46 protein-coding genes and 1 pseudogene (2 of these 47 cut by a window edge) are annotated in these 57,671 nt (G+C 61.2%); 28 read left to right on the forward strand and 19 right to left on the reverse strand.

Features of this window, described 5'->3' with window-relative positions:
* The 3 genes from QF045_RS00535 to QF045_RS00545 all read left to right on the forward strand — a co-directional run.
* A protein-coding gene (locus QF045_RS00535) for an RNA polymerase sigma factor (protein ID WP_306490635.1) crosses the window boundary here: on the forward strand, positions 1 to 244 show its end. It extends 383 nt beyond the left edge of the window; 244 of the gene's 627 nt are visible here — the last part of the coding sequence; its start codon lies beyond the left edge, outside the window; the stop codon is at positions 242 to 244.
* Positions 241 to 918 (forward strand): anti-sigma factor domain-containing protein, encoded by a 678-nt coding sequence (locus QF045_RS00540; RefSeq protein WP_306490636.1) that lies wholly within the window; start codon positions 241 to 243, stop codon positions 916 to 918. Before QF045_RS00535 ends, QF045_RS00540 begins: the two co-directional genes overlap by 4 nt.
* 85 nt (positions 919 to 1,003) lie before the next feature.
* Positions 1,004 to 1,462, forward strand: coding sequence for an anti-sigma factor domain-containing protein (locus QF045_RS00545; protein WP_306490637.1), 459 nt, complete (start codon positions 1,004 to 1,006; stop codon positions 1,460 to 1,462).
* A 198-nt stretch (positions 1,463 to 1,660) separates the two neighbouring features.
* Here QF045_RS00545 and fdhA read toward each other — a convergent pair whose 3' ends face one another.
* From fdhA to QF045_RS00585, 8 genes are all read right to left on the reverse strand, one after another.
* Positions 1,661 to 2,860, reverse strand: a complete 1,200-nt coding sequence (gene fdhA / locus QF045_RS00550; RefSeq protein WP_005792122.1) for a formaldehyde dehydrogenase, glutathione-independent — start codon at positions 2,858 to 2,860, stop codon at positions 1,661 to 1,663.
* A gap of 179 nt (positions 2,861 to 3,039) precedes the next feature.
* A complete protein-coding gene (purU, locus tag QF045_RS00555; protein ID WP_005792124.1) occupies positions 3,040 to 3,897 on the reverse strand; it encodes a formyltetrahydrofolate deformylase in 858 nt (285 codons plus the stop codon).
* Between the two features lie 126 nt (positions 3,898 to 4,023).
* On the reverse strand, positions 4,024 to 4,653 hold the full coding sequence (locus QF045_RS00560; RefSeq protein ID WP_306490638.1) for a sarcosine oxidase subunit gamma: 630 nt from the start codon (positions 4,651 to 4,653) through the stop codon (positions 4,024 to 4,026).
* Between the two features lie 137 nt (positions 4,654 to 4,790).
* On the reverse strand, positions 4,791 to 7,808 hold the full coding sequence (locus QF045_RS00565; protein WP_306490639.1) for a sarcosine oxidase subunit alpha: 3,018 nt from the start codon (positions 7,806 to 7,808) through the stop codon (positions 4,791 to 4,793).
* Positions 7,805 to 8,107 (reverse strand): sarcosine oxidase subunit delta, encoded by a 303-nt coding sequence (locus QF045_RS00570; RefSeq protein WP_003194855.1) that lies wholly within the window; start codon positions 8,105 to 8,107, stop codon positions 7,805 to 7,807. The genes QF045_RS00565 and QF045_RS00570 overlap by 4 nt, the downstream gene beginning before the upstream one ends.
* 15 nt (positions 8,108 to 8,122) lie before the next feature.
* Positions 8,123 to 9,373, reverse strand: coding sequence for a sarcosine oxidase subunit beta (locus QF045_RS00575; protein WP_010207084.1), 1,251 nt, complete (start codon positions 9,371 to 9,373; stop codon positions 8,123 to 8,125).
* A 22-nt stretch (positions 9,374 to 9,395) separates the two neighbouring features.
* Positions 9,396 to 10,649: a serine hydroxymethyltransferase gene (gene glyA / locus QF045_RS00580; RefSeq protein WP_306490640.1), complete on the reverse strand. Its 1,254-nt coding sequence runs from the start codon at positions 10,647 to 10,649 to the stop codon at positions 9,396 to 9,398.
* Between the two features lie 237 nt (positions 10,650 to 10,886).
* Positions 10,887 to 11,615 (reverse strand): TraX family protein, encoded by a 729-nt coding sequence (locus tag QF045_RS00585; RefSeq protein ID WP_306490641.1) that lies wholly within the window; start codon positions 11,613 to 11,615, stop codon positions 10,887 to 10,889.
* 90 nt (positions 11,616 to 11,705) lie between these two features.
* On the opposite strand from QF045_RS00585, the gene QF045_RS00590 reads away from it, so the two are divergent.
* Together QF045_RS00590 and QF045_RS00595 are read left to right on the forward strand one after the other, a co-directional pair.
* Complete coding sequence (locus QF045_RS00590) at positions 11,706 to 12,746, forward strand: low specificity L-threonine aldolase (protein ID WP_057723604.1); 1,041 nt, start codon at positions 11,706 to 11,708, stop codon at positions 12,744 to 12,746.
* Between the two features lie 193 nt (positions 12,747 to 12,939).
* Positions 12,940 to 13,140 (forward strand): hypothetical protein, encoded by a 201-nt coding sequence (locus QF045_RS00595; RefSeq protein WP_306490642.1) that lies wholly within the window; start codon positions 12,940 to 12,942, stop codon positions 13,138 to 13,140.
* Between the two features lie 70 nt (positions 13,141 to 13,210).
* Here the strand turns inward: QF045_RS00595 and gbcB are convergent, their stop codons facing one another.
* Positions 13,211 to 14,311, reverse strand: coding sequence for a glycine-betaine demethylase subunit GbcB (gbcB, locus tag QF045_RS00600; RefSeq protein ID WP_306490643.1), 1,101 nt, complete (start codon positions 14,309 to 14,311; stop codon positions 13,211 to 13,213).
* A 283-nt stretch (positions 14,312 to 14,594) separates the two neighbouring features.
* Here gbcB and gbcA point away from each other — a divergent pair, with 283 nt between their 5' ends.
* The gene (gene gbcA / locus QF045_RS00605) at positions 14,595 to 15,890 is read left to right on the forward strand and encodes a glycine-betaine demethylase subunit GbcA (protein ID WP_306490644.1); all 1,296 of its coding nucleotides are present in this window, start codon (positions 14,595 to 14,597) and stop codon (positions 15,888 to 15,890) included.
* Between the two features lie 1,324 nt (positions 15,891 to 17,214).
* The gene (locus QF045_RS00610; RefSeq protein WP_306490645.1) at positions 17,215 to 18,753 is read left to right on the forward strand and encodes a lytic polysaccharide monooxygenase; all 1,539 of its coding nucleotides are present in this window, start codon (positions 17,215 to 17,217) and stop codon (positions 18,751 to 18,753) included.
* Positions 18,754 to 18,880: 127 nt separating this feature from the next.
* On the opposite strand, the gene QF045_RS00615 is transcribed toward QF045_RS00610, so the two are convergent.
* The 6 genes from QF045_RS00615 to QF045_RS00640 form a co-directional block, all read right to left on the reverse strand.
* Positions 18,881 to 19,651 (reverse strand): electron transfer flavoprotein subunit beta, encoded by a 771-nt coding sequence (locus QF045_RS00615; RefSeq protein WP_306490646.1) that lies wholly within the window; start codon positions 19,649 to 19,651, stop codon positions 18,881 to 18,883.
* 10 nt (positions 19,652 to 19,661) lie between these two features.
* Positions 19,662 to 20,882 carry an electron transfer flavoprotein subunit alpha/FixB family protein gene (locus QF045_RS00620; protein WP_306490647.1) on the reverse strand — a complete coding sequence of 407 codons (1,221 nt, stop codon included), beginning with the start codon at positions 20,880 to 20,882 and terminating at the stop codon, positions 19,662 to 19,664.
* Entirely contained in the window at positions 20,882 to 22,825 is a 1,944-nt protein-coding gene (gene dgcB / locus QF045_RS00625; RefSeq protein ID WP_306490648.1) for a dimethylglycine demethylation protein DgcB, read from the reverse strand. Before dgcB ends, QF045_RS00620 begins: the two co-directional genes overlap by 1 nt.
* A gap of 136 nt (positions 22,826 to 22,961) precedes the next feature.
* Positions 22,962 to 25,022: a dimethylglycine demethylation protein DgcA gene (dgcA, locus tag QF045_RS00630; protein WP_306490649.1), complete on the reverse strand. Its 2,061-nt coding sequence runs from the start codon at positions 25,020 to 25,022 to the stop codon at positions 22,962 to 22,964.
* Positions 25,023 to 25,037: 15 nt separating this feature from the next.
* A complete protein-coding gene (locus QF045_RS00635; RefSeq protein ID WP_027606002.1) occupies positions 25,038 to 25,568 on the reverse strand; it encodes a DUF5943 domain-containing protein in 531 nt (176 codons plus the stop codon).
* Between the two features lie 52 nt (positions 25,569 to 25,620).
* Positions 25,621 to 26,598, reverse strand: coding sequence for a dipeptidase (locus QF045_RS00640; protein ID WP_010207105.1), 978 nt, complete (start codon positions 26,596 to 26,598; stop codon positions 25,621 to 25,623).
* Positions 26,599 to 26,816: 218 nt separating this feature from the next.
* Here QF045_RS00640 and QF045_RS00645 point away from each other — a divergent pair, with 218 nt between their 5' ends.
* Genes QF045_RS00645 through QF045_RS00655 form a run of 3 tightly spaced genes read left to right on the forward strand, consistent with a single transcriptional unit; the run spans position 26,817 to position 28,519 of the window.
* Complete coding sequence (locus QF045_RS00645) at positions 26,817 to 27,218, forward strand: lysozyme inhibitor LprI family protein (protein WP_306490650.1); 402 nt, start codon at positions 26,817 to 26,819, stop codon at positions 27,216 to 27,218.
* A gap of 47 nt (positions 27,219 to 27,265) precedes the next feature.
* Entirely contained in the window at positions 27,266 to 28,054 is a 789-nt protein-coding gene (locus tag QF045_RS00650) for a hypothetical protein (RefSeq protein ID WP_306490651.1), read from the forward strand.
* 48 nt (positions 28,055 to 28,102) lie between these two features.
* Entirely contained in the window at positions 28,103 to 28,519 is a 417-nt protein-coding gene (locus QF045_RS00655; protein WP_306490652.1) for a DUF3010 family protein, read from the forward strand.
* A gap of 144 nt (positions 28,520 to 28,663) precedes the next feature.
* On the opposite strand, the gene QF045_RS00660 is transcribed toward QF045_RS00655, so the two are convergent.
* Positions 28,664 to 29,608 (reverse strand): GlxA family transcriptional regulator, encoded by a 945-nt coding sequence (locus tag QF045_RS00660; RefSeq protein ID WP_306494832.1) that lies wholly within the window; start codon positions 29,606 to 29,608, stop codon positions 28,664 to 28,666.
* 190 nt (positions 29,609 to 29,798) lie between these two features.
* On the opposite strand from QF045_RS00660, the gene QF045_RS00665 reads away from it, so the two are divergent.
* The 5 genes from QF045_RS00665 to QF045_RS00685 all read left to right on the forward strand — a co-directional run bounded on the left by QF045_RS00665 (position 29,799) and on the right by QF045_RS00685 (position 33,849).
* Entirely contained in the window at positions 29,799 to 30,743 is a 945-nt protein-coding gene (locus QF045_RS00665; RefSeq protein WP_306490653.1) for a choline ABC transporter substrate-binding protein, read from the forward strand.
* 73 nt (positions 30,744 to 30,816) lie between these two features.
* Positions 30,817 to 31,704 (forward strand): 3-keto-5-aminohexanoate cleavage protein, encoded by an 888-nt coding sequence (locus tag QF045_RS00670; protein WP_306490654.1) that lies wholly within the window; start codon positions 30,817 to 30,819, stop codon positions 31,702 to 31,704.
* Positions 31,705 to 31,788: 84 nt separating this feature from the next.
* Positions 31,789 to 32,754: an L-carnitine dehydrogenase gene (locus QF045_RS00675; protein ID WP_306490655.1), complete on the forward strand. Its 966-nt coding sequence runs from the start codon at positions 31,789 to 31,791 to the stop codon at positions 32,752 to 32,754.
* A gap of 115 nt (positions 32,755 to 32,869) precedes the next feature.
* Entirely contained in the window at positions 32,870 to 33,361 is a 492-nt protein-coding gene (locus tag QF045_RS00680) for a thioesterase family protein (RefSeq protein WP_306490656.1), read from the forward strand.
* A 224-nt stretch (positions 33,362 to 33,585) separates the two neighbouring features.
* Positions 33,586 to 33,849, forward strand: coding sequence for a hypothetical protein (locus tag QF045_RS00685; RefSeq protein WP_306490657.1), 264 nt, complete (start codon positions 33,586 to 33,588; stop codon positions 33,847 to 33,849).
* An 88-nt stretch (positions 33,850 to 33,937) separates the two neighbouring features.
* On the opposite strand, the gene QF045_RS00690 is transcribed toward QF045_RS00685, so the two are convergent.
* Both QF045_RS00690 and QF045_RS00695 read right to left on the reverse strand, forming a co-directional pair.
* Positions 33,938 to 35,041, reverse strand: coding sequence for a GlxA family transcriptional regulator (locus QF045_RS00690; RefSeq protein WP_306490658.1), 1,104 nt, complete (start codon positions 35,039 to 35,041; stop codon positions 33,938 to 33,940).
* Positions 35,042 to 35,998: 957 nt separating this feature from the next.
* Positions 35,999 to 37,375 carry an L-serine ammonia-lyase gene (locus QF045_RS00695; RefSeq protein ID WP_306490659.1) on the reverse strand — a complete coding sequence of 459 codons (1,377 nt, stop codon included), beginning with the start codon at positions 37,373 to 37,375 and terminating at the stop codon, positions 35,999 to 36,001.
* Between the two features lie 416 nt (positions 37,376 to 37,791).
* Here QF045_RS00695 and QF045_RS00700 point away from each other — a divergent pair, with 416 nt between their 5' ends.
* From QF045_RS00700 to choV, 3 genes are all read left to right on the forward strand, one after another.
* On the forward strand, positions 37,792 to 38,739 hold the full coding sequence (locus QF045_RS00700) for a choline ABC transporter substrate-binding protein (protein ID WP_306490660.1): 948 nt from the start codon (positions 37,792 to 37,794) through the stop codon (positions 38,737 to 38,739).
* 69 nt (positions 38,740 to 38,808) lie between these two features.
* A complete protein-coding gene (gene choW / locus QF045_RS00705) occupies positions 38,809 to 39,654 on the forward strand; it encodes a choline ABC transporter permease subunit (protein ID WP_003194913.1) in 846 nt (281 codons plus the stop codon).
* Positions 39,651 to 40,829: a choline ABC transporter ATP-binding protein gene (choV, locus tag QF045_RS00710; protein ID WP_248127971.1), complete on the forward strand. Its 1,179-nt coding sequence runs from the start codon at positions 39,651 to 39,653 to the stop codon at positions 40,827 to 40,829. Before choW ends, choV begins: the two co-directional genes overlap by 4 nt.
* 194 nt (positions 40,830 to 41,023) lie before the next feature.
* On the opposite strand, the gene QF045_RS00715 is transcribed toward choV, so the two are convergent.
* On the reverse strand, positions 41,024 to 42,958 hold the full coding sequence (locus QF045_RS00715; RefSeq protein WP_306494833.1) for a BCCT family transporter: 1,935 nt from the start codon (positions 42,956 to 42,958) through the stop codon (positions 41,024 to 41,026).
* Between the two features lie 390 nt (positions 42,959 to 43,348).
* Between QF045_RS00715 and betI the strand changes: the two genes are divergently transcribed.
* The 10 genes and pseudogenes from betI to yccS all read left to right on the forward strand — a co-directional run.
* Positions 43,349 to 43,942 (forward strand): transcriptional regulator BetI, encoded by a 594-nt coding sequence (gene betI / locus QF045_RS00720; RefSeq protein ID WP_306490661.1) that lies wholly within the window; start codon positions 43,349 to 43,351, stop codon positions 43,940 to 43,942.
* A gap of 61 nt (positions 43,943 to 44,003) precedes the next feature.
* A complete protein-coding gene (betB, locus tag QF045_RS00725; protein ID WP_306490662.1) occupies positions 44,004 to 45,476 on the forward strand; it encodes a betaine-aldehyde dehydrogenase in 1,473 nt (490 codons plus the stop codon).
* 160 nt (positions 45,477 to 45,636) lie between these two features.
* Entirely contained in the window at positions 45,637 to 47,343 is a 1,707-nt protein-coding gene (betA, locus tag QF045_RS00730; protein WP_306490663.1) for a choline dehydrogenase, read from the forward strand.
* A gap of 575 nt (positions 47,344 to 47,918) precedes the next feature.
* On the forward strand, positions 47,919 to 49,361 hold the full coding sequence (locus QF045_RS00735) for a TldD/PmbA family protein (protein WP_306490664.1): 1,443 nt from the start codon (positions 47,919 to 47,921) through the stop codon (positions 49,359 to 49,361).
* Complete coding sequence (locus QF045_RS00740) at positions 49,361 to 50,677, forward strand: TldD/PmbA family protein (RefSeq protein ID WP_306490665.1); 1,317 nt, start codon at positions 49,361 to 49,363, stop codon at positions 50,675 to 50,677. The genes QF045_RS00735 and QF045_RS00740 overlap by 1 nt, the downstream gene beginning before the upstream one ends.
* Before the next feature lie 183 nt (positions 50,678 to 50,860).
* On the forward strand, positions 50,861 to 51,715 hold the full coding sequence (locus tag QF045_RS00745) for an alpha/beta fold hydrolase (RefSeq protein ID WP_306490666.1): 855 nt from the start codon (positions 50,861 to 50,863) through the stop codon (positions 51,713 to 51,715).
* 71 nt (positions 51,716 to 51,786) lie between these two features.
* Positions 51,787 to 53,215 (forward strand): annotated as a pseudogene (gene mdtD / locus QF045_RS00750) (multidrug transporter subunit MdtD).
* A 130-nt stretch (positions 53,216 to 53,345) separates the two neighbouring features.
* Positions 53,346 to 54,683: an ATP-dependent RNA helicase DbpA gene (gene dbpA, locus QF045_RS00755; RefSeq protein WP_231982056.1), complete on the forward strand. Its 1,338-nt coding sequence runs from the start codon at positions 53,346 to 53,348 to the stop codon at positions 54,681 to 54,683.
* Positions 54,684 to 54,844: 161 nt separating this feature from the next.
* Positions 54,845 to 56,023: an NAD(P)/FAD-dependent oxidoreductase gene (locus tag QF045_RS00760; RefSeq protein WP_306490667.1), complete on the forward strand. Its 1,179-nt coding sequence runs from the start codon at positions 54,845 to 54,847 to the stop codon at positions 56,021 to 56,023.
* Positions 56,024 to 56,261: 238 nt separating this feature from the next.
* Positions 56,262 to 57,671 carry the 5' portion of a YccS family putative transporter gene (gene yccS / locus QF045_RS00765; RefSeq protein WP_306490668.1) on the forward strand. The gene runs 774 nt beyond the window's last position, so the window shows 1,410 of its 2,184 coding nt (coding positions 1–1,410); its start codon is at positions 56,262 to 56,264; its stop codon lies off the right edge, out of view.

The following is a 57,671-nucleotide window of genomic DNA, read 5'->3' on the forward strand; positions in this document are numbered from 1 at the left end:
GCAGGAGGCCCTGCTCGACGAGAGCCCCAGCGCCCACGACCAACTCGCCAGCGAACGCGAAGCCCACGCCTTGAAGCGCTGCCTGGACACGCTCGACGGCATGCAGCGCCAATCGATCAGCGTGGCTTACTTTCAGGGCCTGTCCTGCTCGGAGCTGGCCGACCAGTTGGCCGCGCCGCTGGGTTCGGTCAAGTCCTGGATCCGTCGTGGCATGGAACGCCTGCGCAGGTGCCTTGAATCATGAACTACCAGACCACCGCCCTGCGCCGCGCCCTCGCCGCCGATTATGCGATCGGGCTGATGCCTGCCACCGCCCGTCGGCGTTTTGACGCACTGTTGTTGGAAGATGCCGCCCTGCGCGTCGAACTCGGCCATTGGCAGGATGCGCTCGCCAGCCTGACCGGCAGCGTGCCTGAGCGGCCGGTGCCGAAGCATATCTGGGCAGGCATCAAGGCACGGATCGAACCGCAGGCGCTGCATATACCGGCGAAGAAACCGTTCTGGATGAACGTACGCCTATGGGCAGCGGTGTTCGGTATCGTTGTTGCGGTGTGGTTGGGTGTGCTGTACCAGCGCGACCCGGGTGCGCAATACAACGCCACGCTGATGGCGACCAACCAGCAACCGGCTCTGCAGATCAAAGCGTATGCCGATTACCTGCAAGTCGAACCGCTCGCACTGGCGGCGGTGGCCTCTACGCAAACCCTGGAACTGTGGGCCGTTCCGGCCGATGGCAAACCTGTGTCGCTGGGGTTGGTGCCGGTCTCAGGCGAGGGTCGCATCCCCTTGAGCAAGGCGCAGCGGGCACTGCTTTCAGCCCCCCTGACACTTGCCGTGAGCCTGGAACCGCAAGGGGGTTCGCCGACCGGCCAACCTACTGGGCCGGTGCTGTATCAAGGCCAATTGGCATCACTCTGAAGAAGATCGCCGATGATGGGCTCCGGAACCCATCGCGTCCAAGAGGGTCCATGAACTGACTACAAAATTTGTCAGGAAGAGACTGATGACTGCGATCCAACCCCAAATGATTGAGCACAAGCCTGCATTCTGGAGCCGCCCTCGCCTGTTCATCGGCGCCTGTGTCGTGGTAGTTGCCGGTATCGGTGGCGCGCTGTACACCCAGGACACCGTCAAATCCGCGGCAACACTGGTGACGACGACCCAACAGCCCGCCGCGCAAATCATGGCGCACAAGGATTACCTGGAAGTGCAGCCGATTGCCGCCACGGCTCCCGCGCCAGACCAGAGCCTGGAGCTATGGGCGATTCCCAAAGATGGCACGCCAGTGTCCCTGGGACTACTGCCGGAAGACGGCAAAGGCATCATTGGCCTCAACCCGCGCCAGCAGGAAAGCATCAGCGAGCCGGTGGAATTGATGGTGAGTTCAGAGACCAAGGGTGGCTCGCTGAGCAAGCAGCCGACCGGCCCGACCGTCTACCAGGGTGCACTGGCTACACGCTAATCCCCCAAACACCACAAATCCCCTGTGGGAGGGGGCTTGCTCCCGATAGCGGTAAGTCAGTCACCGCAACACTGACTGAACCCCCGCCATCGGGGGCAAGCCCCCTCCCACAGTTAATATTCAGTGCCTAGGTGACTTGTTCCTAGGAAATGTAAAAAGGGCGACCTACGGGTCGCCCTTTTCATTTTGCCTAAGGTTTTACGCCGCACTGAACAACTTGTGCGGATCAATCACAAACTTCTTCGGCACGCCCGCATCGAACTCGCCATAACCACGTGGCGCGTCATCCAGGCTGATGACTTGCACGCCGACGATCTCGGCAATGTTGATACGGTCCCACATGATGGCCTGCATCAGCTGGCGGTTGTACTTCATCACCGGCGTTTGCCCGGTGTGGAAGCTGTGGGATTTGGCCCAGCCCAGGCCGAAGCGAATGCTCAGGCTGCCCATCTTCGCGGCGGCATCGACGGCACCCGGATCTTCGGTAACGTAGAGGCCTGGGATACCGATCTTGCCGGCCACGCGCACCACACCCATCAGTGAGTTGAGCACGGTGGCCGGGGCTTCGGCCTTGACGCCGTCGTGGCCGTGGCCGCGTGCTTCAAAGCCCACGCAGTCGACCGCACAATCCACTTCCGGCTCGCCGAGCAGCGCGGCGATTTGTTCGTGCAGTGGGGTGTCGGTGGACAAGTCGACGATCTCGAAACCCTGGGCCTTGGCGTGGGCCAGGCGGATCGAGTTGACGTCGCCGATGATCACCACCGCCGCGCCGAGCAAGCGTGCGGAAGCGGCCGCCGCCAGACCGACCGGGCCGGCACCGGCGATGTACACCGTGCTGCCTGGGCCAACGCCGGCCGTGACGGCGCCGTGGTAGCCGGTCGGAAGGATGTCGGAGAGGCAGGTCAGGTCGCGGATTTTCTCCATGGCCTTGTCGCGGTCCGGCAGTTTGAGCAGGTTGAAGTCGGCGTACGGCACCAGCACGTATTCGGCCTGGCCACCGGTCCAGTCGCCCATGTCGACGTAGCCGTAGGCGCCACCGGCACGGGCCGGGTTGACGGTCAGGCAGACGCCGGTGTGTTGTTCCTTGCACGAACGGCAGCGGCCGCAGGCCACGTTGAAAGGAACAGAGACCAGGTCGCCGATTTTCAGGTTCTCGACGTCGCTGCCCTTCTCGATCACTTCGCCGGTGATTTCATGCCCCAGTACTAGGCCGGTCTGGGCGGTGGTACGGCCGCGCACCATGTGTTGGTCGGAGCCGCAGATGTTGGTGGAGACCACGCGCAGGATGACGCCGTGCTCGATCTTCCTGCCACGGGGGTCCTGCATTTTGGGATAGTCGATTTTCTGTACTTCGACCTTGCCGTTGCCGAGATACACGACACCACGATTACCAGACATGCTTTCACCTCGCTGTTGTTGTTATGGAACTGCGTTGCCGCTTGGGTGGGCAGCGCGTTGAGTGCTCGGGTACAGATGCTGTTTCTTGTGTTGCTTGTAAGGGCCTCATCGGGGGCAAGCCCCCTCCCACATTGGAATGCGTTCCCCTGTGGGAGGGGGCTTGCTCCCGATGGCGTCAGTCAGAGCACCACCGTCCGATTGGCATTCAAAAACACCCGCCGCTCAATGTGATACCCCACCGCCCGCGCCAATGTCAGCCCTTCGATATCGCGCCCCTTGGCAATCAAATCCTCGGGGTAATGGCTGTGGTCCACCACCTCAACACCCTGGGCGATGATCGGCCCTTCATCCAGATCGTTGTTGATGTAATGCGCCGTGGCGCCGACCAGTTTCACGCCCTTGTTGTACGCCTGGTGATACGGCTTGGCGCCCTTGAACCCCGGCAGCAACGAGTGATGAATGTTGATCGCCTTGCCATCCAGCTTGCGGCACAGCTCGGGTGACAGCACCTGCATATAGCGCGCAAGAATCACCAGTTCGGCACCGGTGTCTTCCACCACTTGCCACACTTGGCGTTCCTGGGACGGTTTGTCGTTGGGGTCCAGCGGGAAATGGTAGTAGGGAATCTGGTGCCAGTCGGCCAGGGGTTTCAAATCGGGGTGGTTGGACACCACCGCGACCACGTCCATCGACAATTGACCGATACGCTGGCGATACAGCAAGTCATTCAGGCAGTGATCGGCCTTGGACACCATGATCACCACTTTGGGCCGGTAGTTCGGCGCCGTCAGCTCGAAGATCATGCCAAAGGCTTCGCCGCGCGTGGCCAGACCGTCGCGAAAGGCTTGTTCGTCAAAGCCGTCCGGCTGACGAAATTCCACGCGGATAAAAAACCGGCCCGAGAGACGGTCATCGAACGAGTGGTGCTCGGTGACGTAGCAACCCTGCTCGAACAGGTAGCGGGTGACCGCGTCCACCGTGCCGAGCACGCTGGGGCAGTCGGCGGTCAAAATCCATGTATCGGGTGCGCGGCTCATAGCGGGTGACTCCTCAAACTACTGTAGGAGCGAGCTTGCTCGCGAAAAACGTTAACGATAACGTGCCCATCCTGAATGAACGCGGCGCCCTTGAGTTCTTCGCGAGCAAGCTCGCGCCTACAGAGATCATTGGACGCTCAGACCAAACTCGGCCGAGGCGTCCTGCAACCACAACCACCAGTAATCCGAGAAGCTGCGACGGATCAGCAGCTCCCAGGTGTCTTCTGCGGTGTGGCGGATCACCAACTGCGACTTGGCGAACACCGTACCCACCGCCTTGCCCACCGGGAAGTTGTTGGGGTGCACGTCGTAGCTGGTGGACTTCATCAGCACATCGCGCACGTTCGGGCCGCTGAGTTCGAGAATCTGCTGGCCGCCGCTGACGTTGACGATCTGGATATGCAGGTCGCCCAGCGCCGCGCGCAGGTTTTGCTCGGCGGCGAACTCTTCGCCGCCTGGCACGATCAACAGCCACTCGTCCGGGCCGAGCCATTGCAGGCTGGTTTCACCTTTGACGATCACGCTCAAGGCGCCAGGCAGTTCCATGCCCAGGGCCTTGTGCACGCCGGCGGCGAACGCGGCATCGTGGCCGTCACCCCGAATAGTCAGGTGGCCGAGGAGCTTCTTTTCACGCACGGTCACACCGGCATTCTTGCGGCCCTTGCCGACCAGGCTGGCGAGGTCGGCATGATGCAGCGACGACTCGGCCTTGGCGCCGGTGGTGGGGCGTTGTTGGTACACGTTGGCTGCTGTCATAAAGCACCTGTCTGAATTCTGTTGTGAGGCTGATGGCCTCATCGGGGGCAAGCCCCCTCCCACAGGGGAATGCATTTCAAATGTGGGAGGGGCGGTGCGACGATTCGACTTGCCCCCGATGCAGGCGACTCGGTCTATCAGATGTTCTGGCGTTCACCTTTCGGGTCAAAGAACACCGAAGACACAATCTCCGCCTCGATCACGCTGCCATCGGCCTGCGGCGAAAACACCCGCTCGCCGATGCGCTTCAAGCCGCCCTTCACCACGCCCATGGCAAACGAATAGCCGAGGGAGTTGTGCGCATAGCTGGAGGTGACGTGGCCGACCATCTTCATCGGGATCGTCTGTTTCGGATCAAACACCAACTGCGCGCCTTCCGGCAGCCATACCGTCGGATCGATCGGCTTGAGGCCCACCAGTTGCTTGCGCTCTTCACGCACGCAGTCTTCACGGTTCATCCCGCGCCAGCCGATCCACGAGAACGGTTTGGTACGGCCAACGCACCAGCCCATGTTCAGGTCGTCCGGGGTCATCGAGCCGTCGGTGTCCTGGCCGACAATGATGAAGCCCTTCTCGGCACGCAGTACGTGCATGGTTTCGGTGCCGTACGGGGTCAGGTTGTACTGCTTGCCGGCCTCGACAATCTTTTCCAGCACACCCATGGCGTAGTCGGCCTGCACGTTGACTTCATACGACAGCTCGCCGGTAAACGAGATCCGGAACACCCGCGCCGGTACGCCGCCTACCAGGCCTTCCTTCCAGGTCATGAACGGGAAGCCGTCCTTGTCCAGGTCGATGTCGGTGACTTCGCTCAGCAGCTTGCGGCTGTTGGGGCCAGACAACGTCATGGTCGCCCAGTGGTCGGTGACCGAGGTGAAGTACACCTTGAGGTCCGGCCATTCGGTCTGCTGGTAGATTTCCAGCCACTGCAGCACACGTGCCGCGCCGCCGGTGGTGGTGGTCATCAGGAAGTGGTTGTCGGCGAGACAGGCGGTGACGCCGTCGTCGAAGACCATGCCGTCTTCCTTGCACATCAGGCCGTAGCGCGCCTTGCCCACGTCGAGCTTGGTCCAGGCGTTGCTGTAGATGCGGTTGAGGAATTCACGTGCATCCGGGCCCTGAATATCGATCTTGCCGAGGGTGGACGCATCCAGCAGACCGACGCTGTCGCGCACCGCCAGGCACTCGCGTTTTACCGCGGCGTGCAAGTCTTCACCGTTGCGCGGGAAATACCATGGGCGTTTCCACTGGCCGACGTCTTCGAATTCGGCGCCGTTCTTCACGTGCCAGGCTTGCAGCGCGGTGTAGCGCACCGGTTCGAAGATGTGCCCACAGTGACGGCCCGCTACCGCACCGAAGGTAACCGGCGTGTAGTTGGGACGGAACATGGTGGTGCCCATCTGCGGGATGGTCACGTTCAGCGAACGGGCGGCAATGGCCAGGCCGTTGACGTTACCCAGCTTGCCCTGATCGGTACCGAAGCCCAGCGCGGTGTAGCGCTTGACGTGCTCCACCGACTCGAAACCTTCGCGGGTGGCCAGTTCGATGGCGGCGGCGGTGACGTCGTTTTGCAGGTCGACAAATTGCTTCGGCGCCCGTGCGGTGACTTTCTCGTGAGGCACCTGAAACAGCGCCAGCGTCGGTTCTTCCAGGCGGCTCAAGGCTTTTGGCAGCGTACCTTCCACCGGGGCGAAACCGGCTTCGCTGGCTGCGCGCACGCCGCCTTCGAAACCATCGGCCAGGGAATCACCCAGGCCGTAGACGCCGTTGATACCGCCCACACACACGCGTTTCTGCGGCGCTTCGCCCGGCACGAAACCGAGGATGTCTTCCCGCCAGGTCGGCTTGCCGCCCAGGTGCGAGGCCAAGTGCACCACCGGGCTGTAGCCGCCGGAGCTGGCGACCAGGTCGCAATCGAGCCACTCGCCGGGGCTCACCACTTTGTGCGCTTTCACGTCGATGGCGGCGATGCGTGCAGCGGTCACATGCTTGCTGCCACGAGCCTCGATCACGGCGCTGCCGGTGAGGATGCGGATGCCTTTGGCGCGAGCTTCTTCCACCAGCGCGCCGCGCGGGTTGTGGCGCGCATCGGCCACGGCGATCACTTGCAGGCCGGCGTCGAACCAGTCCAGGGCCACGCGATAGGCGTGGTCGTTGTTGGTCGACAGCACCAGCTTTTTACCCGGTGCCACGCCGTAGCGGCGTACGTAAGTCGACACCGCGCCGGCGAGCATGTTGCCCGGCACGTCGTTGTTGCCGTACACCAGCGGACGCTCGCACGCGCCGGTGGCCAACACCACGCGCTTGGCGCGCACACGGTGGATACGCTGACGCACCACGCCGATGGGGGCACGGTCGCCGAGGTGATCGGTGAGGCGCTCGTGAATGGTCAGGAAGTTATGGTCGTGGTAACCGTTGACGGTAGCGCGGGGCAGCAGCACCACGTCCGGCAGAGCTTTCAACTCGGCAATCACGCTGGCGACCCATTCGGTGGCCGGCTTGCCGTCGAGGCTTTCGCGCGAATCGAGCAGCGAACCGCCGAACTCTTCCTGCTCATCGGCGATGATCACACGGGCGCCGCTGCGCGCAGCCGCCAGTGCAGCAGCGAGGCCGGCCGGGCCTGCGCCGACTACCAGCACATCGCAGTGACGGTTGAAGTTGTCGTAGGTGTCCGGGTCATTCTCGGTGGGCGAACGGCCAAGGCCAGCCGCCTTGCGGATGTACTTCTCGTACGTCATCCAGAACGACTGCGGGTACATGAAGGTTTTGTAGTAGAAACCCGGCGGCATCAGCTTGCCGCCGACCTTGCCGAGAATGCCCATCATGTCATTGTTGACGTTCGGCCAGCCGTTGGTGCTGGTGGCGACCAAACCCTGGTACAGCGCCTGTTGGGTGGCGCGCACGTTGGGGATCTGGGTGGCTTCGGTGGCGCCGATCTGCAGCACTGCGTTGGGTTCTTCAGCGCCGGCGGCAAAGATGCCGCGAGGCCGCGAATACTTGAAGCTGCGGCCAATGATGTCGACGCCGTTGGCCAGCAAGGCGGCGGCCAGGGTGTCGCCTTCGAAGCCTTTGTAGCTCTGGCCGTTGAAGCTGAAGGTCAGCACTTTGTTACGGTCGATGCGGCCACCGTTGGACAGGCGATTGATCTGGCTCATACCTTCTCTCCAGAGGCCTTGGCGGTGAACTGAGGCTTCTCACCGATCTTGTAGGTTTCAAGAATTTCGTAGGTGACGGTGTCGCGGGTGGCGTTGAAGTACTGGCGGCAACCGGCAGCGTGAATCCACAGTTCGTGGTGCAGGCCACGGGGGTTATCGCGAAAGAACATGTAGTCGCCCCACTGTTCATCGGTGCAGGCATTCGGGTCCAGCGGGCGCGGGATGTGCGCTTGGCCGGAGGCGTGGAATTCCTCTTCGGAGCGCAGTTCGCCACAGTGAGGACAGAAGATATGCAACATAGGGAATTTCTCCTGTTAGTGGGCGACGGCCGCAGCGCCGTGTTCGTCGATCAGCGCACCGTTGTGGAAACGGTCGATGGAAAAAGGTGCGGCCAGCGGGTGCATTTCACCCTTGGCCAGGCTGGCGGCAAACACGTTGCCTGAGCCCGGCGTGGCCTTGAAGCCACCGGTGCCCCAACCGCAGTTGAAGAACATGTTCGGCACCGGGGTCTTGGAGATGATAGGGCAGGCGTCGGGGGTGGTGTCGACGATGCCGCCCCACTGGCGGTTCATGCGCACGCGGGACAACACCGGGAACATCTCGACGATCGCCTGGATGGTGTGCTCGATCACCGGGTACGAGCCACGCTGGCCGTAGCCGTTGTAGCCGTCGATACCGGCGCCGATCACCAGGTCGCCCTTGTCGGACTGGCTGATGTAGCCGTGCACGGCGTTGGACATGATCACGCTGTCGATAATCGGCTTGATCGGCTCCGACACCAACGCTTGCAGCGGGTGGGATTCGATCGGCAGACGGAAACCGGCCAGCGAGGCCATGTGCCCGGAGTTACCGGCCGTCACTACACCGACGCGCTTGGCGCCGATAAAGCCTTTGTTGGTTTCCACGCCGATGCACACGCCGTTTTCCTTACGGAAGCCGATCACCTCGGTCTGCTGGATCAAGTCCACGCCCAGTGCATCAGCCGCGCGAGCAAAGCCCCAGGCCACGGCATCGTGACGGGCCACGCCGCCGCGACGTTGCACGGTGGCGCCGAGTACCGGGTAGCGCGTGTTTTTCGAGCAGTCCAGGTAGGGAATTTCGTCGGCCACCTGCTTGGCGTTGAGCAGCTCGCCGTCCACGCCGTTGAGGCGGTTGGCGCTGACGCGGCGCTCGGAGTCGCGGATGTCCTGCAGGGTGTGGCACAGGTTGTACACGCCGCGCTGGGAGAACATCACGTTGTAGTTCAGGTCCTGGGACAGACCTTCCCAGAGTTTCATCGCGTGTTCGTACAGGTGCGCCGACTCGTCCCACAGGTAGTTGGAACGCACGATGGTGGTGTTGCGCGCCGTGTTACCGCCGCCCAGCCAGCCTTTCTCGACCACGGCCACGTTGGTGATGCCGTGCTCCTTGGCCAGGTAGTAGGCGGTCGCCAGACCATGCCCGCCGCCGCCGACGATCACCACGTCGTAGACCTTTTTCGGGGTCGGCGTGCGCCACATCTTCTGCCAGTTTTCGTGATGGCTGAGGGAGTGCTTGAAGAGGCCGAAGCCTGAGTAGCGTTGCATAGTCATTACTCCAAAACCGCGCTCAGCGATAAACCGGGAAATCAGCGCACAGGGCAGACACGTGCTTGGCCACGTTGGCCTCGACATCGGCGTCGCCGAGGTTGTCGAGGATGTCGCAGATCCAGCCGGCCAGCTCGATGCATTGCGGCACTTTGAAGCCACGCGTGGTCACAGCCGGGGTGCCGATGCGCAGGCCCGAGGTCACGAACGGCGACTGCGGGTCATTGGGTACCGCATTCTTGTTGACGGTGATGTGGGCGCGCCCCAAGGCGGCGTCCGCCTCTTTGCCGGTCAGGCCCTGACGGATCAGGCTGACCAGGAACAGGTGGTTGTCGGTGCCACCGGAAACCACATCGTAGCCGCGCTTGATGAACACTTCGGCCATGGCCTGAGCGTTGTCGATCACTTGCTGCTGGTAGGCCTTGAAGCCGGGCTCCAGCGCTTCCTTGAAGCACACCGCCTTACCGGCGATCACATGCATCAGCGGGCCGCCCTGGGCGCCGGGGAATACGGCGGCGTTGAGTTTCTTTTCGATGGCTTCGTTGGCCTTGGCCAGGATCAGGCCACCGCGTGGACCGCGCAGGGTCTTGTGGGTGGTGGTGGTGACCACGTCCGCGTAGGGCAGTGGGTTCGGGTACAGACCGGCAGCCACCAGGCCGGCGACGTGGGCCATGTCGACGAACAGCAGCGCGCCCACCTTGTCGGCGATCTGACGGAAGCGTGGGAAATCCAGAGTCTTGGAATAGGCAGAGAAACCGGCCACCACCATCTTCGGCTGGTGCTCCACGGCCAGGCGCTCGACTTCGTCGTAGTCGATCAGGCCGGTGTCGGTGTTGATGCCGTATTGCACCGCGTTGTACAGCTTGCCCGAGGACGACACTTTGGCGCCGTGGGTCAGGTGGCCGCCGTGCGCCAGGCTCATGCCCAGAATGGTGTCGCCTGCATTGATCAGCGCCAGGTACACCGCGCTGTTGGCGGACGAACCGGAGTGCGGCTGCACGTTGGCGTAATCGGCGCCGAACAGCTGCTTGGCGCGCTCGATGGCCAGGGCCTCGACCTTGTCCACGTGCTCGCAGCCACCGTAGTAGCGCTTGCCCGGGTAGCCTTCGGCGTATTTGTTGGTCAGGCCGCTGCCTTGAGCTTCCATGACGCGCTTGCTGGTGTAGTTCTCCGACGCGATCAGCTCGATATGATCTTCCTGGCGCTCCTCCTCGGCATTCATCGCCGCCAGCAGTGCGTCGTCATATCCCTGGATCTGGTCTTGTTTGCTGAACATCGCGTCTCTCCCAGCCTTTCGTATTGTTGAGGCCCGTGCAGGGCCCTTTGATGCGATGGTAGGGCTGGCGCGGGCAGGTCAAATGCCTGCGGACGCCACGCAAAGGTGCGTTTACGACATAGCAGCAACAACACAGAACTAAATGTGGGAGGGGGCTTGCTCCCGATGGCGGTGTGTCAGCTTGCACAGGCTGTGACTGACACACCGCCATCGGGAGCAAGCCCCCTCCCACAGGGGTTAGGCGCTGATCTGACGGACAAATAGCAGTAGGAGGAAGTGCAGCGGATAAAGCGCATACGCCCAGCGGCGCATGGCCGGCGGCGAGACGTGTTTGGCGTGTCGCAACAAGACCAATCCGGCCAATGGCGCAATCAGGCAGGCCACCAGCCCCGTCAGCGCCACGATTGAGCCGCTGCTGAGCAAAATCTGCCATTGATTGGCAGCCACGCAGACCAAACCCGGCAAAACGCTGAGATACCAAGGTCGGCTGAATACCAGCAGCATCGCCATCGGCAGCAATACACCAAAAAAACCGAACATCAGGTGCGTGGAAAATACAGCGCCTATGGTGAGGGCAACCAGCGCCAATCCTCGATCCAAAAGCGCTTTCTGCTGCCATCCTCGCGCAACCAGCAATCCCAGCGCCAAGGTCGGCAACACGTTCAACGTATCGGCATCCTCGATGAACAGTCGGTAAGGCACTTCGCTGATCACGCTGAACAGCAGCAACCACCCCAGGTAACGCCACTGCCCGGTCACGCCCACATTACGGACCCGATGCAGATTCGCCGCGATCGCCAGGCAAAACCACGGGAACGCCAGGCGCCCCGGCACATACAGACCATCCAGGCTCAACCCCACATAGCGCAGGTGGTCCAGCACCATGCTCAATAGCGCCAGCCATTTGAGTAGGTCCAAAGCGCCATCTCGGACACGTCCGACAGGCAGGGTGTGAGTAGCGTGCATAATTCCCCAACGACTTTGCATTTACAGTGCGTGCGCCCCCCTCCCAATCTTGGTTAAAGTGCGCACCAACATCGACCACAGGAATGGGCCATGACTGACAAGAGCCAACAATTCGCCAGCGACAACTATTCCGGCATCTGCCCGGAAGCCTGGGCCGCCATGGAACAAGCCAACCAGGGCCATCAACGCGCCTACGGCGATGATGAGTGGACCCACCGCGCAGCCGACGGTTTCCGCAACCTGTTTGAAACCGATTGCGAAGTGTTCTTCGCCTTCAACGGTACCGCAGCCAACTCCCTGGCGCTGTCCTCGCTGTGCCAGAGCTACCATAGCGTGATTTGCTCGGAAACCGCCCACGTCGAGACCGACGAATGCGGCGCGCCGGAATTTTTCTCCAACGGCTCCAAGCTACTCACCGCACGCACCGAAAACGGCAAGCTGACCCCGGAATCGATCCGCGAAATCGCGCTCAAGCGCCAGGATATCCACTACCCGAAACCGCGCGTGGTCACCCTCACCCAGGCCACCGAGGTCGGCAGCGTCTACACCCCGGAAGAAATCCGCGCCATCAGCGCCACCTGCAAAGAGCTGGGCCTGAACCTGCACATGGACGGCGCACGCTTCTCCAACGCCTGCGCGTTCCTCGGCTGCTCGCCAGCCGACCTGACCTGGAAAGCCGGTGTGGACGTGCTGTGCTTTGGCGGCACCAAGAACGGCATGGCCGTGGGTGAAGCGATCCTGTTCTTCAACCACAAGCTCGCCGAAGACTTCGACTATCGCTGCAAACAGGCCGGCCAGCTGGCGTCCAAGATGCGCTTCCTCTCCGCCCCGTGGGTGGGCCTGCTGGAAAACGACGCCTGGCTCAAGCATGCCCGCCACGCCAACCACTGCGCGCAATTGCTCAGCAGCCTGGTAGCGGACATTCCCGGCGTGGAATTGATGTTCCCGGTGCAGGCCAATGGCGTGTTCCTGCAACTGTCGGAACCTGCTATCGCAGCACTGACAGCCAAGGGCTGGCGCTTCTACACCTTCATCGGCAAAGGCGGCGCGCGTTTCATGTGTGCGTGGGATACCGAGGAAGAGCGTGTAAGAGAATTGGCGGCGGATATCAGGGAAGTGATGAACGCCTGAAGTAGAAATCAGACCAGCCCGTGCTGGCCGTTTGCCGAGTCTGTTTTTTGATATTTCTGACAGCAGCGCGCTGCGATTTCATTGTCTAGCCTCTTGGAACCCGGAAGGAAAACGCAGCGATATCTGCCACCTTTCGGGTTTATGACCTGCCGAATGTTCGGCTGGAAATACCTATCTAATGGAGAGCTTAATCATGGAATATCAAAGCAACGGCAACACGCTTCAAGGCGACGACACCATTAGCACCACGGTGATCGACTGGGACGAGTTCAGAAAACACGCCAAAGTCGGCGACACCATCCGCGAGCCATCCAGGACGTTGAGGATCTACGACAAAGTCTATGAACTGACAGCTTCAGGCCAGCATTTCGTCGTACACATCTACGCCCAGTAACCCACGCTGATCATTCCCACGCTCCGCGTGGGAATGCCTCCCGTGACGCTCCGCGTCACCCACGCTCGATTCAAAACTCGATGCGCACGTCGCCCTTCGGCACGCTGCAGCACGACAGGATGTAACCCTCGGCTTCGTCCTCTTCGGTAATCCCGCCGTTGTGTTCCATCTCGACTTCCCCGCCCAGCTTCATCACTTTGCATGTGCCGCAGATGCCCATGCCGCATGCCTTGGGGATCAACAGCCCCAGCTTGGCCGCCGCCGCATGCACAGTTTCGCCCGGTGCCACGCGGATGCTCTTGCCCGAGGCAATGAATTCCACCTGGTGCAGGTCCGCCAGATCGACCTCGGGGGCGTCGGCGGCTTGTTCGGCTTGCTCCACAGCGTCGGCGCGCGCTTCCGGCGGTGTCGCGCCGAAGGATTCTTCGTGATAACGCGCCATATCGAAGCCGGCGGCTTCCAGCAGGCGCTTGACCGCGCTCATGTAAGGCGTCGGGCCGCAGCAGAACACTTCGCGCTCGAGGAAATCCGGCACCATCAGTTCCAGCATCTTGTGGTTCAGGTACCCGCGATAGCCGGCCCAGGGTTCGCCCAGGCCATGTTTTTCGCAGATCAGGTGCAAGCTGAAGTTGTCGATCCGCGACGCCATGTGCTCCAGCTCACGGTGGTAGATGATGTCCTTGGGCGAGCGGGCGCTGTGAACGAACGTCATGTCGACATTGGCGTTGGTGTCGTAGAACCAGCGCGCCATGGACATCACTGGCGTGATCCCCACACCACCGCTCAGGTACAGCACTTTGGGGCTTGGGAAGTCCATCGCGTTGAACAGCCCGACCGGCCCGTGTACCGCCAGCTCCTGGCCTTCATGCAGCGTGTCATGCAGCCAGTTGGAAACACGCCCGCCCGGCACGCGCTTGATGGTCACCGAGAAGCTATACGGCACCGACGGCGAACTGGAGATGGTGTAGGAGCGCATGATCGGCTGGCCGTCGATCTCCAGCTCAAGGGTGACAAACTGCCCAGGCTTGAAGAAGAACAGGATCGGCTGGTCGGCCATGAAACAGAAGGTGCGCACGTCCCAGGTTTCCTGGATGACTTTGACGCAACGGACGATGTGCCGACCATTGGCCCAGGTCTGGGTGGTTACCGGGTTCAGGAAGCTGTTGGACATACTGTTCTCCACCGCCGAGGCTCGGCCTTATGGTGGCGATTCTGCGTAACGCGAGAATCCGCCATTTACCTATCTGCGACATTCACATACTTACCGCGACCAGCCCCCAACGACAGGGGGTTGCGCGTCGGGATCAGATTGGGCCATGTCGCCCATGGATAAGGTTCGACACAACGCCGGGCCCACACTCGCTCCCAACGAAGACACTTTCTTTACGCCTTGCACAGCACCAACCGTAGCCACTATTCGCCGGCCACACAGAATGGCCCTGAGGACATACACGATGGACGTCACCGCAACCTTGAGCTTGGGCGATCCGCTGGAACCCGCACGCAAGGCCACCGCGCAGATGCTGCAAGAGCGCGAGCGCACCTTTTCGCTGCCGCAGCCGTTTTACTCTGATGAGCGGCTGTTCGATATCGACATGCAGGAGATCTTCCAGAAAGAGTGGTTGATCGCCGGCATGACCTGCGAAATCCCCACCAAGGGCAACTACCTCACCCTGCAAGTGGGCAAGAACCCGATCATCGTGATCCGTGGCGCCGACGGTGTGGTGCATGCGTTTCACAACGTGTGCCGCCACCGTGGCTCGCGCTTGTGCACCAGCGAAAAGGGCAAGGTCGCCAAGCTGGTTTGCCACTACCACCAATGGACCTACGAGCTGGACGGTCGCCTGCTGTTCGCCGGCACCGAGATGGGCGCCGACTTCGACATGAAGCAGTACGGCCTCAAGCCCGTGAACGTGAAGACCGCAGGTGGCTACATCTTCATCAGCCTGGCCGAAAACCCACCGGCCATCGATGACTTCCTGTCGACCCTGAACCATTACATGGAACCCTACGACATGGAGAACACCAAGGTGGCGATTCAAACCACCTTGTTTGAAAAGGCCAACTGGAAGCTGGTGCTGGAAAACAACCGCGAGTGCTACCACTGCAACGCGTCGCACCCGGAACTGCTCAAAACCCTGCTGGAATGGGACGACGTCACCGACCCGCGCGCCGACCAGGCGTTCAAGGACCACGTCGCCGCTTCCGCCGCCGCCTGGGACGCCGAGAAGATCCCTTATGCGCACGCCAGCTTCGGCCTGCGTAACCGTATCGTGCGCATGCCGTTGCTCAAGGGCACCGTGTCGATGACCCTCGACGGCAAACAGGGTTGCGCCAAGTTGATGGGCCGCATCAAGAACCCCGACCTTGGTTCGATGCGTATCCTGCATCTGCCCCATTCATGGAACCACTGCATGGGCGATCACATCATCGTGTTCACCGTGTGGCCGATCAGCGCCCAGGAAACCATGGTCACCACCAAGTGGATCGTGCACAAGGACGCCGTGGAAGGCGTGGACTACGACGTCGACCGCATGCGCCAGGTGTGGGACGCCACCAACGACCAGGACCGTCGCCTGGCCGAAGAAAACCAGCGCGGCATCAACTCCACCGCTTACCAGCCAGGCCCGTACTCCAAGACCTATGAGTTCGGTGTGGTGAACTTTGTGGACTGGTACAGCGAGCGCCTGTTGAACAACCTTGGGGCAGCGCCTGCGCCCTACCTTAAGGGCGTGGCCGCACACGAATAACTGACACGCCGTAGATCGAAATGTGGGAGGGGGCTTGCTCCCGATAGGGATGGATCAGCTTGCACATGCATTGGCTGATACTCCGCTATCGGGAGCAAGCCCCCTCCCACACTTGTACCAGGCGCTGAACACTATTTGATCAACTCTCACGCGGACCGCTAAAAGTCGGCCCTCCAGCCTTTACCCAACAACTTATCCACAAAGACACCCACAGCAATTGTGGGCAAGTACCGGCCCCCTTCAAAATTAAACCAGGAAAATCCGTGACTTATTCAGGCTAATGGGTTTAACAGGTCCCTGGTCGTTTTTTGATCAAACAACTGAAAGCCACGGATTACTTGGCCTGTAGCACTACGCGAACACCTTATCCACAGAAGCACCAACAGACTTTGGGGGCAACTTTGTCCACAGTGTGGAAAACCACGGCAAACCTGCATATATCGGGGTATTCAGCCTTTTTCAGGGTCGTAAATCGATGATTGATCAGATTTTGACCACACCGATGATAGGCTTTGTTTATAAGGCCTGTAGCCGACAGCGAACATCTTATCCACAGAAGCGCCAACAGACTTTGGGGGCAACTCTCAAATGGATCTAGCGCCGTAACCATCGGAAAACCCTTTGAAAAAGCAGATTCAGGCTGGTCATTCTCCATCCAGACGGCTATTGGCCTTACTTCACGCGGTCTGTGGACAACCATAAACACCTTATCCACAGGCACACGCACAGCATTTGTGGACAGTCGATCATTTCCCCCAGCCGGCGCAAGAAATCACTCCTCTTCAAAGTTCATCTACACTTACTTTTGCAGTTTTATCCAATGGCCCAGGTTAGTGCAGAAGTCCTTGGCGCAAGAATGGGAGGGCAACGGCAATGTGGCAGGGTAAAACCAGCCATCAATGCGCCGAATGTTTAACGCTGATTGAATTACTTCTGACGTTGGCTTTGACCGCCATGTTTTCGACAGTTGCTTATCCGCTGACGTCGTTGATGAGTAAATGTGCCCGGAAAATCCGCCCGCAACGCTCGTTGCGGGAAACACGTCGCGTCCTCTATGCCTCGCAGCAGTTCGTAAGCCCAGCATGGGCGTATTCACAATGCGCGTACCGCATGCCCTCCAAACAACACACTTGAGCAACCTGATTTTTCCAGGACAAGGCAGTTAACCAGAGTGGAAGTTTTCTGTGGGTCCCGGACAGAGACACTCTACAACCGCATAACGCCCATGGGAGGGCGGCTGACTCATTGAGCACCGTTGCACATCACACATCGGTCGTTCCAGCAGTTCGGAACTTGTCTATCTGAATTGAAGGTGAGCTAGAACATGAACAATCTACAGCGACATATACGCAACTTGGTCAAGTGGATGTTGGCCGCGGCGTGCCTGCTGCCCGCTCTGGTGTGGGGGCACGGCGCAGTCGACACACCGGTTGCAAGACAAGTGAAATGCCAGAAAGACGGTGGCTATTGGAGTTCACAAGATGGCTCTTCCATAAAGGACAAAGGCTGCAAAGGCGCCGCATTGGTGTTTCAAACACCTGACCAATGGGCCTACCAATTTCAACAATGGAATGAAGTTGCCCACTTGATCAAGGCACCGGGTTATAACGATCTGGAGACTGTCAGGCGCGAAGTTCCGGATGGCCAACTGTGTTCGGCGGGAGACGACAAGAAAGACGGTCTGAACCGGGTCTCAGCGGACTGGTATCGGACCGACGTCATTCCCAAACAGGGAAAAATGGACGTTCGGATCATCGGTACTGCACCGCATGTGCCCAGCTTCGCCAGGGTGTTTCTCACAAAACCGGGCTTTGATCCGACTACCGCACCACTGACCTGGGATAAGTTGACACTTATCCACACCGAACAGTTGACGGTCGCCAGGCAGGACTGGGGCAGTCGTCCTCCGGCCATTTCCGGCGCCACAGGTTTTTTCGAGTTCCAAGTGCCTGTGCCTCCGAAACAATCAGGCAAAGCGACTCTGTTTGTGCAGTGGCAACGTATCGATCCGGCGGGGGAAGGGTTCTATAACTGCAGCGATATCAACATCGTCGGCGCCTCGATTCCGGAGGAGTGGTACGAACTGGGTCAATTCATAGACCCTGTCATGAGCGACCTCAAAGCCGGTGACAACGTCCATTTCCGAGTTCTGGATAATTCCCCGGAAGCCAAGGAGGTGATCGATATCACCTTGCCCATCACCGCAAGCAATCTGGACGCTAATACCTGGGGCAAACAACTCAGTGACCGGATCAACCCCGCCATAGCCAAAGTTGGCGAGAAAAGCGGTAGCAGTATCGTGTTCAACCCAACCCAACCTGGCGCCAATGCTGTTTATGCACTCCAAAAAGGCTACAGCCAAGCGATGGCGATTGTTCGAGGAGAGCATCCTGGCCCTGTGAATCCTGCACCTCCGGTAGCCCGGATTACTGGCCCGACAGCACTCGGATCAGGGCAAGCCTTTACATTTTCCGGCGTCGCCTCATCGGGCAGCAACGGCCGCTTGCTGTACGAATGGGTTGTTCCAGGGATGGGACTGCCGAAGAACGAACCGACCGTCAGCGGCCATGCCGAACAGGTAACCCAGGCGACCGCCTTCAAAGCAATCCTGAGCGTTCGCGACCAGCAAAACGGCAAGACTCATGAAGCGGCGTTCGACTTTACCGTCACGCCAGGAAGCGGTGGCGATTACCCGGCCTACGTTGAGGGCACTCATTACAAGGCGGGCGATATCGTGACCAACAACGACAAAAACTATAAGTGCAAGCCTGCGCCCTACACCAGCTGGTGTGCGGGAGCTGCCTGGGCTTACGCCCCTGGCACAGGATCGGACTGGGCTCAAGCATGGGACACGGTTCCATGAACCACCTGAGTAACCATTCGGGTCAGCGTCCAGAAAGCGAACTGCCAACCCCTCATGTCACGGCCTGAAGAAAATCAGATGTGGGAGCAGGCCTGCTCCCACACTGTGGACGTGCGGTGGTTCTAAGTCAGCGCACCACCCCCTCCTCCACCAACAACTTGAGAATCACCTGAGCGCCCTCTTCAGCGCTCAGGCCCTTGAGCACCTGCCCGCCGCCGCCACTGGCCTTGGCCGTAGCGGCTTTCATGCGGTCGGCGCCGCTCTTGGCCTTGATCACCTTGAGGCGCTTGGGCCGGGGCTTGGCCGGTTGCAACAGCGCGCCTGTGAATAGCTCATCCTGTTCGATCTCGACTTCGTGAGCGGCAAGCTCGCCACGCTGCGCCGGCCCATAGGCGCTCTGCCGAGGCTTGGGTGCCGCGTTATCCACCGTCGCCAGGAACGGCAGGCGTACCTTCAGGCGCCGGCGCTGGCCGCGTGGCAACGCCTGCAGTACATGGGCCACACCGGCGTCGATGGACTCAACTTGAGCCAGCCCCACAATCAGCGGCCAGCCCAACTGCTCGGCCAACAGGAACGGCAACATCCCCGAACCTTCGCCGGTTTCCGCCTGGCTGCCGGTAAGCACCACCTGGGCGCCGGCGTCGCGCAGATACTCACTCAACGCCGGCAACGCATCGGCACCGGCCGGCTGTTCCAGCACGTGCAGTTGCGGCAAGCCCATGCCCAGGTAGCTGCGCAGAGTCGGCTCGTGGATGTCGCCCGCGTGCAACACCTGCAACTTATCCCCAGCCATCCGCAGGCCCAGTTCGACGGCGCGCGCGTCTTGTTCGGCGCGGCGCGGGCGCCCGGAAGTGGGGTGGGCGCCGACGGATACCAGGCTGATTACATTGCTTGTCATGGTCATATCCCTAAGCTGCATCGCGCTTGGCGCCGTTGCGGTGGGCCTCGACCGCTGCGATCAAGGCTTGCAGAATCGCGGCGCTTTCGCCGATCACCGACAGGTCGGCACGCTTGATCATGTCGCAACCCGGGTCGAGGTTGATCGCCACCACCTTGTCGCAGGCACCGATGCCTTGCAGATGCTGGATCGCCCCGGAAATGCCCACGGCCACGTACACCCGCGCCGTGACCCAGGTACCGCTGGCGCCGACCTGACGGTCACGCGCCATAAAGCCATCATCCACCGCCACCCGCGAAGCGCCTTCGGTGGCGCCCAGGGCCGCAGCGGTCTGGTGGAACAGGGCCCAGTCCTTCACGCCGTTGCCGCCGGAGAAAATGAATTCCGCTTCGGCCATGGGAATCGCTGCCGGGTCCACCGCCACCGCGCCGAGGTCTTCAATACGCGGCAGGCTGCGCGCCAGGGTTGTGGATAACTCCACGGGCAGCGCTTCGTGACGGGTTTCGCTGACGGGCTCCGCACACTCCACGGCGGCGAGAATCAAGCGTGGCAGAGGCCGCGCCAAGTCTTGCTGGCCCGCACCGGCGCGGCCGATGCACTCCTCGCCCTTGATCTGCCACACCCGCGTGGCGGGGCGCTCCTTGAGGCTGGCGGCGAAGCGTCGGCCCAGTTCGCCGCCACCGCTGCGGCTGTCGGGCAGCAACCAATGGCGAGGGTTGAACTGGTTATCCACAGCGCGCAAGCCTTGTACGCGTTGCTCCGGTGAATAACCTTCGAACTCATGGCCCTCCAGCACCAGCAGGCGATCAACGCCGGCTGTCGCAAACGCGCTTTCCTTATGCTCGCCAAATACCACCGCCAGCACGGCACCGTCGCTGCCGGCCAATTGGCGGGCGAGGCCGAGCACGTCGCGGTCGTGGCTGCTCAAACGGCCGCCGACCATGTCCGGCACCACGTTGATGTAGAACGCCGGCGCCGTGAGCTGATGCAACGGCAACTGCACTTCCACTGCGGCGGTACGCTTGGCTGCGCCGCCCTGCTGGGCACCGCTGCGGTCGATACGCTTGATCCCGTTGGGGCCGATAAAACCTACACCGTGCAGGTTTTTGCGAATGACGCCGTTCGGCCCCATCCAGCTGTGTTGCGCCGGTTGCATGGCCGCGTGCAGCGGGTGCAAGCGGTTACGGGCGATCCATTCGGCGCGGGGATCGCGGCGGATAATGTCGCTCATCAATGCACCTCCGCAGGTTCACGCTTGTTGGGCGCTTTGGCCGGTGCCGCGTCTTCCAGCAAGGCGTCGGCCACCAATTCGGCAATGTCTTTGATCAAGGGGCGCGGTTCGACCACGCCTTCGAGCATCGCGGTGCACTGCGGGCAGCCCACTGCCACCAGTTCGGCGCCGGTCTCGCGGATGTCGTCCATGCGCATGTCGGGGATGCGCTGCTTGCCCGGAATGTCGGTGATCGGCGCGCCGCCACCGCCGCCGCAGCAGCGCGAACGGAAGCCCGAACGTTGCATTTCCTTGACCTCGATACCCAGCGCCCGCAGCACTTGGCGCGGTGCTTCGTATTCGCCGTTGTAACGGCCCAGGTAGCACGGGTCGTGATAGGTCACACTGTTGCCTTTGTGCTGGCCCAGGTTCAGCGCGCCCTCGCCGATCAGTTCGGCCATGAAGGTGCTGTGGTGCTGCACGAGGTAGTTGCCGTTGAAGGCGCCGTACTCGTTTTTCAGTACATGGAAACTGTGCGGGTCACAGGTGACGATGCGCTTGAAGCTGTACTTGGCCAGGGTCTGGATATTGCGCGAGGCCAGCAACTGAAAGGTCGCTTCATCGCCCAGGCGGCGTGCCACGTCACCGCTGTCGCGCTCTTCCAGGCCCAGCACGGCGAAGTCGACCCCGGCCGCCTTGAGCACTTTGACGAACGCGCGCAGGGTGCGTTGGTTGCGCATGTCGAAGGCGCCGTCGCCAACCCAGAACAGCACCTCGGCACTGCCTTTTTCGCTGAGCAGCGGCAGGTTCAAATCCGCCGCCCAGTTCAACCGGCCGCCCGGTGCGAAGCCGCCAGGGTTGTCGGTGGCGATCAGGTTTTCCAGAACTTCGGCGCCCTTGTTCGGCGTGGCGCCTTTTTCCAGGGTGAGGTGGCGGCGCATGTCGATGATGGCATCCACATGCTCGATCATCATCGGGCACTCTTCCACGCAGGCGCGGCAGGTGGTGCATGACCACAGCGTCTCGGCGTCCACCAGGCCATTGACGATCGGCTGGTGCGGGTTGCCGCTGTGTTCGCCTATCGGTTTACCTGGATAGGGGCTGCCGGCGAACTTGGCATCGGTGCCACCGGCCAGGCCGACCACCATGTCCTGGATCAGCTTTTTCGGGTTCAGCGGCTGGCCGGCGGCGAACGCCGGGCACGCGGCTTCGCACTTGCCGCACTGCACGCACGCGTCGAAACCGAGCAGTTGGTTCCAGGTGAAGTCCTTGGGTTTCTCAACGCCCAACGGCGCGGTTTTATCGCTGAGGTCCAGCGGCTTCAACCCGGTGGAACGGCCGCCGCCGAAGCGTTCGGCACGGCGGTGCCAGGCCAGGTGCAGGGCACCGGCGAAGGCGTGTTTCATCGGCCCGCCCCAGGTCATGCCGAAGAACATTTCGGACACGCCCCACAGCACGCCCACACTCAGCAACGCGGCCAGCAGCCAGCCACCGAAGTCAGCGGGCAGGATCCCCGCCACCGGCAGTGTCACCAGGAAGAAGCTCACCGAGAACGCCATCAGGCTTTTCGGCAGGCGCATCCACGGCCCCTTGGACAGGCGCGAAGGTGGGTTGCGGCGGCGCAGGTACATGAAGATGGCACCGACAAACATCAGCGCCGAAGCCAGCAGCAAGGCGTAGCCGAGGATGCGGTTGTGCAGGCCGAAACCGTGCACCAGCACCGCCAGCAGCGCCGACAGCACAAAGCCCAGGGCCGTGGCGACGTGGGTATTGGCGATGTATTTGTCGCGGGCGACCACGTGGTGCAAGTCGACCATGTAGCGCTTGGGCATGGCCAACAGGCCGCCGAGCAGGTCGACTTTGGCGGCGCGGCCACGGCGCCACATGTTCGCCCGGCGCAGGGCGCCGAGGACGGCAAGGCCCAGGGCGGCAAACAAAAGAATAGGCAGCAAGGTGTTCAACATGGTGAAGCTCCCACAGACCACACAAAACTAATGTGGGAGGGGGCTTGCCCCCGATAGCGGTGGGTCAGCTACAGCTGTATCAACTGACACTCCGCCATCGGGGGCAAGCCCCCTCCCACATTTGAACCCAGTCGGCTTAGAAATCCTTGCAAAGGCGCAGGGCGTCATAGATCGCAGCGTGGGTATTGCGCTGGGCCACACAGTCACCGATGCGGAACAGCAAGTACCCCTCGCCCGCTTCGCTCAGGCACGGCTGCGGCTTGATCGCGAACAGGGCTTCGACGTCAATCTGGCCCTTGTTGCGCGAACCTTCCTTGAGCCCGTAATAGATCGCCTCGTCCGGGCGCACGCCGTTCTCCACCACCACCTGGTCGACCACGCGCTCTTCCTTGGCCCCGGTGTATTCGTTCTCCAGTACCGCCACCAGCTTGTCGCCCTCGCGGTAGACCTTTTCCAGCATCATGTCGCCGGTCATGATCACTTCCTTGGGGTACATGCTGCGGTAGTAGGTCGGGAACGACGTACCGCCGATGGCCACGCCCGGCTTGATGTCATCGGTGACGATTTCCACCTGGCTGCCTTTGTCGGCCAGGAAGTCCGCCACCGACATGCCGGTGAATTCGCAAATGGTGTCGTACACCAGCACGTTCTTGCCCGGCGCAACCTTGCCGTCGAGCACGTCCCAACTGCTCACCACCAAGCCTTCGGCAGCGCCCCAGTGTTCGTTCTGCTCAATGAACGGATGCCCGCCGACCGCCAGCACCACCACGTCCGGGCGCAGGTCGAGGATGGTGTCGGCGTCGGCCGCCACACCCAGGCGCAGGTCGACTTTCAAGCGTGCCAGCTCCAGCTGGAACCAGCGGGTGATACCGGCGATCTGGTCGCGCTGCGGCGCTTTGGACGCCGTGGTGATCTGCCCACCGATAAACTCTTTCTTTTCGAACAGGGTCACATCGTGCCCCCGTTCGGCGGCGACGCGCGCAGCCTCCATACCGGCCGGGCCCGCCCCCACGACCACCACTTTGCGCCTGGGCCCGGTGGATTTTTCGATAATGTGCGGCACACCCATGTATTCACGGGAGGTCGCGGCGTTCTGAATGCACAGCACATCCAGGCCCTGGTACTGGCGGTCGATGCAGTAGTTGGCGCCGACGCACTGTTTGATCTGGTCGATCTGGCCCATCTTGATCTTGGCGATCAGGTGCGGGTCGGCGATGTGCGCACGGGTCATGCCGACCATGTCCACATAGCCGCCTTCCAGAATGCGCGTGGCCTGGTTCGGGTCCTTGATGTTCTGCGCGTGCAGCACCGGGACTTTCACCACTTCCTTGATACCGGCCGCCAGGTGCAGGAACGGCTCCGGCGGGTAACTCATGTTCGGGATTACGTTGGCCAGGGTGTTATGTGTATCGCAACCCGAACCCACCACGCCGATGAAGTCGAGCATGCCGGTGTCGTCGTAGTATTTGGCGATCTGCTTCATGTCCTCGTGGGACAGGCCGTCCGGGTGGAACTCGTCGCCGCACAGGCGCATGCCCACGCAGAAGTCGTCGCCCACTTCGGCGCGCACCGCCTTGAGCACTTCCAGGCCGAACTTCATGCGGCCTTCGAAGGTGCCGCCCCATTCATCGGTACGCTTGTTGACGCGCGGGCTCCAGAACTGGTCGATCATGTGCTGGTGCACGGCGGACAACTCCACACCGTCCAGGCCACCGGCCTTGGCGCGCTTGGCGGCGCTGGCATAGTTGCCGATCACACGCCAGATTTCTTCCGGCTCGATGGTCTTGCAGGTGGCGCGATGCACCGGCTCACGCACGCCGGACGGCGACATCAGGGTCGGCCAGTTGAAGCCGTCCCAACGCGAGCGACGGCCCATGTGGGTAATCTGGATCATGATCTTGGCGCCATGCTTGTGCATGGCGTCGGCCAGGTTCTGGAAGTGCGGGATGATGCGGTCGGTGGACAGGTTCACCGAACTCCACCATTCCTGGGGGCTGTCGATGGCCACCACCGAGGAGCCGCCGCAGATGGCCAGGCCGATACCGCCCTTGGCTTTCTCTTCGTAATACTTCACGTAGCGGTCGGTGGTCATGCCGCCGTCGGTGGCGTACACCTCGGCGTGGGCGGTACTGAGCACGCGGTTGCGGATGGTCAGTTTGCCGATCTGGATCGGCGCAAACATTGCTTCGAAAGCCATGGCACGGTCCTCGGCTTACAACGGTTTGACGGTGAACAGGCCATCGTCGTGGCCCTCTTCGGAGCCTCCGTAGACTTGTTCGGCCACAGTGCGAATCTGGCTGCCACGCGCTTGAAGGATCTGGTCCATCGCGCCGGCAAACCAGCCGGTGAACATGTAGTCCACCTTGCGCCCGACCTTGCCGTACACGTAGACAAAGGCCGAATGTTCCAGCTTGACGCTGGCGGTGCCTTTGTCGAGGTCGATGTCCTGGATCTTGAACAGGCCCCAGCCGCGTTGCGACAAGCGTTTCATGTAGTGCTCGAACACTGCGACGCCTTCCAGGCCATGGCATTCGGCTTCTTTTTCACACCAGTGCCAGGCGGACTTGTAGCCGGCCTTGTAGAGGATCTCGGCGTAGGCCTCGGCGCCCAGCACTTCTTCGATGCCCATGTGGTTGTTGACGAAGAAATGGCGGGGCACGTACAGCATGGGCAGGGCGTCGGAGGTCCAGACACCGGTTTCGCTGTCGACTTCGATTGGCAATTGCGGGGCGATCTTGGCCATGGAAACTTAACTCCAGAAAAATTCGTTGTGGTGTTGCCGGTAGGTGTCTGGCTTATTCGCCCCAGACGTCCTTCAAGACGTTGACCCAGTTCTCGCCCATGATCTTGCGCACCACACGCTCTGGGTGGCCGCGCTTGAGCAGGGTCTCGGTGAGGTTGGGAAACTCGCCCACGGTGCGGATGCCCAGCGGGTTGATGATCTTGCCGAAGCTGGTCAGGCGGCGGGCGTAGCCCTTGTCATGGGTCAGCATTTCGAAGAAATCCTGGCCATGGCCTTGGGTGAAGTCGGTGCCGATGCCGATGGCGTCTTCGCCGACGATGTTCATGGTGTATTCGATGGCTTCGGCGTAGTCGTCGATGGTCGAGTCGATGCCCTTGGCCAGGAACGGCGCGAACATGGTCACGCCGACAAAGCCGCCGTGGTCGGCAATAAACTTAAGCTCTTCATCGGACTTGTTGCGCGGATGCTCTTTGAGCCCCGAGGGCAGGCAGTGGGAATAGCACACCGGTTTTTTCGATTCGAGGATGACCTCTTCGCTGGTCTTGGAGCCGACGTGGGACAGGTCGCACATGATGCCGACGCGGTTCATCTCGGCGACGATCTCGCGGCCAAACCCCGACAGCCCGCCGTCACGCTCATAGCAGCCGGTGCCCACCAGGTTCTGGGTGTTGTAGCACATCTGCACCACACCGACGCCGAGCTGCTTGAAGATCTCGACATAGCCCAATTGGTCTTCAAACGCGTGGGCATTCTGGAAGCCGAAGATGATGCCGGTCTTGCCCTGCTCCTTGGCCTTGCGGATATCGGCGGTGGTTTTCACCGGGATCACCAGGTCGCTGTTTTCGCGGATCAGGGTCTGGCTGGCAACGATGTTATTGATCGTGGCCTGGAAGCCTTCCCACACCGACACCGTGCAGTTGGCGGCCGTCAGGCCACCTTTGCGCATGTCTTCGAACAGGTCGCGGTTCCACTTGGCGATAATCAGACCGTCGATAACGATGCTGTCGGCGTGCAACTCGGCTGGGCTCATCAGGCGTCCCCTTATTGGCGATTCATGCGCCGAATCGTCTGCCGGCGCTTTGGGGCCAGCATATGCCCAGGGGCCGACGGAGCCGGGTGCAAAAACGACAGGGGAATTGCCGAAAGCGTCAATCCGCGACAAAGCCTGTGTGGACATGCCTGACTGGCGGCTGTTCTTTGTCTGACGCTTGAGCCAGAATTCGGCATCACCTGATATGAGACGGCGCAATGAAATCGATTTTCCTGGCTTTGGCACTCATCGCAACCGGCGTCCACGCGGCCGAAGACACCGACAACACGCCGTGCGACGGCATCGAGAACGACCAGCAAACCCTGGAATGCGCCACCTACAACAAAACCACCGCCGAGCAATTGCTCAAGGATAACTACCAGGGGTTGCTCGAACGCATGGGTTCAACCTATGCCAGCGACAAGACCAAGCTGGCGGACATTACCGCCCGTCTGAAGGATGCTCAGCAGAAGTGGGAAAAACTGCGTGACGCCGACTGCGCGGTAGACACCTTCCCGGCCGTGACCGGCACCAAGGCCTATGCGATTGCGCAGAATGATTGCCTGGCGCGGATGAGCGATGAGCGGTCGGAGTTTTTGGAGTCGATTGGGCAGGAATAGCCTACCTATTCAACGCTACTACTGACTATTTTTTAAATGGACTTTGCATGAAACTTACGCCGTCAGAATGGCTAAAAAGAATAGATTTTCTAATAAATAAAGAAGTGACCTCGGACCCCGACAGGGGGTGGAACGAAGACATCATCACCTACAAAATACTGAACAGCCTTACCAAGCGTTTGAAAAAAGTAACGATCACGTCTCCTGCCCCTCAAAACATCGCATGGGACCTTTATAAATTTATCGGAAAGAACTTTGAAACCAAGTATGGCGATATTGCCATACTTGTGAAGTTCACATTTCCAAACGGCGCGGAAAAAGAGGGTGTCGCTTTTCTTGAAGCCAAGCGTCTCTATGCGCAATCTAATAGCTTCAAAGCGCTCAGCTTTGAACAACTGCAGCTCCAACTTGCAAATACCCATGCCCACCGGACATTGTTGTATGTTGACCACGCCAGTTCGCGCCACGCCACCAACTTAGAACTACAGTACTGCAGCACTTTCCAGCAAGACGCACTCAGCGAAGGCCGCGCATTGACTGTGCTCTCAGAAACTACTGTTTCTCTTGAGGATAAAAACCTAACGCTCTTAGATCATTCATTGCCTCTATCTTATATTTTGACAACGCGCTACTTCAAAGGAATGGAGCTCGATTACGACCCCGATACGGTTCGTAGTACGAAAGGTTTTATAAACGATAAAAGTGGCGTGAAGTTTCTACTGGTGACGCACATCACCTACGACCTGACTCTTGAGCCGGAACCTGAAAAAATAAAAATCGGTCGCCAGTACAAACTCACCAGCCGGGTTCCAGACGACCCCATGCCGGCATTTTAAATAAAACATCATAACGTCACTTTCCGCCTGACACCCCTGAGTATTCATATGACTTTCTGCGGCATCGAAATCAAAGGCAGCGAAGCCATCATCGCCGTCGCTTCCCTGGACAACCAGGCACTGACCCACGTCGCCCTGGCCACCAAGAAAATCGCCCTCGAAGACGACGACGAAGCCGCCAACGTCAAAGCCTTCGCCGCCCAGGTGAAGGCCTTCGTGCAGGCAAACGCCATCACCCGTATCGCGATCAAGAAGCGCAGTAAGAAAGGTGAGTTCGCCGGGGGCCCGACGACGTTCAAGATCGAAGGCATATTCCAGTTGCTGGAAGGGGTTGAAGTGACACTGCTGTCGCCGCAAACCCTCAATGCGCAGAACAAAAAGCACAACTTCGAACTGCCGGCGACGCTGAACAAGTATCAGCATGAAGCCTATAAGGCCGCGTGTTCAGCCCTGCTGAAAAAATAAGCCACACCAAAAACCCACTGTGGGAGGGGGCTTGCTCCCGATAGCGATGGGTCAGACAAAGCTGTATCAACTGACTGCCCGTCATCGGGAGCAAGCCCCCTCCCACATTTGATCCGTGTGCGTTGGAACTGTGGCTGAAAAACATCAAACCACCTCTCGTCGCCGGTCTTCCCTGGGGCACTTGGCAAACCGCGCGCGATAGCTGCGGGTGAAATACGACGGTGACTCAAACCCGCACGCAATGCTCACTTCCAGCACGCTCATGTCGCTCTGGCGCAGCAATTGCCGGGCTTTTTCCAGGCGCAGGCCGAGGTAGAAGTTGCTCGGTGTGTCGTTCAAATGCAGGCGGAACAAGCGCTCCAGCTGGCGCCGCGTGACCTTGATCGCTTCGGCCAGGGCCAGGGTGCTCAGGGGCGGCTCGGTGTGTTGCTCCATCTCGCCGATCACTTGCACCAGCTTCTTGTTGCTGATGCCGTAGCGCGTGGCGATCTGCATGCGCTGGTGGTCTTTGCGCGGGCGGATGCGGCCCAGCACGAACTGTTCGGAGACCTGCACCGCCAGGTCCGGGCCGTGGGCCTGGGCGATCAGGTCGAGCATCAGGTCGATGGACGCGGTGCCGCCGGCGCAGGTGATACGTCGGCGGTCGATCTCGAACAGTTCCTGGGTGACGCTCAGGTGCGGATACGACTCCTTGAACGCATCGATGGCTTCCCAGTGCAGGGTCAGGCGGTGGCCGTCGAGCAGGCCCGCTTCGGCCAGCACGCAGGCGCCGGTGTCGATGGCGCCAAGGGTCACGCCGTCGTGGTCGAGGCGGCGCAGCCAGTGTTCCAGCGCGGGCGTGGCGAACTGCAGAGGCTCGAAGCCAGCCACCACCAGCAGGGTCGCACCTTTGTTCAGCGACTCCAGCGCGGCGTCGGCATTCACCGACATCCCGTTGCTCGCCAATACCGCACCGCCATCGGCGCTCAAGACGTGCCAGCGGTACAACTCGCCACGAAAGCGGTTGGCCACCCGCAGCGGCTCCAGCGCGGAAATAAAGCCGATGGCCGAGAACCCCGGCATCAGTAAAAAGTAGAAATCCTGGGACATGGTGGCGCTCTCGTCGGGCGGGCAGCGTGGCACTGTGATACTCCCGTTCATGGGCGGATTCAAGGGGCAGGTCGCTGCAGTGCAAAAGCTGGTCGCCGTTGTGCGCTTTACCGGCCTCCAAGCTGCGTAACGTGATGCCACGGTGCACAAAGACACCGGCCCACAATAACGACCTGCCGAGGGATTCACCATGAACCGACTGATCAGCCGCAGCGTGCTTGCACTCAGCGTCAGCGCTATTTTGAGCGCCCCCGTCATGGCAGCGGATGCCGCTTCCTGCCAGAACGTGCGCCTGGGCGTGGTGAACTGGACCGACGTAATCGCCACCAGTGCCATGACCCAAGTGTTGCTCGACGGCCTCGGCTACAAGACCAAACAGACCAGCGCCTCCCAGCAGATCATCTTTGCCGGCATTCGCGACCAGCGCCTGGACCTGTTCCTGGGCTACTGGAACCCGCTGATGACTCAGACCATCACGCCGTTCGTCGATGCCAAGCAAGTCAAGGTGCTCGACCAACCGAGCCTGGAAGACGCCCGCGCCACCCTCGCCGTGCCGACTTACCTGGCGGACAAGGGCCTGAAAAGCTTTGCCGATATCGCCCGGTTCGAAAAAGAGCTCGGCGGCAAGATCTACGGCATCGAGCCGGGTTCGGGCGCCAATACCCAGATCAAGGCGATGATCGCCAAGAACCAGTTCGGCCTGGGCAAGTTCCAGCTGGTCGAATCCAGCGAAGCCGGCATGCTCGCCGCCGTGGATCGCGCCGTGCGTCGTAAGGAAGCCGTGGTGTTCTTCGGCTGGGCGCCGCACCCGATGAACGTCAACGTGGCGATGACTTACCTCAGCGGCAGTGACGATGCCCTGGGCCCGAATGAAGGCCGCGCAACGGTGTGGACCGTCACCTCGCCGACCTATGCCGAGCAGTGCCCCAACGTGCACAAGCTGCTGACCAACCTGACCTTCACCGCCGCCGACGAAAGCCGAATGATGCAGCCGTTGCTCGATCACAAGGATGCCCTTGAGTCCGCCAGGCAGTGGCTCAAGGACCATCCGCAAGACCAGGCGCGCTGGCTGGAAGGCGTCACCACCTTCGACGGCAAGCCGGCTGCGGCCAACCTTCAACTAAGCAAGCAATAACCTGATTTGAACCACCGTTTCGCGCTCGCTCCGACCGCGAACGGCACCCTCACGCCTGTAAGGAACCTGCCCCATGAACCACGACGTCATCATCACCTGCGCACTCACCGGTGCTGGCGACACGACCGCCAGAAGCCCACATGTGCCGGTCACTCCCAAGCAGATCGCGGCCGCCGCCGTGGAAGCCGCCAAGGCCGGTGCAACCGTGGTGCACTGCCATGTGCGTGACCCGCACACCGGCAAGTTCAGCCGTGACGTGGCGCTGTACCGCGAAGTGATGGAGCGCATCCGCGAGGCCGACATCGACATCATCGTCAACCTCACTGCGGGCATGGGCGGCGACCTGGAGATCGGCGCCGACGAGAACCCGATGGAATTTGGTCCCAACACCGACCTGGTCGGCCCGCTGACGCGGCTGGCCCACGTCGAGGAACTGTTGCCGGAAATCTGCACCCTCGATTGCGGCACCCTGAACTTCGGCGATGGCGACACCATTTACGTGTCTACCCCCGCGCAATTGCGCGCCGGTGCCAAGCGTATCCAGGAGCTGGGCGTAAAGGCCGAGCTGGAGATTTTCGACACCGGCCATCTGTGGTTCGCCAAACAGATGATCAAGGAAGGCCTGCTCGACAACCCGCTGTTTCAGCTGTGCCTGGGCATCCCGTGGGGCGCACCGGCCGACACCACCACCATGAAAGCCATGGTCGACAACCTGCCCGCCGACGCGGTGTGGGCCGGCTTCGGTATCGGCCGCATGCAGATGCCGATGGCCGCACAGGCGGTGCTGCTGGGCGGCAACGTGCGGGTCGGCCTGGAAGACAACTTGTGGCTGGACAAAGGCGTGCTCGCCACCAACGGCCAACTGGTGGAGCGCGCCAGTGAAATCCTCAGCCGCCTGGGGGCGCGGGTCATGACCCCGGCGGAAGGCCGAATCAAGATGGGCCTCAAAAAACGCGGCTAACTCCCCGCTGAAACCGGATCAAAAATGTGGGAGGGGGCAAGCCCCCTCCCACATAGGTTCATCACATTATTCAGGAATGTTGCCATGAGCTTTATCACTGAGATCAAAACCTTCGCCGCCTTGGGCAGTGGCGTCATCGGCAGCGGCTGGGTGTCCCGCGCCCTCGCCCATGGCCTGGACGTAGTGGCCTGGGACCCGGCGCCCGGTGCCGAAGCCGCGCTGCGCAAACGTGTGGCCAATGCCTGGGGCGCCCTGGAGCAACAAGGCCTGGCGCCCGGCGCGTCCCAAAACCGCCTGCGCTTTGTGGCCACCCTCGAAGAATGCGTGAAAGACGCCGACTTCATTCAGGAAAGCGCGCCCGAACGCCTGGAGCTGAAACTGGATTTGCACAGCAAGATCAGCGCCGCAGCCAAGCCGAACGCGTTGATTGGTTCGAGCACGTCGGGCCTGTTGCCGAGCGAGTTCTATGAGGGCTCGACCCACCCCGAGCGCTGCGTCGTCGGTCACCCGTTCAACCCGGTTTACCTGCTGCCGCTGGTGGAAGTGGTCGGCGGCAAGCACACCGCGCCTGAGGCGATCCAGGCGGCGATCAAGGTCTACGAATCACTGGGCATGCGCCCGTTGCATGTGCGCAAGGAAGTCCCCGGTTTTATCGCCGACCGCCTGCTCGAAGCCCTATGGCGCGAGGCGTTGCACCTGGTTAACGATGGCGTGGCGACCACCGGCGAAATCGACGATGCCATTCGCTTCGGCGCGGGGCTGCGCTGGTCGTTCATGGGCACCTTCCTCACCTACACCCTGGCCGGCGGCGATGCGGGCATGCGTCACTTCATGGCGCAGTTCGGCCCGGCGTTGCAGTTGCCCTGGACCTACCTGCCGGCACCGGAACTGACCGACAAACTGATTGACGATGTGGTCGACGGCACGAGCGATCAACTCGGCAACCACAGCATTGCGGCGCTGGAGCGCTATCGTGATGATTGCCTGCTGGCGGTGCTGGAGGCGGTGAAAATCACCAAGGCCAAACACGGCATGAACTTCGCCGATTAATTAAAGGTGGGAGGGGGCTTGCTCCCGATAGCGGTGGATCAGCCACCCAACTGTCAACTGACACATTGCTATCGGGAGCAAGCCCCCTCCCACATTTTTGACCGAGTAGACATCCATGCCTGCATTGAAAACCTACACCACCAAAATCCAACCGGACTGGGTGGACTATAACGGCCACCTGCGCGACGCGTTCTACCTGCTGATCTTCAGCTACGCCACCGACGCGCTGATGGACATACTGGGCCTGGACAGCGACAACCGCGAAGCCAGCGGCCACTCGCTGTTCACCCTGGAGCTGCACTTGAACTACCTGCACGAAGTGAAGCTGGGGGCCGAGGTGCAAGTCCGTACCCAACTGATCGCCCACGACGCCAAGCGCCTGCACCTCTATCACAGCCTGCACCTGGTGGGCGGTGACGAGGCGCTGGCGGGTAACGAACAGATGCTGCTGCATGTCGATCTGGCCGGACCGCATGCAACGCCGTTCACTGAAATCACGCTGGAAAGACTGACGGCCATCCGTGCGCAACAGGCCGAGCTGCCGCCCCCCGCCCTGCTCGGCCGTGTCATCGGTTTGCCCACAAAAAAAGCCCCGATCCAGCCGTGACGGGATCGGGGCAGAGTGCTTTGTTTGAGCCGTGCGTCCCGAGGGTGACCAAACCGTCAAGCCGTGTGCCTGGGTTCAGTGTGCCGGGAAGCGCCGGGTGTGCATGGCCCGAAAACGACACCCTCATAGCCATCCGAGGCATCCATGCATTCGGCCCTTGCCGACTGCTTGGGCGGCTACCAGAATCGACGTCGAACCCCGCTCTTCTCACCAGGATAAACGCCATGATGCATGCGGATTTGATTGACCAGGATGACCTGCTGGGCCAGTTGCGCTCGTTGGGTTTCGAAGTGTCCAGTGGTGCCAGTGCCGAGCAGGCATGCGAGTGCGCGGTACGCGGTTTGAGCGAGGCACGCGCCAAGGCGCTCAAGGGCATGGTTGAGCAGATGTACGGCGGCAGCGCGACGATTTTGCCGGCGGTGCGTCAGGCAATCGATAAGCAGTTGTTGCCGGCGTTGATGCAGTTCAGGCAGAACTCTGGCGCCTGACAGAACGCCATCGGGGGCAAGCCCCCTCCCACCTTTGGAATGCGTTCCCCTGTGGGAGGGGGCTTGCCCCCGATGCAGGCGACGCGGTCTAAAGCCTTACACTGGCAAATGTCGACTCATTGCGCGCCTGACTCAACGCCGACATCGGCCCCGCCAGCGGTGACAATGTCAGTGCCTGCGGAATCGGCATCATCGCCACCTGCTGGGTGGTGTTGGAACCCACGCGCTCATCGCGCGGTGGAATGCCGAAGTATTCGCGGTAGCACTTGGAGAAATGCGGCGTGGACACAAACCCGCACACCGACGCCACTTCGATGATCGACATCGGCGTCTGCTTGAGCAATTGCCGTGCGCGAATCAGGCGTAACTTGAGGTAATAGCGCGACGGCGAGCAGTGCAGGTATTTCTGGAACAGCCGCTCCAGTTGGCGACGCGACACGGCGACGTAGACCGCCAATTCGTCGAGGTCGATGGGCTCTTCAAGGTTGGCTTCCATCAGCGCAACGATTTCCTGCAGCTTCGGCTGGTTGGTGCCAAGCATGTGCTTGAGCGGCACGCGCTGGTGATCCTGTTCGTTGCGGATGCGTTCGTACACGAACATCTCGGAGATGGCTGCCGACAATTCACGGCCGTGGTCGCGGCTGATCAGGTGCAGCATCATGTCCAACGGCGCGGTGCCGCCGGAGCTGGTAAAGCGGTTACGGTCGAGGGTGAACAGGCGTGTGCTCATGGCCACGCGGGGGAAAGCTTCCTGCATCGACGCCAGGCATTCCCAGTGCACGCTGCAATCGAAACCATCAAGCAAGCCCGCGCAGGCCAGCGCCCAACTGCCGGTGCAAACCGCACCGAGACGGCGCGATTGGCGCGCCTGGCTCTGCAGCCATGACACATGTTCGCGGGTGACGGTGCGCTGGATGCCCACGCCACCGCACACGATGACCGTATCCAGGGCCGGAGCCTTGTGCATGGCCGCATCGGGGGTGATCTGCAGGCCGTCGCTGGCCCATACCTGGTTGCCGTCGACACTCAGGGTTGTCCAGCGATACAGCTCGCGGCCGGACAGTTGGTTGGCCATGCGCAGGGGTTCCACGGCCGACGCCAGGGAAATCAGCGTGAAATTGTCCAGCAGCAAAAAGCCGATGGATTGAGGCGCACGGTTCTGGGGTTGGGCCCCTGAGTTGAACGACGTCATCGCAGTATCTCCTCACACAAAGCGGGTGATGGCCTCAGGCGAGGCTCTTGTTATTGCGCTCGTCTCCTGCGAAGGAGAGAGGCTTTGAATTGATAGAGCAAATGCCATGCCTAAAATTGAATGCCCGTCCAACAACTCCTAAAAACGACGTTTTGACGCGTCTATATAAGCCCGCCCGGGAAGTGTGGGATATAAGCGAAAAGGATGTAGGAACGTATCCCCGCAAGGCGCGTGAGCAGATCGGTAGCACTTGTGGGAAGGCGCTTTGAGGGCATCAGGAAAGTCTGTCACCACAAGCACGGGTAGCAGGTGAACAGGCCCAAATCGTTTGCAACCTACTTATCTGTTTGCGACGCGCTAAAAGGTGGCGCTTTTGGCTGTGGTGTTCACTTTATGAGCAGTGCCAGATGAAGTGGCGCTATCGGGGCATAGGTATCTACACAACTTTGTAACAGCCTACGGTAACCACGATGCGAAGCGAGCCGCTCTTGATCTTGATTTTAGGCGCCCCGTTAAACCACGCTGGCCGCAAATCACTGTCGGATTACAGGCACACCGAGCGTGAGCGAGGTGCCGAGTGGTGGGGCAAACGCCCTTTGGTTACTTTGGGGCTTTTCCAAAGTGACCCGCCGTAAGGGCGGAACCCCAAGCCGCCGTTACCGCAGCAACGGATATGTACGCGCTCTGATCCAACATCCTAGTCGGCTGTCAGGCCGCCATCGGGAGCAAGTCGAACCGTCGCACCGCCCCTCCCACATTTGGATCGCGCGGCATCAATCAGATAGCTATAGGCCGCCAGGTCGCCACGGCAGCAAGCTCCCTCGCCACAGGTTCAGGGCTACGCCAAAGTTGTGTAGATACCTATGGCTATCGGGGGCAAGCCCCCTCCCACATTTTGATCGGTGTATACATCTCAACTGTGGGAGGGGGCTTGCTCCCGATGCAGGCGACTCGGTTTCAGCACTCAACCGCACTCACCGCCAACCCGCCCCGCGATGTCTCTTTGTACTTGTCATGCATATCCGCGCCGGTATCGCGCATGGTGCGGATCACCCGGTCCAGGGAGATAAAGTGCTGGCCGTCGCCACGCAAGGCCATCTGCGCGGCGTTGATCGCCTTGACCGCCGCAATCGCATTGCGCTCGATACACGGCACTTGCACCAGGCCGCCCACCGGGTCGCAGGTCAGGCCGAGGTTATGTTCCAGGCCGATTTCCGCGGCGTTGCACAACTGCTCCGGCGTGGCGCCGAGAATCTCGGCCAGGCCCGCTGCGGCCATGGCGCAGGCGGAACCGACTTCGCCCTGGCAACCGACTTCGGCACCGGAGATCGAGGCGTTCTTTTTGCACAGAATGCCCACCGCCGCCGCGCCGAGCAGGTAGTCGACCACGTTGGCCTCCGTCACCTCTTCACTGAATTTCATGAAGTAGTGCAGCACGGCCGGAATGATCCCCGCTGCGCCATTGGTGGGCGCCGTGACCATACGCCCGCCGGCGGCGTTTTCTTCATTGACCGCCAGGGCGAACAGGTTCACCCACTCCATGGCGCTCAAGGTCGAGCCGATTACATTGGGTTTGTTCAGTTCCTGCAAGCTGCGGTGCAACTTGGCGGCGCGACGGCGCACGTTCAAGCCGCCAGGCAGGATGCCTTCGTGCTTGAGGCCTTGCTCTACACATGCCTGCATGGCGCGCCAGAGCTTCATCAAGCCACTGCGGATTTCCTCTTCGGAGCGCCACACCTTCTCATTGGCCAGCATCAGTTCGGCGACGCGCAGATTGTGGGTCTTGCACAGCTGCAGCAGCTCCACGGCGCTGGAAAAATCATACGGCAGCTCGGTGCGGTCCATGTCCGCCACGCCGCTCTGGGCCTGGGCTTCATCCACCACAAAACCGCCACCCACCGAGTAGTAGGTGTCGCGGTGCAACTCGCCGTCATCACCAAACACCACCAGGGTCATGGCATTGGGATGGAATGGCAGGTTTTCATCGAGCAGGCGCATGTCCCGTGACCATACGAACGGCACCGGCAAGCGACCGTCGAGCAGCAAGGTGTCGGTTTCGCGCAGTGTGTGGATGCGCACACCAATCTGCGACGGGTCGATGGCGTCCGGCCACTCACCCATCAAGCCCATGATGGTGGCGGTGTCGCTGCCATGGCCAATGCCGGTGGCCGACAAGGAGCCGTAGAGTTGCACTTCGACACGCCGCACCTGTTCGAACAGGTCACGTTCGCGCAAGTTCTGGACGAACAACGCCGCGGCGCGCATGGGCCCCACGGTGTGGGAACTGGAGGGTCCGATGCCAATCTTGAACAGGTCGAAAACGCTGATAGCCATGAACGTGAAACTCCTCGATAAGCGCGGCCAGGCTTGAACGAGGTGCTACGCTCAGATCGCCCAGATGGCGGCATCATCCAGCTTTTACCCGCCGTCACGGCGTCTCACACCGACGCAACCATGCTCAGCAGCGTCGCTCACGTGCGTTCGCCTGTTTTGGCCGTTTTTAACGGTGCAGATGAGTGAAAACAGCCGTTTGGCCGTGGTAAAAACCTGTAAGCGACGTCACCGACACTGGATGCGACCCTCCCTGTACTGGATACGACGCCCCCTGTAGGCGTCAGATTTTCACTGGTACATGATCAGTCTCGACTCGTTTGCAAGGCACCGTGCCAGAGCTGTCCAACGCACGCTCCAATAGCAGCACTTATAAAGCGCGGCGAATGCCGCCAGAAAAAACACAGGAGTCTACCCCGATGAAAGGTTCACCCTCGTTGTTGTTGGCCGCCATGCTGAGTCTGCCCGTCATGGCGCACGCCGCAGAACCGGAACAGTGCAAGACCGTCAACTTCTCCGATGTCGGCTGGACCGACATCACCGTCACTACCGCGACCACCAGCGAAATCCTCAAGGGCCTGGGCTACAAGCCGCGCACCACGATGATTTCGGTGCCGGTGACCTACAAGTCGTTGGCTGACGGCAAGAACATGGACATTTTCCTCGGCAACTGGATGCCGACCATGGAAAACGACATCAAGCAGTACCGCGATGCCGGCACCGTGGAAACCGTACGCGCCAACCTGGAGAACGCCAAGTACACCCTGGCGGTGCCCGAAGCGCTGTATGAAAAAGGCCTGAAAGACTTCGCCGACATCGCCAAATTCAAGGATGAGCTGGGCGGCAAGATCTACGGCATCGAGCCGGGTAACGACGGCAACCGCACCATCCAGACGCTGATCGACAAAGATGCCTTTGGCCTCAAGGCCGCCGGTTTCAAAGTGGTCGAGTCCAGCGAAGCCGGCATGCTTTCCCAGGTCGAACGCGCCACCAAGCGCGGGCAGGCCATCGTGTTCCTCGGCTGGGAACCGCACCCGATGAACACCCGTTTCAAGATGAAATACCTGACCGGGGGTGATGATTCGTTCGGCCCCAACTACGGCCAGGCCACCATCTACACCAACACCCGCAAGGGCTACACCCAGGAATGCAGCAACGTGGGCCAGTTGCTGAAAAACCTGGTGTTCACGCTGAACATGGAAAGCACCCTGATGGGCAACGTCCTGGACGACAAAATGAAGCCCGATGCTGCCGCCAAGGCCTGGCTGCAGAAGAACCCGCAAGTGCTCGACACCTGGCTCGCCGGTGTCACCACCGTTGATGGCCAACCAGGTCTCGAAGCCGTTAAAGCCTACCTCGCCAAATAGCACCCGCTGACCCCGGGGCGGTGCGCTGCCCCGGGATGTTTCCCTCTTCGCATGTGGACATTCACTACCATGCTGACTGAACAGAAAATCCCACTAGGCCAGTACATCGCTGCCTTCGTCGACTGGTTGACCCAACATGGCGCCAACTATTTCGACGCGATCGCATCGACACTGGAAACGATGATCCACGGCGTGACGTTTGCGCTGACCTGGTTCAATCCACTGGCATTGATCGGTCTGATTGCGCTGCTGGCTCACTTTATCCAACGCAAGTGGGGACTGACTGTCTTTGTCATCGCCTCCTTCCTGCTGATCCTCAACCTGGGGTACTGGCAGGAAACCATGGAAACCCTCGCGCAGGTGCTGTTCGCCACCCTGGTCTGCGTGGTCATCGGCGTGCCGCTGGGCATTGTTGCCGCGCACAAGCCGATGTTCTACACCATGATGCGGCCGGTACTCGATCTGATGCAGACCGTGCCGACCTTCGTCTACCTCATCCCTACCCTGACCCTCTTCGGGCTGGGTGTGGTGCCCGGCCTGATTTCAACGGTGGTGTTCGCGATTGCCGCGCCGATCCGCCTGACCTACCTGGGTATCCGCGATGTACCGCAAGAGTTGATGGACGCCGGCAAGGCCTTCGGCTGCTCGCGCCGCCAGTTGCTCTCGCGCATTGAACTGCCCCACGCCATGCCGAGCATTGCCGCCGGTATCACTCAATGCATCATGCTGTCACTGTCGATGGTGGTGATCGCGGCGCTGGTGGGCGCCGATGGCCTCGGCAAGCCGGTGGTCAACGCACTGAACACCGCCGACATCGCCCTGGGCTTTGAAGCGGGCCTGGCGATCGTGTTGCTGGCCATCATGCTCGACCGTATCTGCAAACAACCTGACGCTAAAGTAGGGGGTGATGCATGAGCATTATCCGATTCGACAATGTCGACGTGATCTTCTCCAAAGACCCACGCGAAGCGCTCAAGCTGCTGGACCAGGGCATGAGCCGTAACGAAATACTGAAGAAGACCGGGCAGATTGTCGGCGTTGAAAAAGCCAGCCTGGATATCGAGAAAGGCGAGATCTGTGTGCTGATGGGCCTGTCGGGCTCCGGTAAATCCAGCCTGCTGCGCTGCATCAACGGCCTCAACACCGTCAGCCGTGGGCAGTTGTTCGTGGAACATGAAGGCCGCCAGATCGACATTGCGTCCTGCACGCCTGCCGAGCTGAAGATGATGCGCACCAAACGCATCGCCATGGTGTTCCAGAAGTTCGCCCTGATGCCCTGGCTGACGGTGCGCGAGAACATCAGCTTCGGCCTGGAAATGCAGGGCCGCCCGGAGAAGGAGCGACGCACCCTGGTCGACGAAAAGCTCGAGCTGGTGGGCCTGAGCCAATGGCGCAACAAGAAGCCCGACGAGCTGTCCGGCGGCATGCAACAGCGTGTGGGCCTGGCCCGTGCGTTGGCGATGGACGCCGACATCCTGCTGATGGACGAACCCTTCTCCGCACTCGACCCGCTGATTCGCCAGGGTCTGCAAGATGAATTGCTGGAGCTGCAGCGCAAGCTGAGCAAGACCATCGTGTTCGTCAGCCACGACCTCGACGAAGCCCTCAAGCTCGGCAGCCGCATCGCGATCATGAAAGACGGCAAGATCATCCAGTACAGCGTGCCGGAAGAGATCGTGCTGAACCCGGCGGACGACTATGTGCGCACCTTCGTCGCCCACACCAACCCGCTGAACGTGCTGTGCGGCCGTAGCCTGATGCGCACGCTGGATAACTGCAAACGTGTGAACGGTTCGGTATGCCTGGACCCCGGCGGCGACTCCTGGCTGGACCTGGCCGAAGGCAACACCATCCAGGGCGCACGCCAGAATGGCGTAGCCATGAGCCTGCAGAACTGGGCGCCAGGGCAAGCGGTGGAAGGCCTGGGCCGAGTGCCGACGCTGGTGGACTCCAATATCGGCATGCGTGATGCGCTGCAGATTCGCTACCAGACCGGGAACAAGCTGGTGCTGCACGACAACAACAAGGTGGTGGGGATACTGGGCGACAGTGAGCTCTACCATGCCCTCTTGGGCAAAAACCTGGGCTGACAGACACTGCATGACCAATGAGAGCAGGGGGCTTGCCCTAATGTCGCTGTAGGAGCGAGCTTGCTCGCGAAAAACGTCTAGGCAACGCGTTCATTCTGGATAAACGCGGTGGCGCTGAGTTCTTCGCGAGCAAGCTCGCTCCTACAAAAAGCCTTAAGGCTTGCCCCCTCCCACATTTAAAGCATTGCCCGGCTTCAGCTGTAAACCCGGCCAAGGAGTTGGCGATGGCTTTCAAACTGATCGAGCACATCGCGGGTGATCTGCTCCTGGGCGAAACCCATCAGGTCGTATTCCTGTGGCCCGTTGTGCAGGTATACCTCGGCGCGGTAGTAGCGGGTGCGTTCTTCTTCGGGTATGTCGCTGGGCGCCGAAGAATAGGCGTCCAGGCTGACTTCGTAGACGAACGGGTTGCCCTCTTCCATCTCGATCCGCACACCGATGCAGCGCTTGGATTTGCCCAGCAAGGTCTGCACATGCAACCCCTGCTCGCGCAGCGCTGTCGCGGCTTCTTCCAGTGCCGGCGTTACGTGCTTGTCCATAAAGCGTTGCACGGTGGCCTGGCTCGGTTGCAGGTCGAGCGCGGTCAAACGTTCGCTGAACCCGCGACGCCCACGTTCAGCCAACTGCGCCTGCTCTTGTTCGATGGCCACATCCTGGCGCATGGCCTTGTGCAAACCGAACATGAAGAAGATCAGCACCACCGAGAACGGCAGCCCCGCCAGCACCACCATGGTTTGCATGGCTTCGAAGTTGCCGGCGAACAGCAGGCCGATGGTCACCAGGGTGATCACCGCCGACCAGAAGATCCGCAGCCAGTGCGGCGCATCTTCGTCCACATTGCCGCCTTTGCAGGAAAGGTTGGCCATCATCACCGCGCCGGAATCCGCCGGCGTCAGGAACAGCACGAAGCCCACAAAGATCGACACACCAATGACGATTTTCGACGCTGGGTAATGTTCCAGCAGCTGGTAGATGGCCATGGACGGCTGTTCCAGCGCGGTCTTGCCCAGCTCCACTGCACCATGGTTGAGCACCAGGTCCAGCGCCGAGTTACCGAAGATCGACAACCATGCCAGGGTGAAGCCCAGCGGGATCAGCAGCACGCCAGCGACCAGCTCACGCACGGTGCGGCCACGGGAAATACGCGCAATGAACATGCCCACGAATGGCGCCCAGGAAATCCACCAGGCCCAGTAGAACAGGGTCCACAGGCCCATCCAGCGCTCGGTTTTGGCAGCGTCGCCTTCATAGACATACAGGTCAAAGGTTTTCAGCACGATGCCGTTGAGGTAGTCACCGGTGTTCTGCACCAGGCCATTGAGCAGGTGCAGGGTGGGGCCGAACAGCAGCACGAAGATCAGCAAACCGCTGAACAACACAATGTTGAGGTTGGACAGGCGGCGAATACCGTTCTCCACGCCCGACACCGCAGCGATGGTCGCCACCGTGCTCATCACGATGATCACGATCAACAGGTTGGTATTGCTGTGCTCCATGCCGAACAGGTTTTCCAACCCGGACGACACTTGCATCGAACCAATCCCCAGGTTGGTCACCAGGCCGAGCAGGGTCACGAACATGCCGAAACCGTCCACCGCATGGCCGGCCGCGCCCTTGACCCAACGCTCGCCCACCAGCGGGTACAGCGCCGAACGCAAAGCCAGCGGCTGGTTGTGGCGATACGCGAAGTACGCCACGGCCAGGCCGACCAGCGCATAGATCGCCCAGCCATGCAGGCCCCAGTGCAGAAAAGTCAGTTGCAGCGCCTGACGTGCCGCGCTGTTGCTGGCAGCCGCGCCTTCGGGCGGGTTGAAGTAGTGGTCCAGGGGCTCGGAGGCGCCGAAGTACAACAGCGAGATGCCGATGCCCGACGAGAACAGCATGCCGGCCCAGGCGCCGTAGCTGAAGTCCGGGGTGTCGTCCTTGCTGCCCAGTTTCAGCTTGCCGTAGGACGAAAATGCCAGGCCGACCACAAACACCAGGTAGGCGGCGATCACCACCATGTAGTACCAGCCGAAGCTTTTCGACAGCCAGGCCTGGGCGACGCCGAGCATGCGCCCGGCCTCCTGCGGGGCGATGATCAGGATGGCGGTCAACAACAGAATCAGCGCGGTGGAGGTGTAGAACACCCAACCGTTGACCCGTACCTTTTCCGGCGGGGTCTTTATAAGAGAGGCAGAACTCATGGCGCAGATGCTCCGGGCAGTGCGAGAGAGAAACACAAGGCAACGGTTATCCCGGGACATCGATTTTTCGGCAGTCGACGGACGGGTGTTATAAAGACACCCCGAAAATTCTTGAACCCGCCCAAGCGTCGGGCAGGCCCTGATACAGCCGGTTTCAAGGGTTTTTGCAGGTGTCGAATGTCGCGGCTCTCAGGTAGGAAACATCTGTAGGCAGCGACCATTTGTCGCAGATCTTATTCTTTGTTGATTGAACGTTCAATCAAAACAAAATAGACTGGCCCTCAAGCCGACGGACGTGGATCGCCTGTCGGCAGGCCAAAGGAGAGGTGCTACATGCCCAAGGTCGGTATGCAACCCATACGCCGCCAGCAATTGATCGAAGCCACATTGACGGCTATCGATCAGGTCGGGATGGGGGATGCCAGCATTGCGCTGATCGCCCGTCTGGCGGGTGTCTCGAACGGCATCATCAGTCACTACTTTCAGGACAAGAACGGCCTGATCGCAGCGACCATGCGTTACCTGATGAACGCGCTGATCGAGAACGTCCAGGAACGCCGGCGTGCCCTGAACGATGACAGCCCACGGGCGCATCTTCGGGTGATCATCGAAGGCAACTTCGACGCCAGCCAGGTCAACGGCCCGGCAATGAAAACCTGGCTGGCCTTTTGGGCCACCAGCATGCACCACCCGTCATTGCACAGGTTGCAGCGGATCAACGATCAACGTCTGTATTCCAACCTGTGCTGCCAGTTCCGCCGAGTGCTGCCGCTGCCGCACGCACGCAAAGCAGCCAGAGGCCTGGCGGCCCTGATCGACGGTTTGTGGTTGCGCGGCGCCCTGTCGGGAGACGCTTTCGACACGGAGCAGGCGCAACGGATCGCTTACGAATACATGGATTTCCAATTGGCCAAGCAGGTGAGTTAGAGCACCTATAACCGCTCAACTCCCGAACCGTGCCAACCACTTATGCACTTGCGAGGACTTTATGGCCCGTTTCGAACTGCAAAAACTCTACATTGACGGCGGCTACAGCGACGCTGGCAGCGATGCCACCTTCGAAGCCATCAACCCGGCTAACGGTGAAGTTCTCGCCCAAGTGCAACGCGCAACGAAAGAAGACGTTGAGCGTGCCGTAGTCAGCGCCGAGAAAGGCCAGAAAATCTGGGCCGCGATGACCGCCATGGAGCGTTCGCGCATCCTGCGTCGCGCCGTCGACATCCTGCGCGAGCGCAACGATGAGCTGGCCGCCCTGGAAACCCTGGACACCGGCAAAGCTTTCTCCGAAACCAAATACGTCGACATCGTCACTGGCGCCGACGTGCTGGAATACTACGCCGGCCTGGTGCCCGCCATCGAAGGCGAGCAGATTCCGCTGCGCGACACTTCCTTCGTCTACACCCGCCGCGAGCCGCTGGGCGTGGTGGCCGGTATCGGCGCGTGGAACTACCCGATCCAGATCGCCCTGTGGAAATCCGCACCGGCCCTGGCCGCCGGTAACGCGATGATCTTCAAGCCAAGCGAAGTCACCTCGCTGACCACCTTGAAACTGGCCGAGATCTACACCCAAGCCGGCGTTCCGGCTGGCGTGTTCAACGTGCTGACCGGCAGCGGCCGTGAAGTCGGCACCTGGCTGACCGAGCATCCGCGCATCGAGAAAATCTCGTTCACCGGCGGCACCGACACCGGCAAGAAAGTCATGGCCAGTGCTTCGAGCTCATCGCTCAAAGACGTGACCATGGAACTTGGCGGCAAATCTCCGCTGATCATCTTCGACGACGCCGACCTCGACCGCGCCGCCGACACCGCGATGATGGCCAACTTCTACAGCTCCGGCCAGGTCTGCACCAACGGCACTCGCGTGTTCGTGCCCAAGCACCTGCAGGCGGCGTTCGAAGCCAAGATCGTCGAGCGCGTTGCTCGCATCCGCATCGGCAACCCGGAAGACGAAAACACCAACTTCGGCCCGCTGGTCAGCTTCGCCCACATGGAAAGCGTGCTGGGCTACATCGCCAAAGGTAAAGAGCAAGGCGCGCGCCTGCTGTGCGGCGGCGACCGCTTGACCGACGGCGACTTCGCCAAAGGCGCTTTCGTGGCACCGACCGTTTTCACCGACTGCACCGACGACATGGTCATCGTGCGTGAAGAAATCTTCGGCCCGGTGATGAGCATCCTCACCTACGAAACCGAAGAAGAAGTGATCCGCCGCGCCAACGACACCGACTTCGGTCTGGCTGCCGGCCTGGTCACCAAGGACCTGAACCGCGCCCACCGCGTGATTCATCAGCTGGAAGCGGGTATCTGCTGGATCAACGCCTGGGGCGAATCCGACGCCAAGATGCCGGTCGGTGGCTACAAGCAATCCGGTGTGGGCCGTGAGAACGGCATCAGCTCGCTGAACAACTTCACGCGCATCAAATCGGTACAGGTCGAGCTGGGCGATTACGCCTCGGTGTTCTAAGAACCCGAGCCTTGTATTGCCTTTGAGGCCGCTATCGGGGGCAAGCCCCCTCCCACACTGACTGTGTTCACAAGTTTAGATGTGTAAATACAGTCGAATGTGGGAGGGGGCTCGCCCCCGATGAGGCCCGACCTGACTAGACTTCAAAGAGGGTACATTCATGTCCCAAGAATACGATTACATCATTGTGGGTGCCGGCTCCGCCGGTAACACCCTGGCGACCCGTCTGACCGAAGACGAAGGCGTCACCGTCCTGTTGCTGGAAGCCGGTGGCCCGGACTACCGCCTCGACTTCCGTACCCAGATGCCGGCCGCCCTGGCGTTCCCGCTGCAAGGCCGTCGCTACAACTGGGCCTACGAAACCGACCCTGAGCCACACATGGACGGGCGCCGGATGGAATGCGGTCGCGGCAAGGGCCTGGGTGGTTCTTCGCTGATCAACGGCATGTGCTACATCCGCGGCAACGCCATGGACTACGACAACTGGTCGAAGCTGCCAGGCCTTGAAGACTGGACCTACCTGGACTGCCTGCCGTACTTCCGCAAGGCCGAAACCCGTGACATCGGCCCCAACGATTGGCACGGCGGCGATGGCCCGGTCAGCGTGACCACGCCCAAGGCAGGCAACAACCCGCTGTTCCACGCCATGGTTGAAGCCGGCGTGCAGGCCGGTTACCCGCGTACCGAAGACTTGAACGGCTACCAGCAGGAAGGCTTCGGCCCGATGGACCGTACCGTCACGCCCAACGGCCGTCGCGCCAGCACCGCGCGCGGTTACCTGGACACCGCCAAGAAGCGTTCGACCCTGACCATCGTCACCCACGCCCTCACCGACAAAGTGTTGTTCGAAGGCAAGCGTGCGGTCGGCGTGCGTTACCTGATAGGCGCCGCTGAAGAGCGCGTTGAAGCCCGTGCGCGCAAGGAAGTGCTGGTGTGCAGCGGTGCAATCGCTTCGCCGCAGCTGCTGCAACGCTCCGGCGTCGGCCCGGCCAAACTGCTGGAAAGCCTCGATATTCCGGTCGTCCACGACCTGCCAGGCGTCGGTGAAAACCTGCAGGACCACCTTGAGCTGTACCTGCAGTACGCCTGCACGCAGCCGGTGTCGCTGTACCCCTCGCTGCTCTGGTACAACCAGCCGGCGATTGGCGCCGAGTGGCTGTTCAACGGCACCGGGATCGGCGCCAGCAACCAGTTCGAAGCGGGCGGCTTCATCCGTACCCGTGAAGAGTTCGAATGGCCGAACATCCAGTACCACTTCCTGCCCGTAGCGATTAACTACAACGGCAGCAATGGCGTGAAAGAACACGGTTTCCAGGCCCACATGGGCTCCATGCGTTCGCCGAGCCGTGGCCGCATCCAATTGAAGTCGAAGAACCCACGGGACTACCCGAGCATCCTCTTCAACTACATGGCCACCGAGCAGGACTGGCAGGAATTTCGCGACGGCATCCGCCTGACCCGTGAAATCATGCAGCAGCCGGCGCTGGACCCGTACCGTGGCCGCGAAATCAGCCCAGGTATCGAAGTGCAAACCGACGAACAGCTCGACACGTTCATCCGCGAACACGCCGAGACCGCGTTCCACCCGTCCTGCTCGTGCAAGATGGGCACCGACGAGATGGCGGTGGTGGATGGCGAAGGCCGCGTGCACGGCATGCAGGGTCTGCGTGTGGTCGATGCGTCGATCATGCCGATCATCACCACCGGCAACCTGAACGCGCCAACGATCATGATCGCCGAGAAAATCGCCGACAAGATCCGTGGGCGCAAGCCGCTGCCGCGCAGCACCGCCGACTACTACGTGGCCGGCGATGCGCCGGTGCGTGGCAAGCCGTTGCGTGAAGTGGGCCCGCTGCGCAATAACTGATACACCGCTATCGGGGCAAGCCCCCTCCCACACTTTGATCTGTGAATACAGTCAAATGTGGGAGGGGGCTTGCTCCCGATGGCGGCCTTACAGCCGACCATGGTGTTGGATCAGAGCGAGTACATATCCGTTGCTGCGGTAACGGCGGCTTAGGGTTCCGCCCTTACGGCGGGTCACTTTTGGAAAAGAGCCCCAAAAGTAACCAAAAGGGCTCCTGCCCCACCACTCGGCACCTCGCTCACGCTCGGTGTGCCCGTAATCCGACATTGATTTGGAGGGCCGCCGCCACGCGCCATCCATGGCGCGGGGGGCGGCTAAACCGGCATCCCTGCCGGTTTACCCTCCAAATCACTATCGAATTCCGGCCAGCGTGGTTTAACGGGGCGCCTAAGAGCAAGATCAAGGTCAAAAGCGGCTCGCTTCGCATCGTGGTTACCGCAGGCTGCTACAAAGTTGTGTAGATACCTATGCCCCGATGAGGCCCCAACAAACACCACACACCTCCTTGATCGCTCCCCAGCCCGGGCCTACTCTGTTGGCCTGCCCTGCGCTGAGCCGCCCACAAGGAAGGCCCCATGTTCGAACACCACGCCACGCTCAAGAAACACTTCAGTGCCCTGCGCACCACCGCCCCATTCTTCTCCCTGCGCTACGTACGCGAATCCGGCCGTTACCTGTCTGTACGCAAGAACGTCGCCGAACCGCCCCACCTGAGCCACGACGAAGGCGCCATGCTCACCGTGCGTGTCAACGGCGTGGAAGCCTACGCCGCCACCAACGATATTTCTCTGGCCGGCCTGCAAGCCGCCCTCGAACGCGCCGAACAACAGGCCCGGCGGATCAAGCCCCACGCCCTGCTCGACCTGCACGAGCAAGCGGTCTCCAGTGACGTGGCCGATTACCTGTCCCCCAATCTCGACCAGCCCTTTCCGTCCCTGAGCGACTGCTACCAACTGCTCGGCGATGAGTCGGCTGCGGTGCCCAGGGATGAGCGCCTGGTGAGCTGGGACGTCAGCCTCGGCCAGACCACGGTCGAACAGATCTACCTCAACAGTGCCGGCGCCCAATTGCGCCAGGCCCAGCGTTTTGTGTTCCCCGGCGTCAATGTCACCGCCTTCGATGGCAACGACAGCCAGACCCGCACCCTCGGTGGCAGCAACTTCGGCCAGCAAGGCGGGTTTGACGTGATCAGCCGCTTCGGCCTGATCGGCGCCGCGCCGCGGGTGGCCGACGAGGCCCTGCAACTGCTGCTCGCACCCAACACGCCCCAGGGGCCGCGTGACCTGCTGCTGATGCCCGACCAGATGATCCTGCAGATCCACGAGTCCATCGGCCACCCGCTGGAGCTGGACCGCATCCTCGGCGACGAGCGTAACTACGCCGGTACCAGCTTTGTGAAGGCCAGCGATTTCGGCCACCTGCAGTATGGCTCCAAGCTGCTCAACGTGACGTTCGACCCGGACATTCCCGAACAGCTCGCCAGCTACAGCCACGACGACGACGGCACCCGCGCCAGCAAGCAGTTCCTGATCCGCGAAGGGTTGCTGCTCAAGCCGTTGGGCGGCGCGTTGTCGCAATTTCGCGCGGGGCTGGGAGGCGTGGCCAACAGCCGGGCCAGCAGCTGGAACCGCCCGCCGATCGACCGCATGGCCAACCTCAACATTGAGGCCGGCGACCAGAGCCTGGCGCAGCTGATCGGCGGTATCGAGCACGGCATCCTGATGTCGACCAACCGCTCCTGGTCCATCGATGACGCGCGCAACAAATTCCAGTTCGGCTGCGAATGGGGCCAACTGATCGAAAACGGCGAGCTCAAAGGCGTAGTGAAGAACCCCAACTACCGCGCCATTTCCGCGCAGTTCTGGCGCAAGCTCAGCGCGGTCGGCGACGCCAGCACCTTCAAGGTGCTGGGCACGCCGAACTGCGGCAAAGGCGAACCCAACCAGGTGATCCGCGTCGGCCATGCATCGCCGGCGTGTGTGTTCAGTAACGTCGACGTATTTGGGGGAGATGCCTGATGAACAACTTCAAGGCACTGGTGGACTGGCTCAAGCAGGCCGTTACCGATCAGGAACAATTTCACCTGGGCTACGCGGACGAAGCGTCCGAGTTCGTGCGCTTCAACCACGCCCAGGTCCGCCAGGCCGGCCAGGTGCAACAGGCCAGCCTCAACCTCAAGTTGATCAACGCCGGCCGCCATGCCGACCTTGGCATCACCCTGGCCGGTGACCCGCAGCTGGACCGTGATCGCCTCGCCGCAGGCCTGCAACAGTTGCGTGAAACCTTGCCGTTGCTGCCACCGGACCCTTACCTACTGCTCAACCACACCGCCTGGCAAAGCCATAACGAACAACTGCGGCCACTGCCAGAATTGACCCAGGTGTTGCAGGACATCAGCCAGGCCGCAGAAAGCGTGGACCTGGTCGGCTTTTATGCCGCAGGCCCGATCAGCCGCGGCTTTGCCAGTTCCGACGGGGCGTTCGGCTGGCACCAGGCCAATAGTTTCAACTTCGATTTCAGCCTGTTCCATGCCAATGGCGAAGCGGTCAAGGCCAGCTATGCCGGGCACACCTGGGACAGTGCCGAGTTCGCCCGGCGCGTCCAGCAGGCGCGCGACCAGCTTGAGTTCCTCGGCCGACCGTTGCACCCGCTGGCGCCCGGACAGTACCGCGCCTACCTCGCTCCGGCGGCGCTGGAAGAGATCATCAGCATCATCACTTGGGGCGGTTTTTCCGCGCAGGCCATCGCCAGCAAAGGCAGCTCGCTGCAACGCCTGTATGCCGGTGAACACCACCTGAGCCCGCTGGTGACGGTGAACGAACAGATCAGTGGCTCGCTGAGCCAGGCATTTTCCACCGAAGGCTACCCGCGCAGCGACGTCAGGTTGATCAACGCCGGCAAGGCCGACGGCCAACTGGTCAACTCGCGCAGCGCCGCCGAATATGGCCTGAGCGCCAACGGCGCCAGCGGCGACGAGTCCCCCAGCGCCCTGCAAATGGCCGCCGGCAACCTGGCCCAGGCCGACATTCTCAAGCAGTTGGGCACCGGGCTGTACATCAGTAACCTGTGGTACCTGAACTACTCCGACCTGCCGGCGGCGCGCCTGACCGGCATGACCCGCTTCGCCACGTTCTGGGTGGAAGACGGCGAAATCAAGGCACCGGTCAGCACCATGCGCTTTGATGACAGCGTGTACAGCCTGCTCGGTTCGCAGCTGGAAGCGTTGACGGCGGAACGGGAGTTGTTGCTGTCGGCCAGTACCTACGGTCAACGCAACACCGCGTCCAACCTGCTGCCTGGCGCACTGGTCAAACGCCTGACGCTGACTTTGTAAACCAAGAAAATTCCCTGTGGGAGGGGGCAAGCCCCCCTCCCACATCGTCTTGTGTTGATTTCGGACACTTTGCTAAGCCCCTTCCTACCGTTCAATCCCATACTCCGTGCAGCCTGTTGTCTCCTGCAATAAACCCCGTTATAAAAGCTAATGGCATACCGCCACGCCACAGGGAGTGCTGCGATGAACCAAGGAAGTTTCGTCCTACAGAAGCTGTACAAACACTACAACGTCCACGTAGAACGACTGGGCAACGACCCGCGCAGAAAAACCGTGCTGATGGTCAACGGGGCCCTCTCCACCACGCGCTCTTTTGCCCGCACCAGCAAATGCCTGGCCGAGCATTTCAATGTACTGCTGTTCGACCTGCCCTTCTCCGGCTATTCCCGCGAGCACAACACCGACCTCGAGCTGGTAACCAAGGATGACGAAGTGCAGATGTTGCGAGCGCTGGTGGAGCGTTTTGCAGTCAACCATCTGGTCTCGGCCTCGTGGGGGGGCATCTCCACGCTGCTGACCCTGGCCCATAATCCGCCGTCCATTGAAAGCTCGGTGGTGATGGCCTTGGCGCCCAACCTCAACCCAGCGATGCTTGAGTATGTAGAGCGCGTACGCGTGTTGATCGAAGCCGATGACAAATCCGCCGTCGGTGATCTGCTCAATGAAACGGTCGGCAAATACCTGTCGCCGCGACTCAAGCGCAACAACCACCGCCACCTGTCAAACATGGCCACCACCGAGTATCGCCAGGCGCGCTTTCATATCCATCAGGTGCTGGCGCTGGGTGACGGCAATTACTTGCCGGCGCTCAAGCAGATTGATACGCCGGTGCACTTTCTCAACGGTGCGCTGGACGAATACACCCCCGCCGCCGATGCGCGACTGTTCAGCCACTACGTGGGGCGCAGCAGCTTCGCCGTAGCCGAACACACCGGCCATTTACTCGACCTGGAATCGCGCGAGGCAGCGCTGGCGGTGCATCGCGCCTTGCTGGATTTTTTGATTGGCGAGCACGCTGCATTGTCGGATTTAGACTAACCGCCAGTGGGAAAAGGGGCGACGAATGGCGCATAATCGGCGACACATAGCCAGCTAACAAAAGGGTTCCCATGCCGAATCGTGCCCCTCTCGACGCCAAGACCGCCCGCTGGCTACCCTGGGTGGTAGCGATTGCCTTCTTCATGCAGTCGCTGGACGGGACGATCCTCAACACGGCGCTGCCGGCCATGGCCCGGGACCTGGCGGAAAACCCGCTGCGCATGCAGGGCGTGGTGATCGCCTACATGCTCACCGTCGCCTTGCTCATTCCGGCATCGGGCTGGATCGCCGACCGCTTCGGCACCAAGAAAATCTTCTTTGGCGCCATCCTGCTGTTCAGCATCGGGTCGTTGCTGTGCGCCCTGTCCAGCAGCCTGAGCATGCTGATTGGCGCGCGGGTGATCCAAGGCCTGGGCGGGGCGCTGATGCTGCCGGTCGGGGCGCCTGGTGGTGCTGCGCGCCTATCCCCGGTCGGAGCTGGTACGGATCATGGGTTTCATCACAATCCCCGGCCTGCTCGGCCCGTTGCTCGGCCCGACCATGGGCGGCTGGATGGTGCAATACCTGACCTGGCACTGGATCTTCCTGATCAACCTGCCGGTGGGCATGATCGGCTGCTATGCCGTGTGGAAGTTCATCCCCGACCTGCGCGGCAGTGAGCGCACGCGCTTCGATGGCCTGGGTTTTGTGCTGTTCGGCGCGGCAATGGTGCTGATCACCATCGCCATGGAGGGCCTGGGCGAACTGCACTTGCCGCACCTGCGGGTGATGTTGCTGCTGTTCGGTGGCCTGGCGTGCCTGGCGGCGTACTGGCTGCGTGCCGGGCATGTCGATAACCCGCTGTTCTCGCCGGTACTGTTCAAGACCCGCACCTTTGCCGTGGGCATCCTCGGCAACCTGTTCGCGCGCCTGGGCAGCGGCGCCCTGCCGTTTCTGGTGCCGTTGTTGTTGCAGGTGGCGCTGGGTTATTCGCCCTCGGAAGCCGGCATGAGCATGCTGCCGCTCGCGGCGGCGGCGATGTTTGCCAAGTCCATCGCCCGACCCTTGATCGAGCGCCTGGGTTATCGGGTGGTGCTCACCGGCAACACCCTGGCCCTGGGCGCCATGCTGGCGAGCATGGGCCTGGTCAGCGAACAGACGCCCTACCCCGTGCTGCTGGGCATGCTCGCGGTGCTGGGCGCGATCAATTCCCTGCAATTTACCGCGATGAACACCGTGACGCTGATCGACCTCGACGACGCCCAGGCCAGCAGCGGCAACAGTCTGCTGTCGGTGGTGGCGCAACTGTCCCTGAGCCTGGGCGTGGCGTGCGCCGGTGCGCTGCTCGGCGGGTTTACCGCCGAAGCTGGCAACGATGGGGTCAACACGGTGCTGGGCGCGTTCCAGCTGACGTTCCTCACGGTAGGCATCATGGCCATGCTGGCGGCGGCGATCTTCCTGCAACTGTCGCCAAAAGACGGCAAACGGGTGGTCAGCCGCGAGCACGATCTGGAGCATTAACCGGCGGCTCGTCTAGAACTTGCGGGGAAAATCCCACGAGACTGGTACACTGCGCGACATTTTGTTTTGCAGAGCCAGTCCCGTGACCACCATCGCCACCGCTTTTAATACTTTGCCCCTGTCCGCCGCCATGCTGGCTAACCTCGACTCGCTGGGTTATGTCGAGATGACGCAGATCCAGGCGCAGAGCTTGCCGGTGATCCTCAAGGGACTGGACCTGATCGCCCAGGCCAAGACCGGCAGCGGCAAGACCGCGGCCTTCGGTATTGGCCTGCTGAACCCGATCAACCCGCGCTACTTCGGCTGCCAGGCCCTGGTGATGTGCCCGACGCGCGAGCTGGCCGACCAGGTGGCCAAGGAAATCCGTCGCCTGGCCCGCGCCGAAGACAACATCAAGGTGCTGACCCTGTGCGGCGGCGTGTCCCTCGGCCCGCAGATCGCTTCCCTTGAGCACGGCGCCCATGTGATCGTCGGCACCCCGGGCCGTATCCAGCAGCACCTGCGCAAGGGCTCGCTGGTACTGGACGGTTTGAACACGCTGATCCTCGATGAAGCCGACCGCATGCTCGACATGGGCTTCTACGACGCCATCGAAGACATCATCAGCAAGACCCCGCCACGCCGCCAGACCCTGCTGTTCTCGGCCACCTACCCGGTGAGCATCAAGCAGCTGGCCTCCAAGTTCATGCGCGCGCCGCAACAGGTAAAGGCCGAAGCCTTCCACTCCGACGACCAGATCGAGCAGCGTTTCTACGAGATCTCGCCGGAAGAGCGCATGGACGCCGTGACCAAGGTGCTGGCGCACTTCCGTCCGGCGTCGTGCGTGGCGTTCTGCTTTACCAAGCAGCAAGTGCAGGAAACCGTGGATCACCTGACCGCCAAGGGCATTTCCGCCGTTGGCCTGCATGGCGACCTGGAACAGCGCGACCGTGACCAGGTGCTGGCCATGTTCGCCAACCGCAGCACCTCGGTGCTGGTGGCCACCGACGTGGCCGCCCGTGGCCTGGACATCGACGCGCTGGACATGGTGATCAACGTCGAACTGGCCCGCGACTCGGAAATCCATATCCACCGTGTGGGCCGTACCGGTCGCGCGGGTGAGACCGGCATCGCCATCAGCCTGGTGGCGCCGTCCGAAGCGCACCGTGCCCAAGCCATCGAGCAACTGCAGAAGTCGCCGTTGAACTGGGACCAGTTGGACAACCTCAAGCCCCAGGGCGGCGGTCCGCTGCTGCCGCAGATGAGCACCCTGTGCATTGCCGCCGGGCGCAAAGACAAAGTCCGCCCAGGCGACATTCTTGGCGCGCTGACAGGTGACGCTGGTATCCCTGGGGCCCAGGTCGGCAAGATCGCGATCTTCGACTTCCAGGCATTCGTCGCCGTGGAGCGCGGGATCGCCAAGCAGGCGTTGCAGCGCTTGAACGACGGCAAGATCAAGGGCCGTTCGTTGCGCGTGCGGATCCTGTAACACGATCTGCGCACCAATAGAGATCCAATGTGGGAGGGGGCTTGCCCCCGATGGCGGCCTGCCAGTTGGACTATTTCTGACTGACACACCGCAATCGGGGGCAAGCCCCCTCCCACATTTGACTGTATTTCAATTCAGAATTTTTGTATGAGGACACTGTTTTGCGCTCGACCGACGTTGTGATCATTGGCGCTGGCGCCGCAGGCTTGATGTGCGCACTCACCGCCGCCGGGCGTGGGCGCGAGGTGATGCTGATCGACCATGCGAACAAGGCCGGCAAAAAGATCCTGATGTCCGGTGGCGGGCGCTGCAACTTCACCAATATGTACACCGAGCCGGCCAACTTCCTTTCGCACAACGCGCACTTCTGCAAGTCGGCCCTGGCGCGCTATACCCAGTGGGATTTCATCGGGCTGGTGGCCAAGCACGGCGTGCCGTACCACGAAAAGAAACTTGGCCAGTTGTTCTGCGATAACAAGTCCAGCGACATCCTCGGCATGCTGCTCGATGAGTGCATCCAGACCGGCGTGAGCCTGCACCTGGACACCTCCATCCAGGAAATCGCCAAACACGACAACGGCTACCAGTTGCAGACCACCCTGGGCGAACTGCGCTGCGAATCCTTGGTAATCGCCACGGGCGGCTTGTCGATCCCGACCCTGGGCGCCACCGGTTTCGGTTATCAGGTGGCCAGGCAGTTCGGCCATGAACTGCTGCCGACCCGCGCGGGCCTGGTGCCGTTCACCATCACCGATCAGCTCAAGGACTTGTGCGGCGAGCTGTCCGGCACCTCGGTGGATTGCCTGGTCAGCTGCAACGGCCAGAGCTTTCGCGAGAACATCCTGTTTACCCATCGCGGCCTGAGCGGGCCGGCGATCCTGCAGATTTCCTCCTACTGGCAACCCGGCGACACGCTGGAAATCAACCTGCTGCCCGACCACGACGCCCACACCTGGCTGCAACAGCAACAGGCCGAGCGCCCCAACAGCGAGCTGAAAACCCTGCTGGGCGAGATTTTCACCAAGAAGATGGCCAATCTGCTGGCGGACACCTGGTTCGCGTCCAAGCCGATGAAGCAGTACACCCATGCCGAAATCGCCGACATCGCTTCGATGCTAGGCAGCTGGCAACTGGTGCCGGCGGGCACGGAGGGCTATCGCACCGCCGAGGTGACCCTGGGCGGCGTGGATACGCGCGAAGTGTCTTCCAAGACCATGGAATCGCTGAAAAGCCCTGGGCTGTACTTTATCGGTGAAGTGCTGGATGTGACCGGGCACTTGGGTGGGTTCAATTTCCAGTGGGCCTGGGCGTCAGGCTACGCGGCAGCGCAGTACGTCTGACTCAAGCATGTACTCGGTCAAAATGTGGGAGGGGGCTTGCCCCCGATGGCGGTGGATCAGCCAATATATCTTTGACTGACATACCGCTATCGGGGGCAAGCCCCCTCCCACATTGACTGCATTCCACATTAAGAATGCTGTGGCAGAATAATTTCGCGCATCGATGTGATCACCACCCTTGCCGTGGCGTCCTTGATAGCTCAATTTAGCGACACCGTCCCGGAAGACTCCAGACTTCATGTCATCGACCTCGTTCAAGCAGTCCCTGCGACGCCTGTGGGCACTGGATAAATTCAGCTACAGCATTCGGGTATTCATCGCCCTTACCGGCAGCATGGCGTTGTGCTGGTATCAGGATGAAATGACGTTGTTGATTCCGCTGTTCCTGGGGATTATCGCCAGCGCCCTGGCCGAGACCGATGACAGTTGGCAAGGCCGTCTCAACGCCCTGGCGGTGACGTTGGTGTGCTTCAGCATTGCCGCGCTGTCGGTGGAACTGCTGTTCCCTTACCCCTGGATTTTCGCGGTCTCCCTGGCCCTGGCCACGTTCGGCCTGACCATGCTCGGCGCGCTCGGCGAACGCTATGGCGCGATTGCCTCGGCCACCTTGATCCTGTCGGTCTATACCATGATCGGCGTGGACCAGCGCGGTGGCGCCGTCAGTGACTTCTGGCACGAACCGCTGCTGCTGGTGGCGGGCGCGGCATGGTACGGCGTGCTTTCGGTGCTGTGGCAGGCACTGTTTTCCAACCAGCCGGTGCAACAGAGCCTGGCGCGCTTGTTCCGCGAGCTGGGGCGTTATCTCAAGCTCAAGTCATCGCTGTTCGAGCCGATTCGCCAGTTGGACGTAGAAGCGCGGCGCCTGGAACTGGCCCAGCAGAATGGCCGCGTGGTCGCCGCCCTGAACGCCGCCAAGGAAATCATCCTGCATCGCGTGGGCAATGGCCGACCGGGCTCCAAGGTCAGCCGTTACCTGAAACTGTACTTCCTGGCCCAGGACATCCACGAACGCGCCAGTTCGTCCCACTACCCGTATAACGCCCTGGCCGAGGCCTTCTTCCACAGCGACGTGCTGTTTCGCTGCCAACGCCTGCTGCGCCAGCAAGGCAAGGCCTGCCAGACCCTGGCCGAGTCGATCCAGCTGCGCCAGCCGTTCATTTATGACGACAGCTTCGCCGAAGCCCTCGGCGACTTGAACGCTTCCCTGGAACACCTGCGCATCCAGAGCAACCCGGCCTGGCGCGGCCTGCTGCGCTCGTTGCGCGCCCTGGCCGCCAACTTGTCCACCCTCGACCGGTTGCTGGGCGACGCCAGCAACCCCGACGCCCTGGCCGACGCCACCGACAGCAACCTGCTGGACCGCGCCCCACGCAACCTCAAGGAAATGTGGACGCGCCTGCGCACCCAGCTCACGCCCACCTCGCTGCTGTTTCGCCACGCCTTGCGCCTGTCTCTGGCGCTGACCGTGGGCTACGCCACCCTGCATGCCATCCACGCTTCCCAGGGCTACTGGATCATCCTCACCACGCTCTTTGTTTGCCAACCGAACTATGGTGCGACGCGCCGCAAGCTCGGCCAGCGGATCATCGGCACCGCCATCGGCCTGACGGTGGCATGGGCGCTATTCGATCTGTTTCCAAGCCCGGTG

This window comes from Pseudomonas sp. W4I3 (assembly GCF_030816195.1).
GTDB lineage: Bacteria > Pseudomonadota > Gammaproteobacteria > Pseudomonadales > Pseudomonadaceae > Aquipseudomonas.

Excerpts from the sequence above, each read along its gene's own strand:
- QF045_RS00635 (WP_027606002.1), bottom strand. The coding sequence starts at position 25,568 with ATGGCCAAGATCGCCCCGCAATTGCCAATCGAAGTCGACAGCGAAACC.
- betI (WP_306490661.1), top strand. The coding sequence starts at position 43,349 with ATGCCCAAGGTCGGTATGCAACCCATACGCCGCCAGCAATTGATCGAA.
- fdhA (WP_005792122.1), bottom strand. The coding sequence starts at position 2,860 with ATGTCTGGTAATCGTGGTGTCGTGTATCTCGGCAACGGCAAGGTCGAA.
- QF045_RS00735 (WP_306490664.1), top strand. The coding sequence starts at position 47,919 with ATGTTCGAACACCACGCCACGCTCAAGAAACACTTCAGTGCCCTGCGC.
- QF045_RS00545 (WP_306490637.1), top strand. The coding sequence starts at position 1,004 with ATGACTGCGATCCAACCCCAAATGATTGAGCACAAGCCTGCATTCTGG.
- QF045_RS00685 (WP_306490657.1), top strand. The coding sequence starts at position 33,586 with ATGATGCATGCGGATTTGATTGACCAGGATGACCTGCTGGGCCAGTTG.
- QF045_RS00680 (WP_306490656.1), top strand. The coding sequence starts at position 32,870 with ATGCCTGCATTGAAAACCTACACCACCAAAATCCAACCGGACTGGGTG.
- QF045_RS00540 (WP_306490636.1), top strand. The coding sequence starts at position 241 with ATGAACTACCAGACCACCGCCCTGCGCCGCGCCCTCGCCGCCGATTAT.
- QF045_RS00620 (WP_306490647.1), bottom strand. The coding sequence starts at position 20,882 with ATGAGCGACATTATCCGCCGCGATCCCCGCGCCGAATGGATCGCCCGT.
- purU (WP_005792124.1), bottom strand. The coding sequence starts at position 3,897 with ATGAGCCGCGCACCCGATACATGGATTTTGACCGCCGACTGCCCCAGC.
- QF045_RS00560 (WP_306490638.1), bottom strand. The coding sequence starts at position 4,653 with ATGACAGCAGCCAACGTGTACCAACAACGCCCCACCACCGGCGCCAAG.
- QF045_RS00745 (WP_306490666.1), top strand. The coding sequence starts at position 50,861 with ATGAACCAAGGAAGTTTCGTCCTACAGAAGCTGTACAAACACTACAAC.
- QF045_RS00590 (WP_057723604.1), top strand. The coding sequence starts at position 11,706 with ATGACTGACAAGAGCCAACAATTCGCCAGCGACAACTATTCCGGCATC.
- QF045_RS00570 (WP_003194855.1), bottom strand. The coding sequence starts at position 8,107 with ATGTTGCATATCTTCTGTCCTCACTGTGGCGAACTGCGCTCCGAAGAG.
- dbpA (WP_231982056.1), top strand. The coding sequence starts at position 53,346 with ATGCTGGCTAACCTCGACTCGCTGGGTTATGTCGAGATGACGCAGATC.
- QF045_RS00655 (WP_306490652.1), top strand. The coding sequence starts at position 28,103 with ATGACTTTCTGCGGCATCGAAATCAAAGGCAGCGAAGCCATCATCGCC.
- QF045_RS00650 (WP_306490651.1), top strand. The coding sequence starts at position 27,266 with ATGAAACTTACGCCGTCAGAATGGCTAAAAAGAATAGATTTTCTAATA.
- QF045_RS00610 (WP_306490645.1), top strand. The coding sequence starts at position 17,215 with ATGAACAATCTACAGCGACATATACGCAACTTGGTCAAGTGGATGTTG.
- choW (WP_003194913.1), top strand. The coding sequence starts at position 38,809 with ATGCTGACTGAACAGAAAATCCCACTAGGCCAGTACATCGCTGCCTTC.
- QF045_RS00595 (WP_306490642.1), top strand. The coding sequence starts at position 12,940 with ATGGAATATCAAAGCAACGGCAACACGCTTCAAGGCGACGACACCATT.
- glyA (WP_306490640.1), bottom strand. The coding sequence starts at position 10,649 with ATGTTCAGCAAACAAGACCAGATCCAGGGATATGACGACGCACTGCTG.
- QF045_RS00575 (WP_010207084.1), bottom strand. The coding sequence starts at position 9,373 with ATGCAACGCTACTCAGGCTTCGGCCTCTTCAAGCACTCCCTCAGCCAT.
- QF045_RS00665 (WP_306490653.1), top strand. The coding sequence starts at position 29,799 with ATGAACCGACTGATCAGCCGCAGCGTGCTTGCACTCAGCGTCAGCGCT.
- betA (WP_306490663.1), top strand. The coding sequence starts at position 45,637 with ATGTCCCAAGAATACGATTACATCATTGTGGGTGCCGGCTCCGCCGGT.
- QF045_RS00615 (WP_306490646.1), bottom strand. The coding sequence starts at position 19,651 with ATGACAAGCAATGTAATCAGCCTGGTATCCGTCGGCGCCCACCCCACT.
- dgcA (WP_306490649.1), bottom strand. The coding sequence starts at position 25,022 with ATGGCTTTCGAAGCAATGTTTGCGCCGATCCAGATCGGCAAACTGACC.
- QF045_RS00700 (WP_306490660.1), top strand. The coding sequence starts at position 37,792 with ATGAAAGGTTCACCCTCGTTGTTGTTGGCCGCCATGCTGAGTCTGCCC.
- QF045_RS00695 (WP_306490659.1), bottom strand. The coding sequence starts at position 37,375 with ATGGCTATCAGCGTTTTCGACCTGTTCAAGATTGGCATCGGACCCTCC.
- QF045_RS00675 (WP_306490655.1), top strand. The coding sequence starts at position 31,789 with ATGAGCTTTATCACTGAGATCAAAACCTTCGCCGCCTTGGGCAGTGGC.
- QF045_RS00565 (WP_306490639.1), bottom strand. The coding sequence starts at position 7,808 with ATGAGCCAGATCAATCGCCTGTCCAACGGTGGCCGCATCGACCGTAAC.
- gbcB (WP_306490643.1), bottom strand. The coding sequence starts at position 14,311 with ATGTCCAACAGCTTCCTGAACCCGGTAACCACCCAGACCTGGGCCAAT.
- QF045_RS00740 (WP_306490665.1), top strand. The coding sequence starts at position 49,361 with ATGAACAACTTCAAGGCACTGGTGGACTGGCTCAAGCAGGCCGTTACC.
- QF045_RS00645 (WP_306490650.1), top strand. The coding sequence starts at position 26,817 with ATGAAATCGATTTTCCTGGCTTTGGCACTCATCGCAACCGGCGTCCAC.
- QF045_RS00585 (WP_306490641.1), bottom strand. The coding sequence starts at position 11,615 with ATGCACGCTACTCACACCCTGCCTGTCGGACGTGTCCGAGATGGCGCT.
- dgcB (WP_306490648.1), bottom strand. The coding sequence starts at position 22,825 with ATGTTGAACACCTTGCTGCCTATTCTTTTGTTTGCCGCCCTGGGCCTT.
- QF045_RS00670 (WP_306490654.1), top strand. The coding sequence starts at position 30,817 with ATGAACCACGACGTCATCATCACCTGCGCACTCACCGGTGCTGGCGAC.
- choV (WP_248127971.1), top strand. The coding sequence starts at position 39,651 with ATGAGCATTATCCGATTCGACAATGTCGACGTGATCTTCTCCAAAGAC.
- QF045_RS00660 (WP_306494832.1), bottom strand. The coding sequence starts at position 29,608 with ATGTCCCAGGATTTCTACTTTTTACTGATGCCGGGGTTCTCGGCCATC.
- QF045_RS00640 (WP_010207105.1), bottom strand. The coding sequence starts at position 26,598 with ATGAGCCCAGCCGAGTTGCACGCCGACAGCATCGTTATCGACGGTCTG.
- betB (WP_306490662.1), top strand. The coding sequence starts at position 44,004 with ATGGCCCGTTTCGAACTGCAAAAACTCTACATTGACGGCGGCTACAGC.
- gbcA (WP_306490644.1), top strand. The coding sequence starts at position 14,595 with ATGGACGTCACCGCAACCTTGAGCTTGGGCGATCCGCTGGAACCCGCA.
- QF045_RS00690 (WP_306490658.1), bottom strand. The coding sequence starts at position 35,041 with ATGACGTCGTTCAACTCAGGGGCCCAACCCCAGAACCGTGCGCCTCAA.